50 protein-coding genes (1 of these 50 cut by a window edge) are annotated in these 57,468 nt (G+C 39.9%); 21 read left to right on the forward strand and 29 right to left on the reverse strand.

The window, feature by feature from the left end; genetic code table 11:
• From I6F48_RS13595 to I6F48_RS13620, 6 genes are all read right to left on the reverse strand, one after another.
• Positions 1 to 176, reverse strand: partial view of an ATP-binding cassette domain-containing protein gene (locus I6F48_RS13595; protein ID WP_197119641.1) — the beginning only. It extends 463 nt beyond the left edge of the window; 176 of the gene's 639 nt are visible here — the first part of the coding sequence; its start codon is at positions 174 to 176; its stop codon lies beyond the left edge, outside the window.
• A gap of 71 nt (positions 177 to 247) precedes the next feature.
• Positions 248 to 2,002, reverse strand: coding sequence for an ABC transporter permease (locus I6F48_RS13600; protein ID WP_197119642.1), 1,755 nt, complete (start codon positions 2,000 to 2,002; stop codon positions 248 to 250).
• Positions 1,999 to 3,333 carry an ABC transporter substrate-binding protein gene (locus I6F48_RS13605; RefSeq protein ID WP_197119643.1) on the reverse strand — a complete coding sequence of 445 codons (1,335 nt, stop codon included), beginning with the start codon at positions 3,331 to 3,333 and terminating at the stop codon, positions 1,999 to 2,001. The genes I6F48_RS13600 and I6F48_RS13605 overlap by 4 nt, the downstream gene beginning before the upstream one ends.
• Positions 3,320 to 4,138 (reverse strand): DUF547 domain-containing protein, encoded by an 819-nt coding sequence (locus I6F48_RS13610; protein ID WP_197119644.1) that lies wholly within the window; start codon positions 4,136 to 4,138, stop codon positions 3,320 to 3,322. The genes I6F48_RS13605 and I6F48_RS13610 overlap by 14 nt, the downstream gene beginning before the upstream one ends.
• Positions 4,139 to 4,140: 2 nt before the next feature.
• The gene (locus I6F48_RS13615) at positions 4,141 to 6,294 is read right to left on the reverse strand and encodes an FAD-dependent oxidoreductase (RefSeq protein WP_165740879.1); all 2,154 of its coding nucleotides are present in this window, start codon (positions 6,292 to 6,294) and stop codon (positions 4,141 to 4,143) included.
• Positions 6,295 to 6,304: 10 nt separating this feature from the next.
• Positions 6,305 to 8,665: a TonB-dependent receptor gene (locus I6F48_RS13620; RefSeq protein ID WP_197119645.1), complete on the reverse strand. Its 2,361-nt coding sequence runs from the start codon at positions 8,663 to 8,665 to the stop codon at positions 6,305 to 6,307.
• 425 nt (positions 8,666 to 9,090) lie between these two features.
• On the opposite strand from I6F48_RS13620, the gene I6F48_RS13625 reads away from it, so the two are divergent.
• Positions 9,091 to 9,504 carry a hypothetical protein gene (locus I6F48_RS13625; RefSeq protein ID WP_007581772.1) on the forward strand — a complete coding sequence of 138 codons (414 nt, stop codon included), beginning with the start codon at positions 9,091 to 9,093 and terminating at the stop codon, positions 9,502 to 9,504.
• Positions 9,505 to 9,791: 287 nt separating this feature from the next.
• Positions 9,792 to 12,308 (forward strand): plasma-membrane proton-efflux P-type ATPase, encoded by a 2,517-nt coding sequence (locus I6F48_RS13630; protein WP_197119646.1) that lies wholly within the window; start codon positions 9,792 to 9,794, stop codon positions 12,306 to 12,308.
• A gap of 117 nt (positions 12,309 to 12,425) precedes the next feature.
• Here I6F48_RS13630 and I6F48_RS13635 read toward each other — a convergent pair whose 3' ends face one another.
• A complete protein-coding gene (locus I6F48_RS13635) occupies positions 12,426 to 12,851 on the reverse strand; it encodes a hemerythrin domain-containing protein (RefSeq protein ID WP_007581776.1) in 426 nt (141 codons plus the stop codon).
• 348 nt (positions 12,852 to 13,199) lie between these two features.
• Between I6F48_RS13635 and I6F48_RS13640 the strand changes: the two genes are divergently transcribed.
• From I6F48_RS13640 to I6F48_RS13650, 3 genes are read left to right on the forward strand one after another with little or no spacing between them, the layout of a single operon-like run.
• Positions 13,200 to 13,454 carry a hypothetical protein gene (locus I6F48_RS13640; protein WP_197119647.1) on the forward strand — a complete coding sequence of 85 codons (255 nt, stop codon included), beginning with the start codon at positions 13,200 to 13,202 and terminating at the stop codon, positions 13,452 to 13,454.
• 60 nt (positions 13,455 to 13,514) lie between these two features.
• Positions 13,515 to 13,769, forward strand: a complete 255-nt coding sequence (locus tag I6F48_RS13645; RefSeq protein WP_024592905.1) for a hypothetical protein — start codon at positions 13,515 to 13,517, stop codon at positions 13,767 to 13,769.
• A gap of 29 nt (positions 13,770 to 13,798) precedes the next feature.
• Positions 13,799 to 14,017 carry a DUF6500 family protein gene (locus I6F48_RS13650; RefSeq protein ID WP_165728967.1) on the forward strand — a complete coding sequence of 73 codons (219 nt, stop codon included), beginning with the start codon at positions 13,799 to 13,801 and terminating at the stop codon, positions 14,015 to 14,017.
• Positions 14,018 to 14,053: 36 nt separating this feature from the next.
• On the opposite strand, the gene I6F48_RS13655 is transcribed toward I6F48_RS13650, so the two are convergent.
• Both I6F48_RS13655 and I6F48_RS13660 read right to left on the reverse strand, forming a co-directional pair.
• Positions 14,054 to 15,973, reverse strand: a complete 1,920-nt coding sequence (locus tag I6F48_RS13655; protein ID WP_197119648.1) for a tetratricopeptide repeat-containing diguanylate cyclase — start codon at positions 15,971 to 15,973, stop codon at positions 14,054 to 14,056.
• A gap of 178 nt (positions 15,974 to 16,151) precedes the next feature.
• The gene (locus I6F48_RS13660) at positions 16,152 to 17,807 is read right to left on the reverse strand and encodes an RluA family pseudouridine synthase (protein WP_197119649.1); all 1,656 of its coding nucleotides are present in this window, start codon (positions 17,805 to 17,807) and stop codon (positions 16,152 to 16,154) included.
• Between the two features lie 320 nt (positions 17,808 to 18,127).
• Here I6F48_RS13660 and poxB point away from each other — a divergent pair, with 320 nt between their 5' ends.
• The 3 genes from poxB to I6F48_RS13675 all read left to right on the forward strand — a co-directional run bounded on the left by poxB (position 18,128) and on the right by I6F48_RS13675 (position 20,951).
• A complete protein-coding gene (gene poxB / locus I6F48_RS13665) occupies positions 18,128 to 19,852 on the forward strand; it encodes a ubiquinone-dependent pyruvate dehydrogenase (protein ID WP_197119650.1) in 1,725 nt (574 codons plus the stop codon).
• Positions 19,853 to 20,050: 198 nt separating this feature from the next.
• On the forward strand, positions 20,051 to 20,524 hold the full coding sequence (locus I6F48_RS13670; protein ID WP_197119651.1) for a hypothetical protein: 474 nt from the start codon (positions 20,051 to 20,053) through the stop codon (positions 20,522 to 20,524).
• Positions 20,525 to 20,540: 16 nt separating this feature from the next.
• The gene (locus tag I6F48_RS13675) at positions 20,541 to 20,951 is read left to right on the forward strand and encodes a hypothetical protein (RefSeq protein WP_197119652.1); all 411 of its coding nucleotides are present in this window, start codon (positions 20,541 to 20,543) and stop codon (positions 20,949 to 20,951) included.
• 107 nt (positions 20,952 to 21,058) lie between these two features.
• Here the strand turns inward: I6F48_RS13675 and I6F48_RS13680 are convergent, their stop codons facing one another.
• From I6F48_RS13680 to I6F48_RS13690, 3 genes are all read right to left on the reverse strand, one after another.
• Entirely contained in the window at positions 21,059 to 22,285 is a 1,227-nt protein-coding gene (locus I6F48_RS13680; protein ID WP_010553647.1) for a threonine/serine ThrE exporter family protein, read from the reverse strand.
• A 116-nt stretch (positions 22,286 to 22,401) separates the two neighbouring features.
• Complete coding sequence (locus I6F48_RS13685; protein WP_197119653.1) at positions 22,402 to 23,631, reverse strand: glycosyltransferase; 1,230 nt, start codon at positions 23,629 to 23,631, stop codon at positions 22,402 to 22,404.
• Complete coding sequence (locus tag I6F48_RS13690; RefSeq protein ID WP_197119654.1) at positions 23,628 to 24,623, reverse strand: LacI family DNA-binding transcriptional regulator; 996 nt, start codon at positions 24,621 to 24,623, stop codon at positions 23,628 to 23,630. The genes I6F48_RS13685 and I6F48_RS13690 overlap by 4 nt, the downstream gene beginning before the upstream one ends.
• A 166-nt stretch (positions 24,624 to 24,789) precedes the next feature.
• On the opposite strand from I6F48_RS13690, the gene I6F48_RS13695 reads away from it, so the two are divergent.
• The 4 genes from I6F48_RS13695 (at position 24,790) to I6F48_RS13710 (ending at position 28,776) form a co-directional block, all read left to right on the forward strand.
• On the forward strand, positions 24,790 to 27,252 hold the full coding sequence (locus I6F48_RS13695; protein WP_197119655.1) for a S9 family peptidase: 2,463 nt from the start codon (positions 24,790 to 24,792) through the stop codon (positions 27,250 to 27,252).
• Between the two features lie 71 nt (positions 27,253 to 27,323).
• Positions 27,324 to 27,941 (forward strand): LysE family translocator, encoded by a 618-nt coding sequence (locus tag I6F48_RS13700; protein ID WP_197119656.1) that lies wholly within the window; start codon positions 27,324 to 27,326, stop codon positions 27,939 to 27,941.
• Positions 27,942 to 28,021: 80 nt separating this feature from the next.
• On the forward strand, positions 28,022 to 28,294 hold the full coding sequence (locus I6F48_RS13705) for a DUF2798 domain-containing protein (protein ID WP_231615233.1): 273 nt from the start codon (positions 28,022 to 28,024) through the stop codon (positions 28,292 to 28,294).
• A gap of 293 nt (positions 28,295 to 28,587) precedes the next feature.
• Positions 28,588 to 28,776 (forward strand): DUF2798 domain-containing protein, encoded by a 189-nt coding sequence (locus tag I6F48_RS13710; protein ID WP_231615234.1) that lies wholly within the window; start codon positions 28,588 to 28,590, stop codon positions 28,774 to 28,776.
• A 52-nt stretch (positions 28,777 to 28,828) separates the two neighbouring features.
• Here the strand turns inward: I6F48_RS13710 and uvrA are convergent, their stop codons facing one another.
• Positions 28,829 to 31,393, reverse strand: coding sequence for an excinuclease ABC subunit UvrA (uvrA, locus tag I6F48_RS13715; protein ID WP_197119657.1), 2,565 nt, complete (start codon positions 31,391 to 31,393; stop codon positions 28,829 to 28,831).
• Between the two features lie 202 nt (positions 31,394 to 31,595).
• Here uvrA and I6F48_RS13720 point away from each other — a divergent pair, with 202 nt between their 5' ends.
• Positions 31,596 to 32,012 carry a hypothetical protein gene (locus I6F48_RS13720; RefSeq protein WP_165728956.1) on the forward strand — a complete coding sequence of 139 codons (417 nt, stop codon included), beginning with the start codon at positions 31,596 to 31,598 and terminating at the stop codon, positions 32,010 to 32,012.
• A gap of 57 nt (positions 32,013 to 32,069) precedes the next feature.
• Positions 32,070 to 32,615, forward strand: a complete 546-nt coding sequence (locus I6F48_RS13725) for a DUF7010 family protein (RefSeq protein ID WP_165728955.1) — start codon at positions 32,070 to 32,072, stop codon at positions 32,613 to 32,615.
• Between the two features lie 380 nt (positions 32,616 to 32,995).
• On the opposite strand, the gene I6F48_RS13730 is transcribed toward I6F48_RS13725, so the two are convergent.
• From I6F48_RS13730 to I6F48_RS13760, 7 genes are all read right to left on the reverse strand, one after another.
• Positions 32,996 to 33,403, reverse strand: a complete 408-nt coding sequence (locus I6F48_RS13730; protein WP_165742160.1) for a hypothetical protein — start codon at positions 33,401 to 33,403, stop codon at positions 32,996 to 32,998.
• Between the two features lie 393 nt (positions 33,404 to 33,796).
• Complete coding sequence (locus I6F48_RS13735) at positions 33,797 to 34,696, reverse strand: haloalkane dehalogenase (RefSeq protein ID WP_165728953.1); 900 nt, start codon at positions 34,694 to 34,696, stop codon at positions 33,797 to 33,799.
• Between the two features lie 20 nt (positions 34,697 to 34,716).
• Entirely contained in the window at positions 34,717 to 35,415 is a 699-nt protein-coding gene (locus I6F48_RS13740) for a DNA alkylation repair protein (RefSeq protein ID WP_165728952.1), read from the reverse strand.
• A 79-nt stretch (positions 35,416 to 35,494) separates the two neighbouring features.
• Positions 35,495 to 36,139, reverse strand: coding sequence for an SDR family oxidoreductase (locus tag I6F48_RS13745; protein WP_165741145.1), 645 nt, complete (start codon positions 36,137 to 36,139; stop codon positions 35,495 to 35,497).
• An 80-nt stretch (positions 36,140 to 36,219) separates the two neighbouring features.
• Positions 36,220 to 36,960, reverse strand: a complete 741-nt coding sequence (locus I6F48_RS13750; RefSeq protein WP_197119658.1) for an SDR family oxidoreductase — start codon at positions 36,958 to 36,960, stop codon at positions 36,220 to 36,222.
• Positions 36,961 to 36,970: 10 nt separating this feature from the next.
• A complete protein-coding gene (locus I6F48_RS13755) occupies positions 36,971 to 37,882 on the reverse strand; it encodes a haloalkane dehalogenase (protein ID WP_197119659.1) in 912 nt (303 codons plus the stop codon).
• A gap of 67 nt (positions 37,883 to 37,949) precedes the next feature.
• Positions 37,950 to 38,330 (reverse strand): hypothetical protein, encoded by a 381-nt coding sequence (locus I6F48_RS13760; protein WP_165728949.1) that lies wholly within the window; start codon positions 38,328 to 38,330, stop codon positions 37,950 to 37,952.
• 153 nt (positions 38,331 to 38,483) lie between these two features.
• Between I6F48_RS13760 and I6F48_RS13765 the strand changes: the two genes are divergently transcribed.
• From I6F48_RS13765 to I6F48_RS13780, 4 genes are all read left to right on the forward strand, one after another.
• Positions 38,484 to 39,092, forward strand: coding sequence for a TetR/AcrR family transcriptional regulator (locus I6F48_RS13765; RefSeq protein ID WP_197119660.1), 609 nt, complete (start codon positions 38,484 to 38,486; stop codon positions 39,090 to 39,092).
• A gap of 80 nt (positions 39,093 to 39,172) precedes the next feature.
• Positions 39,173 to 39,604 carry a hypothetical protein gene (locus I6F48_RS13770; protein WP_197119661.1) on the forward strand — a complete coding sequence of 144 codons (432 nt, stop codon included), beginning with the start codon at positions 39,173 to 39,175 and terminating at the stop codon, positions 39,602 to 39,604.
• Between the two features lie 81 nt (positions 39,605 to 39,685).
• On the forward strand, positions 39,686 to 40,066 hold the full coding sequence (locus I6F48_RS13775; RefSeq protein ID WP_165728946.1) for an MmcQ/YjbR family DNA-binding protein: 381 nt from the start codon (positions 39,686 to 39,688) through the stop codon (positions 40,064 to 40,066).
• A gap of 62 nt (positions 40,067 to 40,128) precedes the next feature.
• The gene (locus I6F48_RS13780) at positions 40,129 to 41,382 is read left to right on the forward strand and encodes a winged helix-turn-helix domain-containing protein (RefSeq protein WP_197119662.1); all 1,254 of its coding nucleotides are present in this window, start codon (positions 40,129 to 40,131) and stop codon (positions 41,380 to 41,382) included.
• Between the two features lie 469 nt (positions 41,383 to 41,851).
• Here the strand turns inward: I6F48_RS13780 and I6F48_RS13785 are convergent, their stop codons facing one another.
• A complete protein-coding gene (locus I6F48_RS13785) occupies positions 41,852 to 43,435 on the reverse strand; it encodes a tetratricopeptide repeat-containing sulfotransferase family protein (RefSeq protein WP_165741147.1) in 1,584 nt (527 codons plus the stop codon).
• A gap of 87 nt (positions 43,436 to 43,522) precedes the next feature.
• Positions 43,523 to 45,940 (reverse strand): TonB-dependent receptor, encoded by a 2,418-nt coding sequence (locus tag I6F48_RS13790; protein ID WP_165740024.1) that lies wholly within the window; start codon positions 45,938 to 45,940, stop codon positions 43,523 to 43,525.
• A gap of 477 nt (positions 45,941 to 46,417) precedes the next feature.
• Here I6F48_RS13790 and I6F48_RS13795 point away from each other — a divergent pair, with 477 nt between their 5' ends.
• Positions 46,418 to 47,512, forward strand: a complete 1,095-nt coding sequence (locus I6F48_RS13795; RefSeq protein ID WP_166421440.1) for an NADH:flavin oxidoreductase/NADH oxidase — start codon at positions 46,418 to 46,420, stop codon at positions 47,510 to 47,512.
• Positions 47,513 to 47,586: 74 nt separating this feature from the next.
• A complete protein-coding gene (locus tag I6F48_RS13800) occupies positions 47,587 to 48,783 on the forward strand; it encodes an MFS transporter (protein WP_165740021.1) in 1,197 nt (398 codons plus the stop codon).
• 73 nt (positions 48,784 to 48,856) lie between these two features.
• Here I6F48_RS13800 and I6F48_RS13805 read toward each other — a convergent pair whose 3' ends face one another.
• The 4 genes from I6F48_RS13805 to I6F48_RS13820 form a co-directional block, all read right to left on the reverse strand.
• Complete coding sequence (locus I6F48_RS13805) at positions 48,857 to 49,720, reverse strand: EamA family transporter (RefSeq protein WP_165740019.1); 864 nt, start codon at positions 49,718 to 49,720, stop codon at positions 48,857 to 48,859.
• Between the two features lie 232 nt (positions 49,721 to 49,952).
• Positions 49,953 to 50,696 (reverse strand): FadR/GntR family transcriptional regulator, encoded by a 744-nt coding sequence (locus tag I6F48_RS13810; protein ID WP_024591884.1) that lies wholly within the window; start codon positions 50,694 to 50,696, stop codon positions 49,953 to 49,955.
• Between the two features lie 443 nt (positions 50,697 to 51,139).
• On the reverse strand, positions 51,140 to 52,126 hold the full coding sequence (locus I6F48_RS13815; protein WP_165725025.1) for a Gfo/Idh/MocA family protein: 987 nt from the start codon (positions 52,124 to 52,126) through the stop codon (positions 51,140 to 51,142).
• A gap of 38 nt (positions 52,127 to 52,164) precedes the next feature.
• Positions 52,165 to 53,175, reverse strand: coding sequence for an AraC family transcriptional regulator (locus I6F48_RS13820; RefSeq protein WP_165740015.1), 1,011 nt, complete (start codon positions 53,173 to 53,175; stop codon positions 52,165 to 52,167).
• Positions 53,176 to 53,277: 102 nt separating this feature from the next.
• Between I6F48_RS13820 and I6F48_RS13825 the strand changes: the two genes are divergently transcribed.
• Positions 53,278 to 54,882 carry a GMC family oxidoreductase gene (locus tag I6F48_RS13825; protein ID WP_197119663.1) on the forward strand — a complete coding sequence of 535 codons (1,605 nt, stop codon included), beginning with the start codon at positions 53,278 to 53,280 and terminating at the stop codon, positions 54,880 to 54,882.
• 27 nt (positions 54,883 to 54,909) lie between these two features.
• Here the strand turns inward: I6F48_RS13825 and I6F48_RS13830 are convergent, their stop codons facing one another.
• The 3 genes from I6F48_RS13830 to I6F48_RS13840 form a co-directional block, all read right to left on the reverse strand.
• Positions 54,910 to 55,725: a class I SAM-dependent methyltransferase gene (locus tag I6F48_RS13830; RefSeq protein WP_197119664.1), complete on the reverse strand. Its 816-nt coding sequence runs from the start codon at positions 55,723 to 55,725 to the stop codon at positions 54,910 to 54,912.
• A 3-nt stretch (positions 55,726 to 55,728) separates the two neighbouring features.
• The gene (locus tag I6F48_RS13835; protein ID WP_197119665.1) at positions 55,729 to 56,130 is read right to left on the reverse strand and encodes a hypothetical protein; all 402 of its coding nucleotides are present in this window, start codon (positions 56,128 to 56,130) and stop codon (positions 55,729 to 55,731) included.
• 532 nt (positions 56,131 to 56,662) lie between these two features.
• A complete protein-coding gene (locus tag I6F48_RS13840) occupies positions 56,663 to 57,082 on the reverse strand; it encodes a DUF3429 domain-containing protein (protein ID WP_165729525.1) in 420 nt (139 codons plus the stop codon).
• Positions 57,083 to 57,468: the final 386 nt, after the last annotated feature.

Here is a 57,468-nt window from a genome sequence, read left to right on the forward strand (position 1 = left end):
GCCTTAAAGCTACTTGGTAAAGTACCCGTAAGCCAATTTAATAAGCTTGATTTACCACTGCCTGATGGGCCCATAATAGTCAGAATTTCACCGCCATTAACTTGCTCGTTTAAGCTAAGTAACAGCTCATTTTGGCGATAAAGCTGACAATTTTTAATTTGTAACGATGACTGCATTAAAAAACCTTAACCCTGATAGTGTTAAACATGGGTGCTTTAAATATGTGCACTTTTAAACTTGCGTACTTTTAAACACGTGCACTTTTGAAAAAATATTTAGGTAAACCCCATGCCAGTATAAATCCAATAAGTGGCAACGCCATTTGCATAATAGCGTACACGGCACTGGTGCGTCTGCTTGCGCCATTGGCAAGCGTAACAGCTTCGGTTGTTATTGTGGCTATGCGCCCGCCGCCAGCTAAAAGCGTGGGGAGGTATTGTCCAAAACTAATTGCTAAGCCCAGTGCGGCTGCAATTAAAATAGGGGCAAACAACTGAGGTAGTTTTACTTTAAAAAACACCTTGCATGGCGCTGCGCCTAGGCTTGCTGCAACATGAGCAAAACGAGGATCTAAGCGCCTATAGCTGCTCGCAAGTGACAAAAACACATAAGGCAACACAAACAGTAAATGCGTAAGTACCACATTAAAAAATGCGGCTTGGTTATTTACCAATTGTTGTATCCATACTAGCCCAAACAAAAAGGCAATACTGGGTACTAATAACGGTAAGTAAATAATTAAACTGGTAAAACGAGAAATAGGTTTGTCATTCAACTGCTCTGATTCTAAACACAGTAAAGTAAGAATAATGGCAAATAGTGTGGTTACTAAACCGATTGCTAGCGTATTAAAAAGCGGGCTGCCCATTTGCATTAGCGCACTTTTAAAATGCAGTAGTGTAAATTGCTCAGGCATTGCATCTGGAAAACGCCAAAAACCTGCAACCGACCACATAACTAAACCAATAAGCGACAATAGTATAAAGCTAATTACTAATGCGGTGAGTACGACCGTTATTTTTTGCCAATAAAATCCGCCGTATTCGCGCACTCCATTAGTGAGAGAGTCGCTAAATAGCACTTTTACGGCCTTTTCCCCGCCAAGCCAAAGGGCTAACAAACCGCCTGTAACAGCCAGTTGTAATAAAGCGCCCGCTGAGGCTTTAATACGCAGGTTTAAATCAACATCGTTAAACCAATGCATTATTGCAACGGCCAACGTAGGTGGTGTATTTGGGCCTAAAATAAGTGGCATTTCTACACTGGCACTGGCATAGGCAAGCACTGCTAAAAGCGGTAAACGCAGCAGCGGATAAAGGCTGGGCAGTATTACTTTAAAAAAGGCGGTCATTGGGCAATAACCCAAGTTAAGCGCAACCTTATGTTGTTGGCGTAACTTTTTGCCAAGCTCAGGTTGAGCAAGTACACCCAGTGCCATTAATAGTAAAAAAGGCAGCTCTTTGAGTGTTAAGCCCAAAATTATACTAATACCGAACGAATCATGCGGAAACATGCCGTTTGGCGCAAGTTCCCAGCCGCTCAACCAAGGCGACGCTAAGCGTGAAATCATACCTGAAGGGGCAATTAAAAAACCTACTGCAATAGCTGCGGCGGCATGAGGTATAACTAATATAGGGCTCAATAAACGCTGAATTCGGTTAAGCCAAGGGCTATTAAAAAACGCAGCTAAAATCATTAAGGTAATGATAAATGCAAGCAAAGTACTTATTAAACCTGTTGCAACGCTTAAGGTAACCATTTGGGTAAGGCCAGGTGTTTGCCAAAGGGCATTAAAACCTTGCAAGCTAAACGTTGTTTGCTCAAGTACGGGCGCATAACCAAAGGCAGGCAGCAATACGCTAATTAAGCCACCAAGTACGGGTAGTATAAGTAAAGCGAGTAAAAATCGCGGGCTAAATTTTACAATGCGCGTAAACATATCGGTGCTGCACTGCGTTGTTGCTTTGGTATTTACGGGGACACTTTTTGAAATAACGCTCATTGGCTTACTCCATAACGGGTTTGCCAACCTTGCATAATGGCGTTTACCCAGCTTGGATGAGGTTCGCTCAATGTGCGTTTAATACTGTTTAAAGGCAGTGCACTTGGATGCGGTTTAGCTGTTTTAAATAAGGCTTGCTGATCAGGCGTTAGCGTTGATTGAATAAGTACGCTTTTATCGCCCCATATATGCGCTTTTTGTTTTTCAGCTTGCGCCTCTGGGCTCATTAAAAAATTAGCCACTAATTGCGCACTTTGCTGGTGGGTTGCATTGTAAGGGATTGCCACAAAATGGGTATTACTTAAACTGCCATCACTCATTGCATAGCTGCGAATGCTGTTTGGCAAATCATAGCGTTTTACAGCTGCCGGTACTTCTGGTGCAGAAAAAGTAAAGGCTAAGCTCAGCTCTGTATCGTCTACTAGGCGGCGCATTTGAGCACCACTTTGCATAAAATGAGTGCCACCACGCCAAAGTGTTGGGTGCAGTTTATTTAAAAACTCCCACAAAGGGGTTAACACTTGCGCCGTGTTTTTAGTAGTAGCTGGTTGGTTTAGCTGCGCTTTAATGTTTTCGCTGCTTTGCTGATGCAGTACAACTAAGGCGTACTTTAAAAAGCTCATGCCTAAAAAGTCAGGCGGCTTTGGGTAACTAAAGCGACCAGGATTTTGCGCGCTCCAGTTTAATAATTCGTTTAATGTAGTCGGCAATTTGTTGTTTGCATTACCATTTATTGCAATGCTGTCGTAATAAAACGTAAGTGACGCTTGCCCCCATGGCGCTTCCATTCCATTGGTGGGTAGTCCAAAATCAAAGGTTACAGCAGGGTTGTTAGCCGGATCAGTTAATGCAAAGTTAGGTAATTTATTCGCCCATTCTTTTAAAAGAAGAGAGTGCTCGCTCATGGTGGCAAAGTTAGCCCCGTTGATCCACATTAAATCTACGCTGCCTTGGTTGTTATTGTTTGCTGATTTTTCGGCAAGTACACGGCTTACTGCTTCGCTGGTGTCACTTAATTTTACATGTACTAAGTTTATGTTGTACTTAGTTTTAACTTGTTTTGCAGCCCATTGAATATAGGCATTTATTTGCGCGTCGCCGCCCCATGCATAAAAGTATACATATTGATTGCTACCAAGTGTTTGAACTTGTTGCCAGCGAGATCCCTGTTGTGTGTTTATTACTAAATTACTTTTACTATTTGAGTTAATAACGGTATTAGCAAACGCAGTGCTCGAAAAAACAGCTAAATTTGCGATTGTACAAACGCAAAACGCGACACAGCAAAAGCTGTATCGCGTCAGTGTTTGCCAAAACTTAATGGCGAACATTTAAATCCCAGTTGTAGTCTAAAAATTCAACTTTCATGTCATCATTTTTAAGTGCTTTTTGCTGAGCGGGTATCAGTTTAAGAGCGTCAGGATACTGCAAGAAAAACTGCTGTAACGTATTTGCACCTCTAAAGCCATTTTCAAAGTCATCACCGTACCATTTAAATATTGAAGACACGCTTAGCGTATTTTCTTGAGCCATATTACGTGTCATATCTGATAAAAAGCGCACTGTTTGCTCTTGCAATTGGCTTTCTAAATCAGTGGCTGTATACGCTTCTTCTCGAAGCGCTGGGCAACCAATACTCGCGCAATTTACTGCAAAGTGAATGCGTGGGTCGTTGTATTTACCGCTGCCACGTATTAAACCATGTTCTATATCATCAAGGCTGCGAGTTTTGCCAAGTAATGGCACAAACTCTTTACTCCATGGTGAGCTAAAAAAGCTTCCTAAGTCTTTAATTGACTTGAGATCAGGGTACTTAGTTAAAATAAGCTCAACAGTCCACGCATTATAAGCATTGATTAAAAAAGCGAGTTGCTTAGGCTTTTCCCATGCGTCAAATTCGCTTTGTGTTACAGCCGTTAACGAATCTAAATACGTTTTTAGCTGTGCATGCTCACGTTTTATGGCAGCGTAATCAACCTCAGTACTGTGACCTTGGTTAATTTCGATAACGTGCTTATTTAACAATGTATTCCAGCTATCGTGCATGCTCTGGGCTTGGGCTGAAAATGAAGTTGCAAACGATGTAGCAACTAAAGCCGAGCCAAGTAGTAATGCTTTTAGAGGTGTTTTAAGCATAATTAACCTCGACGCCAAGTGTGGTATTTTTCAAGCAAGTTAAGCACTTTTTCAGGTGCATGAGCGCGTTTCCACTCACCTGCTGCGTATTTGTTACCTTCAGCCCATGTAGGGTAACTATGAATAGTACCGAGTATTTTGTTAAGACCTAAACCGTGTTTCATTGCCAGTACAAACTCAGCTATTAAGTCGCCAGCGTGCTCAGAGACCACAGTAACACCGAGTATTTTGTCTTTGCCTTTGGGTGTAATTACTTTAATAAAGCCTTTTGTAGCGCTGTCGGTAATTGCACGGTCTAGCTCTTCAAATTCAAAGCGAGTAATCTCAAAGTCTATGCCTTTGTCTTTTGCATCTTGCTCGTTTAAGCCAACACGTGCAACTTCTGGGTCAATAAACGTAGTCCACGGAATAACACGGTAATCTACTTTAAACTTTTTAAGGTGACCAAATAAGCCATTTACCGCTGCGTACCAACCTTGATGGGCTGCCACATGTGTAAACTGGTATGGACCTACAATATCGCCTGCTGCAAAAATATTTGGGTATAGCGTTTCAAGGTATTCGTTAGTTACAACAGTACGGTTTGTTTCTATGCCAAGCTCTTCAAGGCCGTAACCTTTAAGGCGTGCACTTCGGCCAACAGCACATAATAGCTCGTCGTATTCAATATCGATTTCTTTGTCGTTATGTTTAACAATAATGAATTTTTTACCATCGCGGGCTTCACAGCGCAGTGCCTGATGCGATGTTAAAATATTAACGCCACTTTCGGTTAACGCTTCGTGAGCAAAAGTAGACACTTCTAGGTCTTCTTTGATCATTATGCGTTCTGCCATTTCAATTTGCGTAACGCTTGAACCTAAACGTGCAAAGCTTTGTGCTAATTCGCTACCAATTGGACCACCACCAAGTACTACAAGCTTTTTAGGTGCCTCATCTAGCTCTGCAAATTTATTCCACAATGTATCGCTTGTTACATAGCCTGTTTCTTCAATACCAGGTAGTGGCGGTACAAATGGGCGTGCGCCAGTGGCAATCACAATAGTACGAGCGGTGAGTGTTTGCGTGCCACCGTCGTTAAGTTTAATTTCTACAGTCCACGGGTCTATTAATTTACCGTAACCTTTTACTACATCTACGCCTAAGTCGGTGTAGCGCTCAACACTGTCGTGTGGTGCTACATCTGCAATAACTTTGTGTACACGTGCCATTACTTTTTTGAACGAAAACTGCGGTGTTGCGTTTTCTAGACCGTAGTTTTCGCCGTGGCGAATTTGCTCTGCAATTTTAGCGCTTTTAATAACTGCTTTACTTGGAACACAACCGTAGTTTAAACAGTCGCCGCCCATTTCGCCCGCTTCAATAAGAGTTACTTTTGCTTTAACAGCAGCAGCAATATAACTTGTTACCAAACCACCAGCCCCAGCACCAATAACAATCATGTTGCGGTCGAATTTTTTAGGTTTAGTATAATTTTTGTATACTCGACGTTTTTTAAACACGTTTAAGATTCCTTTTGCAATGAAAGGGAAAATACCCAATAGAGCGAATGATAAAATTAAGTTGAACGATAAAATGCCAGATAAGCTATCTATTTGCGCCAGCTGTGTACCTGCATTAACAAATACAAATGTGCCGGCTAACATACCTGCTTGGCTTACCCAGTAATAAGTCCACGACTTTATTGAAGTAACACCCATCAATAAGTTAATTAAAAAGAACGGAAACACAGGCACTAAACGAAGAGTGAATAAGTAAAAACCACCTTCTTTTTCAACGCCTGCGTCAATTGCAGCTAAGCGCTCAGGAAAGCGTTGCTTAATAGTGTCACGTAGTAAGTAGCGTGATACTAAAAAGGCAAGTGTTGCGCCAATAGTTGATGCAAAAGAGGCAACCAATAAGCCTTCAACTAAACCAAACAATGCACCTGCGGCAAGTGTTAAAATAGCCGCGCCCGGTAAAGAGAGAGCCGTTACCACTACATACAATAAAAAGAACCCACCAATAACAAGTAGCGGTGATTGCTCTTTGTAATCGCTAAATTGATCCATCGACCCTTTTAAGCCATCAAGTGTAAGTAGTTGGTGTAAGTCAAAATGAAAGAACAGGCCGATAGCGGCAGCTGCAATCAATAATAAAAATATTTTTTTAATCATGTTCTCTCTCTTAAAAACTATGCGTAAGGGTTAACTTTGCGTTTATTGGCAACTCAGGAAAAGCCAATGTTGCACCAAAGTAACCGCCTTCAAATACAGGGCGCCAGTTTTTTTGATTCGTTACGTTGTTTACATCTAAACGTAACTTAGTACTAGGCGTAAAAGCATAGCTAGTATTAACGTTTAATGTGTACTGATCACGAATCTTAACTGTCGCCAAAAAGTCTAATGGGTAACTCTTTGTATATAGACCTGAAAAACCCGTTTGCCATTTCGAATTAATTGAATAATTTCCGTTAAAACTGAACGACTGCTCAGGAATGCCTTGAACTTGGCGATTAGAGCGTGCAAATGGAGTAAAACTAGGTGCGCCAACACTGGTACCTTCAATAATATCTGGACGTGAGTTGTCAAATGCATCGGCTACTTGAGCTGAATCTTGGCTACTTGCAGAATTATCGTAGCGAGCATCAATATAGCTGTAGCCAGCACTTAGCCAATAAGGGTAAGCATCATAAAATACTTGGCTTTCAAAGCCGGTAGTACGAATGCCGGTATTGCTACCATCGCGATTACGTAAACTACGACGTTGGCTGAATACTGCTCCATCGGCGTACCAATCACTGTCGGTTGGTGCGTATTTTAAACCAAATTCAACTAAAGTATTTTCGGTTGAAAAGTTTTGCGCGCTAATCGTGTTGTCGCCACCAAGAGACGTGCCGCCAGCCATGCTATTTGATGTGGCTTCGTTGTAACTTGCTGCACCATAAGTGGTGTAATCACCGTTTAATCGGTAGTTAAAGCTTACTTGCCCTGAATGTAGCTTATCGTTAATGCTATCACGAGCTGCAATTTCACCCTCTGGTGCTATTGGGTCGTGCGCGTCTACGTCATAAAAATCAATGCGGTAGCCAACACTTGTATGAAACTTATCTGTCCAATCAGAATCCTGCTGAATAGCAAAGCCTGTTTGCCATGAGCGCGAATCGGTAGTGTCTGATAAGTTAAAGTCGCCATTGCCGTCATTATTAATATCATATTGACCACCAGGGGATACAAATATACCTGGGCTAATTTCAATTAAACGCGCTTGTTGTACATCAGTTAAAGGAATGCGGCGGTTTGAAAGTGGGCCTGTTAAATCAATAGGTAAATCGGCTTCTGTTGTAAATTGGCTGTAGCCTAATACGCGGTTATAACGCACATCAAATGCAAAAATTGTTTGCTGGTCGCTATTCCAAAGATAGGTAAGCTCGGTACGGTTTTGCGCGGTATCGGCACCATCTATAATTTCAACAAAGCTATTTTGTGCAATTTCTTCGCGTTGTAAGTGCTGAAAATACGTAATGTTTTTTATTGATGCATTGTTGGAAAGTTCACGCTTATAAATGCTGTGTAGTAAATAAGTAGTGGCTTCGTTTTGATTATCAGGATCGGTAAGCACTGTACTGCGATCTATTTTTACTTGCCCAGTTGGTGAGATTATTGAACCTGCTGCCGGTACTGTGCTGCCATTTGCTTGCACGCCTTGGCCGGTAATATAAAGGCCATTATCTATTAGCGCTTGAGTAGGGCGGTTAATACCTGCGTTATCGGTAAATTCAACTTGATATAACTCAAAGTTAATATCCCAGCTGCTCTTGTCATCAGGTAATACGCGTAATGATGCAAATAAGCTGTCGCTCTTTGTGCCTGAAAAATCGTAGTAGCTGCCGTTATCTATGTGTTCAGCGCTTACTCTAAAACCTACTTTATCTTTTACAATGGGTGCACTGTAATCCACTAAAACACTGTACTGATCCCATCGACCTGCAGATACCGTTGCTTTGCCTTTACTTTCGTCAGTTGATGCTTTTTTAGAATGTAAGTTTACAAAACCACCGTTGCGTTGGCTTGAGCCAAATAATACCGGCGGCGCGCCTTTTACCACGTCTATCTGTTCTATAGAGTTGAACGATAAGGGCACACCAAAGCCGTTATTACCGGCTTGGCGGCGTGTGCCATCTTGAAAAAGCTCACCTAGTTGCCCACGAATAGTAGGTAAACTGGGTGCCCCAAAACCACTGGCTGAATAGGTATTAGGGCTTACTGCGAGCACGTCTTGTAAAGTCGTAATATTGAGTTGCTCTATTAACTCGCTTGAAATTGGTGTTACTGATCGGGCTATATCTTGTAGGGCTAAGTTGTCGCCAAACGGGCCGTCTACAGTGGCGTTTTTAACCGAAAGACCTTGAGATTTAATAACTTGGCCTGCCACCTCAATGCGCTCTATTGCGCCATCTTTTGTTGTTTTTGATTCTTCGGCTGCAAAAGCATTAAGTGGTGTATTTAATATGGTGGCTAGGGAAAGTGCTAAATATGCGTGTTTCAAACGTTTTCTCTCTACGGTTAAAATGTTGTTGGCGATAAAGACCGAAAGGATTAAAAATAAATTTCAGTAAATTTCGATTCTTTTTGTTTTTTAGAACATAACAAAACGGATGCATTATAAAGGTGGTAATTAAGTACTATTGTTTTATTAGTTGATAAAATATTAATAGAGCGATTGTATTAGAGTGAATGTAAATATTTGCTTTTAATGGGCTTTTTTAATTATAGACTACTTTTTACCTGCTAACATTTTAAAATTGTTAACTTTTACGCAGCATTTTAAAATTCCTAAAATAAGCTTCACTTTTATTGCTACAAGGCTTAATTACTTTTTTATTTAAAATAATTAAATTTTTTTGAAATAAAAAATAACTTATACGGTCTAGGTTACTTCAACGTTTATTAATATTCATTTAAGGAAATTTTATGACAGGTTCAATGAGTTCTGATGTGCAAAACCGTTTGCAATGGTCACTTTTATCTTTGCGTTTAGGCGTATTTATTGTAATGGTTATGTGGACGTTCGATAAATTCGTAAACCCTGGTCATAGCGCACGTATTTTTGAACATTTTTACGGTATTAGTGGCTCATCTGACATAGTTGCTTATGTTATCGGTGCTCTACAACTTGTATTAGTATTGGCATTTTTAGCGGGTATTAAAAAGCGCATAACTTACGGTATCATTTTTGTAATGCATGGCTTATCTACGCTTTCTTCGTACAACCAGTATATAGATGGCTTTAACAACTTATTATTCTTCACTGCATGGCCAATGTGGGCTGCGTGTTTTGCACTTTACTTATTACGCGACCAAGACGTGAAATTTACTGTAAAGTAATAGAACAATAGCTATACCCTTAAGGTTGTAGCTAAAAATACATTGGGCTGAGTTATTTACTATTTCAGCCCAATGTATAGCCTTTGAGCACTTCTTCTAATAATCCAATCTCTTTGTCATCTTCTAAAAATAATCCTTTTTATATTATTTCATCTTAAATATTGCGTTAGATCAAAGTTAATATATTTGTAAGAACAATATCGACAGCTTTAGTTTATGTTAGCTATACGGTTAGTAGGTTTTAATTACCTCAAGTTATTCAACTCAATGTTGTATAGAAGGCTCGTATGGAAAAGGTTAAAATTTCGTCAGCGCATCAGTCATCAAATCGTTCAGTAAACAAGTCTTCACATAATCAAAATTGCGATGAATGGAGCAAGCTCGATTTAGCACAATTACAAGCAAAGCTAAAAACATCATCCGACGGGTTAAGCCAAACTGATGCCACACAAAGATTGGCACAATATGGACCTAACGAACTAGTTGAAGAAAAAACAAACCTACTACTCAAATTTTTATCTTACTTTTGGGGACCAATACCGTGGATGATCGAGGCTGCTATTATTTTATCTGCGCTTGCTAAGCACTGGGCTGATTTTTTTATTATTCTTGTATTATTGTTGTCCAACGTATTGGTTGGCTTTTGGGAAGAGCACCAAGCGGGCAATGCAATTGCTGCATTAAAAGCAAAATTAGCAAATAAGGCGAGAGTACGCCGCGATACTCAATGGCAAAATTTAAATGCCAGCGAGCTTGTACCAGGTGATGTTATTAGAATGCGGATGGGCGATATAGTGCCTGCAGATGCGCGTTTGCTCGATGGTGATTCAGTAGAAGTAGATCAATCATCACTTACGGGTGAGTCGTTACCGGTTGTAAAGTCGGCGGGTGAAACTGTTTATTCGGGCTCTATTATTCGCCAAGGTGAAATAGAGGCAATAGTATACGCAACCGGCGCTAATACCTTTTTTGGTAAAACAGCACAGTTAGTGCAAGGGGAGCGAACCGCAAGTCATTTTCAGCGTGCAGTGCTTAAAATTGGTAATTATTTAATAATGCTTGCTGCGGCTTTAGTACTGCTTATAGTTATTGTTGCTTTGTTTCGCGATGATCCAATGATCACCACATTACAGTTTGCACTCGTATTAACTGTTGCTGCAATACCAGTTGCAATGCCAACAGTGCTATCAGTTACTATGGCTGTAGGCGCTCGTTTATTGGCTAAAAAGCAAGTGGTTGTAACACGTTTAGCTGCAATTGAAGAGCTAGCGGGTGTTGATATTCTTTGTTCTGATAAAACCGGCACATTGACACAAAACCTATTAACGTTGGGTGACCCGTTTTATATCGAAAACTCAATAAATAAAGGCTCTGCTGAGCAAGTTATATTGTACGCGGCATTAGCATCTCGCTCAGAAAATAACGATCCGATTGACTTAGCAGTATTACAAAGTGTAAAAGCTGAGCAGCATCTAGATTCTTATCATATAGAGCATTTTCAGCCATTTGATCCTGTGAGCAAACGTACTGAAGCAATCGTTAAAAATGATGATGGCAAAACATTTAAAGTGACCAAAGGTGCACCGCAGGTTATTTTAGCTTTGTCGGCTAATATTGAGGCAGTTAAAACTCAAGTTGAGGCATCAATAGATGAATTTGCAGCACGTGGGTTTCGCTCTTTAGCGGTTGCTAAAACAGACGAGCAAGGTAAATGGCAATTTATAGGCGTATTGCCACTTTTTGATCCACCGCGTGAAGAAGCAATACAAACCATTGCCGATGCAAAAGAAATGGGTATGAGTGTTAAAATGGTCACGGGCGACCAAGTGGCCATTGCGCGCGAAACTGCAAGTAAACTGGGTTTAGGGACAAACATTCTTGATGCTAGTGGATTTGGTGCAACTGAGTATCATCAAGCCACACAGTTAGATGATTCTATCGAGAGTGCTGACGGATTCGCACAAGTATTCCCTGAGCATAAATACCATATTATTGATGTGCTTCAGCATAGAGGGCACATTGTTGGCATGACAGGAGATGGCGTAAATGATGCGCCAGCACTTAAAAAAGCTGACTGTGGCATTGCTGTATCGGGTGCTACAGATGCAGCGCGTTCAGCAGCATCAATTGTGTTAATGACCGATGGCTTGTCGGTTATTATTGATGCAGTTAAAGAAAGCCGAAAAATATTTCAACGCATGAACAGTTACGCTATTTACAGGGTTGCTGAAACACTGCGCGTACTACTCTTTATGACAATGGCGATATTAATTTTTAACTTTTATCCGTTAACAGCAGTCATGATTGTAATGCTTGCTTTACTTAACGATGCCGCCATTTTGTCTATTGCATACGACAATGTGCATTATCAAAATAAGCCCGAGACATGGAATATGCGGCTCGTTTTAGGTATTGCATCTGTGCTGGGAATTGTAGGGCCAATTGCAGCCTTTGGTTTATTTTACTTAGGAGATAAAGTATTTGAACTCGACCGTCCTCATCTTCAAACATTAATGTACTTATTACTTTCTGTAGCAGGGCATTTGACTATATTTTTAGCGCGTACCCGAGGTCCATTTTGGTCTATTAAACCGTCTGCTATATTAATGGTCGCCGTATTTGGCACGCAAGTTATAGCAACACTTATTGCTGTTTATGGTGTGTTTATGACCCCACTAGGATGGGGATGGGCACTTGCTGTGTGGGCATATGCTTTGGTGTGGTTTTTTATTAACGATGGTTTAAAGCTAGTGGCGTATCGAATTTTTGATCCGACAGAAGCACCCTTACTAGAGAAGAGTTAGCATATAGGCTTAAAAAAATGGTTATAAGCCAAGTGGCTTATAACCAATAGTACACAAGGGAGTGTATATAAGGTGGTTCAATTATTTGTGAGTAAAGTTACTCACAAATAAAAAGTATTAGTGCATTGCATCATTATACTGCTTTGCCAAGCTTTGTTTTTGCCCTTCGGTTAGTGCTTTACCCGCTAATTGAAATACTTCGTGTTCTTCTTCACTTAAATGATGATGTACTAAATGATGCAGTTTTTTAGCTGCAACTAACCATGCAGACGAGCTCATTTCGGTATCTTCAAGTTGTTCAATTAATTCATCAATTTCGTGATGTTCAGCTACGCTGTGGCGCGCTTTTTCATGAGTTAAGTCATCAAACATAAGTGGGTTGTAAAAGTAACGTTCTTCAAACTTTGCGTGTTGTTCTAGTTCTGTTTTTAGCTCGTCCATTAGCGTGTGGCGCTGCTCTGTGTCGCCGTGCGTTTGAATAAGCGCATCTACCAATTCTCGTTGTTTGTCATGGTCATGACGTAGTGCTTCAAAAATATTCATAACTAATCCTTTTACAATTTATTTGCTTATGTCACTAACTAGCAAACTAAATGCCAAATATTAAGTTGATGTATTTTATTGCTTTTATTTTGATTTTTTATTTTTGGGCTGCTATCACTGTAAATTTTACAGTGATATGAATGCAATAATTTCAGGCTTTTACGTAGTTCAATTATAGAAGTGAGTATAAATCCCTACAGAACCTTACAAATATTTACTGGTTGTTTATTTTATTGCAGTGATAAAGTCGCAACATTATTTAGGTACAATCTATATGTATTACTCCCACATATAATACCAATCGGTATAAATGCAGGTAGCACGTTAACTTAATAGGATAGTTTAAGGATGAACACAAAAAGCCCCATCGCCGCATTATTGCTGTGCGCTTTATTAAGTGCATGTAGTACAGCCCCACGTTCTGACCCTAACTTATGCATTGAAGAGGCCGAAACGGTTGATCGAAATGGCGCTCAAACAAGCTCAGAAGTTTATAATCAATGCATTAGCGCACAAATTAAAAAGGATGAAAAAAACGACACTTTTTTTGATGCTATAGGTACGTTCTTTTTTGAATTTTTTGTAATGGAGGTAGAAAAGTAAATACGGCTAACTTGCAGCTATAGTCTAAAGTAAATAAGTTACGTAAAAATAGGATTAGTTATGAAGCAATTATTGATAGCAATTCCACTTTTTTTATTACTAAGCGCTTGTGCGGCACAGCCTTACGCAGGCTCGGCAAAATGTATGGAACAAGCAGATATTGCATACGAAACCGATACACGTAAAAATGAGATATTAGATAATGAATGCAAAGCTGCAAAAGTAAATACGCCTAATAAAGAGCTTGAGAATCATGGCTTGGTTGATAGAAGCCTTTTACAGCTAATCGTTAGCGTTTTAAATGGCGTATTTTAATAGTAAAAATATAATTAAATAAGGTATGTATGAGGGAAGAACTAAGAGCAAAAATAATTACCGTATGCGATAAAAAAATAGCAGTTAAAGGCGAAAATGTAGGGCTTTCTTTTTATGCATTTTTTGCTAATAAAAACGACGACCCAGCGCTACTTATGGAAGCTGCTACTTGGTGGATACACACCCATAAATTAGATCATTTTGTAAAAGCAAAGACCATCAAAAAAATGATCTTAGATGGGCTTTAGTCAAGTAAATGAGCCAATACTTTTAGCTGTGTTTATTTAATCAACAACGACTTGGTTTCTTCCGTTTTCTTTTGCTTTATAAAGTAATTTATCTGCATGTTTAATAAGAACATCTAGTGTGCTTTTTAAAGGGCCACTTACAGAGGCCCCTGCACTAAAGGTGATTTTTGTATCACTAGGAAAGTCTTCTATATTACTGCAATGCTTGGCGAAGCTAATGGCGAGCTGGTCAAATATATCGCGAATTATTCGTTCATCAACCGTATTTAGTGCAAATAACCATTCTTCGCCGCCGTAACGACCAAACTGATGATCATTACATAGTGTTTCTTTTGCAGCTTTTGCAAAGGCAATAAGAACTAAATCTCCAACATCGTGACCAAAATGGTCGTTAACTTTTTTAAAGTAGTCTAAGTCAACAATTGCTATCGTCATTTTACCTTCACCAAGCTTTGCTTCTGCTGCGCGCATTATTCCTCTGCGATTAGGGCAATTTGTTAGATAATCTGTTAATGAAATATCGTGATATTTTTGACGTTGTCGGGCTTGCCGATAAAATAAAAATAATGAAGCAATCACTAAAATAAATGCAATAGCAGCGCTGAGTCGCCAAATTATTTTTTGTTGGTACTCTTCTTTAGCTTGTAGTTCACTAATGTCTTTTGCGTACTCTAGTTGCTGTATTTTTTCTTCTTTTTCTTTTACTTCAAACTGCACCTGTAGTGTTTTTATATTATTTTCACTAGTTGCTTCGTAGTGTTTTTTTGTATAAAGGAGCTTTTGTTCAATTGCTTCAAAAGCCTCGTCAGTGTAGTTAAGGCGTCGCTTTAGCTCATAGCGTTTACTTAAAAAATCGGCTTTATAAATACTGCGGCTGAATTTATCTAATTTTAAAAACACCTCATCGTTTGCTTCATTTGCTCTCTCGATTAAATCTTGTTTTATATATATGTCAGCTAACAAAATGAGCGATGCGAGTTGCATGTCGTATACACCTGCAGAACGAGCAAGCTCAATGTTTTCTTTAGTTAAAGTTAAAGCTTTATCGTAGTTTGCTTGTAAGTACTCAATATTGGCAATTGAGTACTGAGCAAAGGTTAAGCCTTTTTGCATATTAACTTTTTTAAAATAGAGCAATGCTTTATCTAGGTATATTAAGGCATCTTTAGGTTTTTCTACTTCAAGCAATACATTGCCTAAGCTCCAGTATGCTTTTGCAGTAAAAAGCCCATCTTGTGTTTGCTCATAGGCCGCAACCGCTTTTTTTGCATAATATATGGCTTTGTCTTTTTCGTTTAGATAATTATATGCATCGGCTATTTTTCTAAAAAAGTACCCTTGAGATGCTGAATCGTCATCTTTTAATGCTAATTCTAGCCCCTCTAGTGCAACATTTAGGGTCTTTTTCAATGCATCTGTATCGGTGTAATAGTAAGCAAGTGCTCGTAAAATAATGATTTTTTCTTTAGTTGAATGCTGTTGCAAGCTCTCTTCTAATTTGGTGGCTAGCGTGTGTGCTGGAGTTGGGTTCGCCTCCCTTGCTAGAGACTTGAGTTGTGATTCGAGAAATAATAAATATACACTTTTTTGATTTGGTAACTCTTTGTTCTTTAAGTAATAGGATAAGTGTGTGTTTAACGCTTCGTATTTTTCTTGTCTAAAAAGTAACTCCGCATACAAAGCGGCCGCTTCTAGATGAAGTTTTTTCCAATTTTGCTCTTTGCTTATTTTAAACGCTTGAGTGAGCTTGTCTTCATTTTGAAGATAGTCTAATTCATTTAGTTTTATGTTATTGATCAGGACTTGAGTCGTGTCAAAGTCTAGTGCGTGTAAAGTTGCACTTAATGAGTCGCCGTTAGCTGAGGAAAGCTTACTTAAAAGTAAAAATAAAATGAGAACAATATACTTAGCCCACAAAGTATTACCTAAAACCTTTATTTGTGTATTGTTAGTCATGTTAATCCTTTGCTGACTTATTTTTATTATTGAAGTACTTATTAACATTACTTAATAAACTTGGGTTTGTACCGTTTTTTTATACTCATCATTGAATAGAAAGACCATAAACGATATCAATTTAATTAATAAAAACCAACACATTGTATAATATAGTGGTTGTAGCTATGTGTTTTTATTAAAAATCTGCGGCTACTTCAAACTCTAATCGTTTATCCGTAATTGGGTGAGTAAATGCTAAGTATTCTGCATGTAAATGTAATCTATCGGCTTTTTGCCCGTAATGTGTGTCGCCTATAATTGGCATGTTTAAACCTAAGCTGTGCGCACAATGGACTCTTAATTGATGAGTTCGCCCTGTTTTAGGGTATAACTGTAATCGGGTAATATTGTTGTTACGCTCTAAAACCTGCCAGGTAGTAAGTGATGGCTTACCGTGTGTGTAACACACCATTTGGCGCGGTTTATCATCAAAGTCGAGCACTAAAGGTAAATCAATTACTCCGCTATCCTCAGCTACGTTACCATTAACTAATGCGACATAACGTTTATCTATGGTGCGTTCAATAAACTGCTTTTGCAGTGCTTTGTGCACGCGTTTATTAAGTGCAATCATCAATAACCCAGAAGTCGACATATCTAATCTGTGTACAATTAGCGGGCCTGATGCCTCTGGAAACTGCGTTTTGATTCGCATATAAACTGAGTCATCAATATTAACGCCAGGCACAGATAAAAACTCAGCGGGCTTATTTACCACAAGTAAATCGTCATCTTTATAAACAATACTTAGATCTTTACCCTGAGCTGGGTTGATAAGTAGCGGGTTATCTTCAACATCTAAACCCTTTAGCATGTGCCCAAGTATTGGTTGGCATTTACTATAACAAGAAGGGTAGTAGTTTTTATGCTGCCTAATTGCTGATTTTGGCGCAGCTCCCCACCAAAATTCAGCCATAGCAAGTGGCTTTAAGTCATGTTTATAGGCGTATTGTAATAATTTAGGCGCTGCACAATCGCCAGCCCCCGAAGGAGGAGTGTGCTCAGGTAATGCTGCAAATATGGCATTTAAGTCTGTAGTTTCACCATTTGCATTTAAAAATTTGTACTGCGCAAACAACTTTTTTTGTAAGCTTTTAGAAAGCGTTTTACGGCGCTTTTTTAAATGAGCAATTTCATCAGAAATATTGATGTGTGTTTGCTGCAGTGACTCGATTATATTTTGCCAATAGGCTTTAAGTGCCAGCAGTTGCTTTTTTTCTACGATACTTTGCCCTGCAAGCTTATTTTTTAACTGCTCAAAATCACTTTCGCTAAGCTCTAATTCGCCTTCGGTACGTTGTATTTTTCGTTGCTGGCGACCGGCTTGCATTACTGCCTGTTGGGCTAATAGTGCTTGCTGGTAACTCTGTGTTGCATCATCAAGTTTGCTATTAACTTCATGCAGTTGTTCACTATTTTCTAACTGCTCAATTTGAGCATTAATATCGTTAATTATTTTACTTTGAGCCAAATAGCTATCGTCTTGCAGCTGCATGCTAGAAACAGGCGGCACAAAGCTAATATTACCTTTATCACCTTCAATTTGCCCCGAATAAGCACTTAAAAAGCCTAATTGTTGCTTAGCATTTTGCACCACTAAAACCCCAAACATTTTACCTGCATTTTCTGCTTTTAAATGCGTTAACGTTTCAAGTTGTTGCTGTAATTGTTTTGTGGCTGCTACAGCTAAAGGTTGCGGCTCGTAATAAAAAGGGAAAGTAAACTTTTCAGGAAGCGCGAGAGAATCAATATTTTGAGAAAATAATGTAAAGCACAAAGCAGAATTTGACATAGAAGTAAGAGAAAAGCATTCAGTAAAATAATTGAGCGCATAATAACATATTCATAGTTAAGCCACTAAAAATCTCGCACCCGCATATTCATAAACACTTTAAAGCGGACATTCATGTTTTATGTATCAGTATGGGGGGCAGTAAACCTAGGAGTATCGTTTGTTAGTAAAGTCTCAGTAGTAATATATCTATCATTATCAAAATACCTAAGCTTATCGATTCTCAATAATTGAGCGCATTTCGAAACGATGACTTACTTGATAGATCAGAGGCAAAAAATCAATTTACAGAATAACTTAATATTTAGGAGTTCTATATTATGAGTCAAAGTATCGCAAGTTTTATTACTAAAACCCTCGAACAAGCGGGCGTAAAGCGCATTTGGGGAGTAACTGGCGATTCACTTAACGGCATTAGTGAAAGCCTGCGAAAAATGGGAACAATTGAATGGCTAGGCATACGTCATGAAGAAGTAGCAGCATTTGCAGCTGGCGGCGAAGCGCATTTATCAGGCGAGCTTGCGGTGTGTGCGGGTTCTTGCGGGCCAGGTAATCTTCATTTAATTAACGGCTTATTTGATTGTCAGCGTAATAATGTACCGGTATTAGCTATTGCCGCACACATTCCTTCATCTGAAATTGGCAGTAGTTATTTTCAAGAAACCCATCCGCAAGAATTATTTAAAGAATGCAGTGTGTATTGTGAAATGGTTTCGAGCCCCGAGCAAATGCCGTACCTGCTAGAAACCGCAATGCGACAAGCAATATTAAACAAAGGCGTGAGTGTACTTGTGCTACCTGGCGACATTGCATTAAAAGATATGCCTAAAGCTATCAAGCCAAAATGGAACGTGCCAAAACCAGCAACGTATACCCCCGCTTTATCTGATATTGAAGCAATGGCGACTCATCTTAATAAAAGTAAAAAAGTAACCTTATTGTGTGGTGCTGGTTGTAAGGATGCCCACGACGAAATTGTTGCGCTAGCCGAAAAATTACAAGCGCCAATTGTGCATGCTATGCGTGGTAAAGAGTTTATTGAATACGATAACCCTTATGATGTTGGTATGACTGGATTTATTGGCTTTGCGTCGGGCTATCATGCAATGCAAGAAGCCGATACGTTATTAATGATTGGTACTAGTTTTCCTTATCGTGCTTTTTATCCTGAAAATACCACCATATTGCAAATTGATAATCAGGCTGCGTCACTCGGGCGACACGTGCAAATTGACTGTGGCGTGTTAGGGGATACTAAAAATTCAGTGACCACATTGCTTGATTATATTAAAGGTGAGCGGACAAGTTCGCACTTACAAAAATGTGTTAAAAACTACAAAGAGTCTCGACAAGATCTCGATGAACTAGCCAGTGGAAAAACCTCGCAAAATTTAATTCACCCGCAATACCTAACGCGTTTACTCAACGAGCAAGCGGCTGACGATGCTGTTTTTACTTGTGATGTAGGTACGCCAACAGTGTGGGCTGCGCGTTATTTATCAATGAATGGTAAGCGTCGCTTAATTGGCTCGTTTAATCATGGCTCTATGGCAAATGCGATGTCGCAGGCAATGGGGGTTCAATCTGTTGATAGAGACCGCCAAGTAATTGCAATGTGTGGTGATGGTGGCTTTTCGATGTTAATGGGCGATTTGATCTCGCTTAAGCAGCTTAATTTACCAATAAAGATTATTGTTTATAATAATCGCTCACTTAGTTTTGTGGCTATGGAAATGAAAGCCAGTGGGTTTTTATCAAGCGATACTGATTTAGAAAACCCAAGTTTTGCTAAAATTGCAGAGGCCTGTGGATTAAAAGGGATTCATGTGGACGACCCTGAAAAATTACCATCGGCAATGAACGAAATGATGAATCACTCAGGACCTGTTGTTTTAGAAGTCGATACCGCGAAACAAGAGCTTTCAATGCCACCGCAAATCAAATTAGAGCAAGCAAAAGGCTTTAGCGTTTACATGATGAAGGCGTTGATAAACGGCAAAGGAAACGAAATTGTAGAGCTTGCTAAAACTAACTGGTCACGCTAGTTAAGTTACTTCCCTGTTGAGTATTTTTGCTCAATAGGGAAGTGCCAAAGTAATAATCCCCACTGTCATTCTCGACCATTAATAAGTGATGGTTGTTTGTAAGTAATTGAACAAAAATAAAAAATCATATATGGTTTATCATTAAATTAATAAAAATACGCATAAAATGCCTCTGCTTCATAGAGGAGCGGAGCAATAATGAAATGGAAATCAGTTTTACTGTCGCTAGTTGTTTTATGGCTTATTCAAGCTCAGCAAAACAGTTTACGCACCAATGAATACGCAAATATAATTTCTGATTTAGATAAGGTTAGTGTGCTTGGCGAATGTGAAATTTCTACGGAGGTTACAAGAGAGTGGCCATTATCTTGGGCTATAAGCGGCGCTGAAATTACTGTTAAGAACAAAAATACTTTGCTGACAGCAACAACCAGTAAGTTTAATAAACCAGATCGTAAATTTCTTAGTACACACAATACTCATTATCACTTTACGTGGTCCAAAACCAAAAACAACTCTGTATTTGCATCATACATGGACGTAGAAATAGAACCCGCAGGTAAAGTTGCAGGCCTTATAATAGGCAATTGCTCTGACTACCCCGAAGGCCCAGAGTTGATAGGGCATTTAGAGCGTTGTAATAGTATTGTAGAGTCAATTACGTGTTTGTAAAAGTAGGTATAAAGCGTTGATTAAAATTGAAGACTTTTCTTTAGCATGGCGATGGATTAGCGCGTCCCACGGTGATTTTTCTAAAGATACACTAAATAAACTCAACCCATTGAGTGAAGATCAAGCAAGAGCATTAATTGCCGCCACACCCATTAACTTTCCGGTTGGCGCAAAAAGATTCGACTCCACAGAAGGAAGTGAATTAACACGGCAATGGTTAAAGGGTTTAGTACATGACTCAAAAAAAGTAACAATTTGTTGGGATCAAGAAACAGCATTAACCCTTCCTTGGTTAGTTTTTTGTGATCACTGGGATGATTTTTGCTATCCATCAAGTGATGACATAAATCTGTATTTAGAAAGCGGTGAACTGTTTTTACGTTGGAATCACTATGAGGTTTTTGAGTTTGACTCAAGTGCAATGTAATGAGCTAAAACACTTAGCATTGGTATCAATTGCTACTTGGCGGTTGTTTTTAGTTTAAGGTTTCACTCGCTTTACTCAATCAAAGTAAAGCGAGTGCTCAGTATCACTTACAAACTCTTTTTAGGTGGTAGGGCTACGTTTGCAAATATTAGCCCTGCTACAAGCGACATAAATATTAAAAACGTTTGTTGGCCTATGTGCTCTGCATATACAAAGTCTTGGCCTTCAATAAGTGAGTTTAAGCCAATATAGGTTTTACTACCCGGTACTAATACTATTAAGCCTTGCATAGCCACAATAGAGGCGGGCGCATTAGCAACACGGTTAAACAAGTTACTAAATATACCCACCGATAAAGCACCTACAAACGTACCTAATGTGTAATCAAGGTACATAGCCGAGCCAATACTGGTGCCATACGCTATAAAGCCTGATGCAATAGACCAAACTGCGTGTTTAAGTTTGGTTCTAAAAATAACGATTAAGCTGCTACAAAGTAAAAATATAGCCAGCCATGCGGTCCACTTTGGTAATGGCTCAGGTTGTACAAAATCGGCTTGCCCAAAAAGTGCAAAGCCAATACCTATGCCAATAAAACCGCCAAAATACAGTTTAAATAGCAGCATAAACGAGTCCATGACTCGCGCAGTACCCGACACTAAATGCCGTGCTGCCAGCTCAGCTAAACCAAGCGCAAGTGCTAAACCGGGTATAAACACAATAATGGCTGAAAGTACCACCAAGCGTATATTTATCTCAGGTGTTATATACACGCTTACTGCACAGGCAAGTATTGCTGATATTATGGCCACTAATGGCTCAAGCATATGGGCTACGCGTTTTGAGCGCCCAGACCAAAGCACAAACACATAAACAACTAAAGTAAGTAGCGATGACCAAATAACATCAGTCCAGCTAGTACCCATTAACATTGCAAACGCACCACCAGAAGTTGCAAACGCAACGCCCGTAACAAGTTTATTGTATGGGTTTGGCATTACAAAAATAGCGTCTAGTTGCGCATCAACTTCTTGTAAACTTAGCTTGTCGTCAAGCATTTGGTTTACAAGGTCGTCGGTGTCGGCAAGTGAGCCTAAATCGTGATCGCCAGGGTCTACACGTGCAACATGGGTGTACTCGTCTTCGTGGCCATCGGTCCAAATAACAAACGTTACAGAGGTTGGCGACATAACAAACGACGATTTAAGTCCTAAGTATGTAGCCACTTCCATTAGGTGGGCTTCTAGGCGGTAAGCAGGCGTACCATACTTGTGAAGCATCTTACCCAATTTAACGATAAATTTGCGTTTTTCTGTAAAGGTTGCAGTTTTCAAATCTTTTTGGACCAAATATTGCGATAACTAAGCTAAAAATATAGACAATACAGCTAAAAATGCCCACGTTTGATGGGCGCGATTTTAAACACTAATTGGTGTGTGTCTAGTCATTTTTAATCTAATTTTTTATTTTTTTCAGCTATCCATTGCGACATGTATTGAGTGCTGCGCATTGTATGATGTTTGAGCATTTGGCCTGTGAAGTTTTTTTCGCGATGAGCGTTTAAATCACTACTTATTGAATCGACTTTTTGAATTAACGCAGCGCTCAATTGTGCTTTGTTGTACAGCGTATTAAGGAGCGTGTTGCCATCTTGCTGCGCTTGCTCAAAGTCACTTTGATTGGTGTACATTTCAATGGCAGCATTGGCAAAGTCATCGGCGGTGTTGGCTATTTTACCCGGCCATGATAAATCGTTATGCATGCCTTCTGCGCCAATATTGGTGGTAACGCTGGGTGTTTGCATAATCATGGCTTCAAGCAATTTACCTTTAATGCCTGCACCAAAACGCAGTGGTGCTAAACATACGCGTGCGCTTTGCATTACATCAAACGCATTATCGGCCCAACCTTTTATTAAAAACCCTGTTTTAGGGTTATTTAGTGCCGTGGCTTTTGGTGGTGGGTAAGAGCCATAAATATGTAGTTCTGCTTTTGGTAGCTGCTTGCGAATAAGTGGCCATATTTTTTGTAGGTAAAGTACAGCATCCCAGTTTGGCGCGTGTCTAAAGTTACCTATGGTCATAAAGTGCTGGCGCTGCTCAAACGTTTTTGTACTTGTAGGCAGTGAGCTTAAATCAACCATAAACGGTAAATGGTGTAATAGGCTTGGCTCTATTTTAAATACGCTGTTTAGCAGGCTCATTTCATAACTTGAAATAATTAAGCTTAGGTCGCAGCGTAAAATAGCGGCAATTTCGCGTTTTGCTATGTCTGAGTGTAAATCGCTGGTTGTAAACTCACGCTCACCTTTAAACGCTTCGTGGCGAGCGTTACGCAGACATTGTAAATCTTCGGTATCTAAAATTTTAATTGCGTGTGGGCAATGTTTATCGACGCGCCAGCCAAATTGTTCTTCCATCATAAAACGGTCAAACATGACTATATCTGGATTATAGGTTTTAACGTATTCGTCAAAGCTATCGCAGTTTAGTGCAATGCTTTGGCTCGTTATGCCAAAGTCGTCAAGATTTACCATGTGATCGGTGCGCTGCGCGGGCGTTGCAAATTCAACGTCCCAGTTTTGCGCTCTAAATGCATTTAATAACGACATCATGTGCGTTCCCGCAGCAGACGAATTTGGCTCTGGCCATACGTAGCCAATTACCAGCACTTTTTTCATTGGCTAGAATCTCTAATTTGTAAGTTTACATTTACCAGTGTTTTTACTGGCGGGGCTGTATTTTGTAGTAGCTCTTGTAGTATTAAGAGGCACCGCTTGGCTATATCAGTTGTACTTATAGCCACAGTGGTTAAGTGATCATTTATAACCGCGCTATTAGGAATATGGTGGCAGCTCACCACTTTAATACAGTGATGTGTTAATGAGTTAATAGCAGCAATAACACCTTGAGCAATAATATCGTTTGCACACACCACAGCGTTTAATGTGGGGTTGTGTTTATATGCTTCTATAAATGCATCTTTAGCGCTAAGGGCTGTGTTTACTGCGCAGTGAATGGGTGCTAATGGTGTAATGCTGTGCTGCGCGCAAGCGGTATTAAAGCCACTTTGTAGTGCTTGTGAATCACTTAAAGTAAGTTCACTGCCTATAAATGCAATGTTTGTCACGCCTTGTGAGAGCAAATGCATACTGGCTACGTGGCTGGCTTTTTTATAGTCGGGTAATACACAAGGAGCTGCGCTAAAAGGCACTTCGCTCATTACGGTAATTACTTTGTGTTGCGCGCTGAGCGTATCAAGCCATTTGGGGCAAGTACTAGCAACGGGGCAAATAATAAATGCAGCAGCGTTGTATTCTTTTAAGTTTTTAACTGCGTTTGCTTGTAGTTCAAGACTATTATTACTGCTTACAATCATGGCTTGTAAGCCATTGTCGTTTAACAAAAGTTGTAGGCTGGTAGCAAGGTGTGCCATAGCTGGGTTAGTTAAATCGTTTATTACTATGGCCACTAAATTTGAGCGTTTTGAGCGCATAGCAGCGGCATCACGATTATAAACGTATCCTAGCTCATCAATCGCTTTGAGTATTTTTTGTTTACTTTTATTGCCCACTTTATCGCTTTGGGTAAGCACCAAGGATACGGTTGATTTTGATACACCAGCACGCTCTGCAACATCAAAAATAGTGACTGATTTGGCTTTGTTATGCATTGTATTTTAAGTACCGCAGTGGTGAATAAATAGCGCTGTAGTTTAGCTTAATCAGCACTATTAAGTCATCTTTTAGAGGTGTTTAACTTACCTTAATACTTTATGAACAAAGCAAAACGTGTTTATATACGCCTATAAGAGTAAAAAATAACAAAAGGATAAAAACATGAGCGCTTTTAGGCTGTTAGTTGCCTTTATTTGTTGTGCGGCATTAGTACCAACAAGTTACGCCGAGCAGGGCTATCAAACCCCATCACCTGAACTTGCAGCATTGGTTGACGCTAAGTTAGCACCCACTAGTTACTTATCGAGCGATGGCCAGTGGCTAGCGCTTTTTGAACGCAAACGTGTAGTAACCCTTGATGAACTTGCAAAAGAAGAGCTTAAGCTTGCTGGTATTAAGCTAAACCCCGCTAATTTTTCGCGCTCTCGTGTGAGTGCCAAATTTAGCGCTGTGGAGCTAAAGCATGTTCAAAGCGGGTCGGTTATTAGTATTAATAACTTACCTAATGGCATTATTCGCTCACCTAAATGGTCATCTAATAGTAAATATTTAGCCTTTATTGTTGAGCAACTAACCCAAGCCAACTTATGGCTTTACAGCGTTGAAACCAAACAAGCAAAAGAGCTTTCAAGCGCTGCGTTAAATTCGGTACTAACTGCCTCACCATATAAATGGCTGCCAGATAGCAGCGCCATTGTTGCAAATCTTGCTGTTAATTTTGGTAAACCAAGGCTTGAAAATAACAGCCAAAGTGTAGTGCCTGTTATTCAACAAAGTACTGGCGAAAAAGCACCAGCACGTACTTACCAAAATTTATTAACAAGCCCGTTTGATGAAGCACAATTTAAGTTTTACGGCCAAGGGCAGCTGGCTTACGTAACGCTTGATGGCAATACACAAGCAATAGGTAGTCCTTCTTTATTTAAATCGTTTTCGGTGTCACCTGATTCTACCAATATTTTAGTTGCCGGTATTAATGAGCCGTTTTCGTATCAAGTGCCTTACAGCCGATTTGCAAGCACATGGCAAATATGGGGCATGCGCGGCTATGCATTAGCAGAGCTGGCAAAACAGCCACTTGCCGATAACATTCCGCAAGGTTATGACAGTGTTCGCACTGGCCGCCGAGACTTTGAATGGCGAGCCGATCAAGGTGCTGAAGTTATTTGGGCCGAGGCGCAAGATGGCGGCAACATGAAAACCGACGTTGAGCATCATGATTATGTTTACAGCTTACGTGCACCCTTTAAACGCGAGCCTAAATTATTTGCCAAAGTAGAGCGTCGTTATTCTGGTATTGAGTGGGGCAACGAAAACGTAGCAATGCTGACAGACTGGCGCTTTAGCGATCGCCAAATACGTACTTACATAGTGCAACCACGAAATGCCGACAGAAACCGCGTTTTATTTTCAGAGCGTAGTTACAACGATGCGTATAAAGACCCTGGTAATGCAATTTACGAGCGCAACGATTTAGGCGCAAACGTAATTAAAATTGTAGGCGGGCGTTATATATATCTGCGTGGTAATGGAGCTTCAGAGCAAGGTAATATCCCGTTTTTAGACCAATACGATGTTAAAACAAATAGCAGCAAGCGTTTATGGCAATCAGAAGCACCATATTACGAACGTGTACGTGCACTGCTTGACGACGAAGGTGAGCGCTTTATTACTATTCGCGAATCTAAAACTGAGCAACCTAACTTTTTTATACGCAATTTAGATAACGACACGCTAACGCAATTAACGACATTTGAGCATCCGTACCCTGCATTTAAAGGCGTAACTAAAGAGCAATTACGTTATAAACGCGACGACGGTGTTGAGCTTTCGGGCACGCTTTATTTACCACCAGGGTATGATAAAACACAAGGCCCGTTACCTGTGCTTATGTGGGCTTATCCACTTGAATACAAAGATAAAGCCGTAGCATCACAAGTACGCGAATCGCCTTATGCATTTACCTACATTGGTTATTGGGGGCCAATGCCTTATCTTGCTAAAGGGATTGCCGTGTTTGACGACCCTAAAATGCCAATAGTGGGTATTGATGGCAGCGAGCCAAACGATAACTTTAGAAAGCAGCTAGTATCAAGTGCGCAAGCAGCTGTTGATGTATTGGTTAAAAAAGGCATTGCCGATAAAGATAAAATTGCCATAGCAGGGCACTCATACGGTGCATTTATGGTTGCTAACTTATTGGCTCATAGCGATTTATTTAAAACAGGTATTGCCCGCAGTGGCGCGTATAACCGCACATTAACGCCGTTTGGTTTTCAAGGAGAAGAGCGTGATTTTTGGCAAGCACAAAGTGTGTACGCTAATATGTCGCCGTTTTTCCATGCTGAAAAAATTAACGAGCCAATGCTAATGATCCACGGTCAAGAGGATCCTAATTCAGGAACCTTCCCAATGCAAAGTGAGCGCATGTACGCAGCGCTAAAAGGTTTAGGTAAAGATGCTCGCTTAGTAATGCTCCCTTACGAAGCACATGGTTACCGTGCGCGTAAAAGCTTATTACATGTATTGTGGGAACAAGAACAGTGGTTAGATAAGTATTTGCTAAATGATACAGCAGAGCCAGTAGAGGTTATTACTGAACCCGTGATAAGTGTTGGGCAATAGTAATAAACATGAGTAAGTAACAGCGCGGCTACTTATAGCCGCGTTTTTGCTTTTAATATGAGAGTAAATTAATGATTGATGTAGCAGCACTTGCGGTTTTTATTCCTACGTTCTTTTTTGTGTCGATAACGCCTGGTATGTGTATGACCCTTGCCATGACACTCGGTATGAGCATTGGCGTGCGCCGCACATTATGGATGATGATAGGCGAGCTGTTAGGCGTAGCAACCGTTGCTATAGCTGCGGTATTAGGCGTTGCAAGCATCATGTTAAATTACCCAGATGCGTTCGCTATTTTAAAGTGGGTAGGCGGTGCGTACTTAATTTATATTGGCGTTAACATGTGGCGAGCCAAAGGCAAAATGTCGGTCGATACCTCAAAACCAAGTGACGTAAGTCGGAAGTCGTTATTTACGCAAGGTTTTGTAACCGCAATTGCTAACCCTAAAGGGTGGGCGTTTATGATCTCGTTATTACCGCCGTTTATTAGTGTTGAGCATGCTGTAGCCCCTCAGCTTTTAGTATTACTTGGCGTTATAATGACCACCGAGTTTTTAAGTATGTTAGCTTACGCAACAGGCGGTAAAAGCTTACGTTTATTTTTAGCTCGTGGCGATAATATAAAATGGATGAACCGTATTGCCGGTAGCTTAATGGGATTAGTTGGAATTTGGCTTATTTTTGGTTAGTTCAAAAAGTAGTTGATATTATCAATTAATTTGTTATAGTTGATTTTGTCATCTATTTAACGCTTAAGGCATGCCCAAAAATGAGTACACCCGTATCAGCAAATCCAGTAATGGTTGAGCCTAAAAAAACACCTGTAATTTATAAAATACTGGTTATGGTAAGTATTATCACTCTAATCGGCGGTACTCTAACTGGCATTATGACTTATGTGAATGTGGGTGTTACAGAGCATTTTTATGCAGACTGGTTTACCTCGTTTATAAGTGCGGTATTAGTTATGGCACCTATTGGTTTTGTAATGATGACCTTAATGCATAAGCTAGTTAATAAGTTATTACTTAGGGCGTATTGACCTTTGGTGGTTGAATTTGCAGCAGTGTGTTTGGTTTTTAGGCAAGGCAGAGCCTATGTAGTGTGGTTATTCCCCATAAATAGGCGATAACGCAGCATAAATACCAAACATGCGCTGCCCGAAGGGTTCTTTCTAGGGACTATTAACTCTTTGTTGCTCGGTTTTTACTTAGCCCACTAGGTTACAAACCTCGCGCCGTGATTTAATCGCCCCTAGATTGAACAAATTTCAATCCACAAAGATAAACACGCCCTAGTAGCGAGCTAAAACGTAATTTAGTGATTAGTGTTTTTATGGCGTTGATAATGGAGTCGGTGATGGCGTTTGTTACCGCTACTAATAATATTGGCTATGCAGATATGCGTGTATTTGTAACTGGATGGGCTGAAGGGTTATTAGCCGCATTACCAATAGGTTTAACTATAATGCTGATAATGTCGGTTACGGTAAAACCTAAAATAGAACGTTTTTTAAAAAGCTAATAACAAAAAAGAGCCATTGGCTCTTTTTTATTATTTAGTGTTTAGTTGCTAGCTAAATTGCGCCATTCAAAAAGGGTGCTGTTCGGCTTATTTTAGATTGAGCCACATCGGTAGGTTTACCTTGCGCCACTATTAACCCGCCTTCATCGCCCGCACCAGGGCCTATATCAATAACCCAATCACTATTACTGGCTACTTGCATATCGTGCTCAACCATAATGACGGTGTTGCCGGCATCAACGAGCCCATTTAATTGCGCCATTAACATGGCCACATCTTTAGGATGCAAGCCTGTGGTTGGTTCATCTAAAATATAGAGGGTATCGCCGCGTTGTGTGCGCTGTAACTCTGTGGCAAGTTTAATGCGCTGCGCTTCACCGCCCGAGAGTTCTGTAGCTGGTTGGCCTAAACGTAAGTAACCAAGTCCCACTTGTAGCAACGCATTTAGCGCGCGTAAAATAGCGGGTTCATCGGCAAAAAATGTATGCGCCGACTCAACTGTTAAATTAAGCACATCGGCAATGGTTTTATCCTTGTAAGTAACCTCAAGTGTTTTTTCGTTATAGCGTTTGCCGTTACACACAGGGCAAGGCGAATACACACTAGGTAAAAATAAAAGCTCTACGCTTACAAAACCAACACCTTCGCAGTTTTCGCAGCGACCTTTTTTTACGTTAAACGAAAAACGACCTGCATCGTACTTACGCGCTTTTGCCTCTTTGGTATTGGCAAACAGTTTACGAACATGATCGAATAACCCCGTGTAAGTTGCCAGGTTAGAGCGAGGTGTACGCCCAATCGCTTTTTGATCAACCGTAATAAGGCGTTTTATATGCTCAATGCCTTGAGTGATTTTACCCTCGGTTGTTATATCGAGCTCTTGGTCGAGCAATTCGGCTTCATCTGTAGGTATTTGTGGCAGCGATTTTTGCCCAAGTGCATCGTATACCAGCTCAACTAAAGCTTGGCTTACTAAACTCGATTTACCAGAGCCAGACACGCCCGTAACGCTTGTAATAACGCCCAGCGGAAATTCTACATCGAGTTTTTGTAAATTATTACGCTCAATACCGCTAAGCTTTAACCATGCTTTTGCGCTGCGTTGTGGTTTGTTACTTTGGCTTAAAAGCTTTTCATCATTTTTAAAAAGGTATTGGCTAGTGTGCGAGCTGGTCACTTTTTGCAAGCCTTCAACAGGGCCGCTATAAACAATATTACCGCCGTGAGTACCTGCATTTGGGCCTACATCAACCACCCAATCGGCGTGGCGAATAACACTTACGTCGTGCTCAACCACAAATACTGAGTTACCCGCTGCTATTAGCTCATCTAACGCGGCTAATAATGCTTGTGTATCTGCCGGGTGTAAACCTGCTGAAGGTTCATCTAATACATAAACCACCCCAAACAGTTTTGAGCGAATTTGCGTAGCAAGCCTTAGGCGCTGTAATTCACCAGGCGATAATGATGGGGTGGTGCGTTCAAGCGATAAATACCCTAAGCCAAGTTTGGTAAGTGCTTCAACTCGTTTAAGAATGTCGCTGGCTATACGCGTTGCTACTATGGCTTTTTCTGGGTTAGCAGCGTTGTTTTTAGGCTTTTTGTTAGCCGCAATACTAAGGGTTTGAGCCAGTTCACTTAATGTTAGCTGCGAGATTTCGCCAATATCAAGCCCAGCAAATTTAACCGATAGCGACTCTTTTTTCAGTTTTTTGCCATTACACCGTGGGCATGGTGATATTTGCATATACTGCGACACGCGCTTTTTAGTACGTGGGCTTTGAGTGCTCGCAAACGATTGTAAAACAAAACGTTTAGCGCTCGAGAATGTACCCATGTAACTTGGGCTTTCTTCATTTTTAATAGCCGCTTGTGTTTGCTCAAGTGTGTACTCAGGAAATACCGGCACCGTAGGCGTATCGTCGGTAAATAAAATCCAATCGCGTGCTTTTTTAGGCAGAGTATTCCAAGGTTTATCAATATCGTAACCTAACGAGGTTAGTATGCGGCTTAGGTTTTTACCTTGCCATGCTGGTGGCCACGCGGCTATTGCGCGTTCTCTAATTGATTTAGTGGGGTCGGGCACTAGCAGCTCTTCGGTAACGTTAAATACACGGCCAATACCGTGGCATTCTGGGCACGCGCCTTGCGGGGTATTAGGCGAAAACGCATCGGCATAAAGTATACCTTGGCCTTTTGGGTATTCACCTGCGCGCGAGTACAACATACGTAGCGCGTTAGAAATAGTGGTTACACTGCCCACAGATGAGCGTACCGACGGCACACCCCGTTGTTGTTGCAGTGCAACAGCAGGTGGCAGCCCTTCAATTGAATCGACATCGGGCTCATCTACTTGATCTATTAATCTGCGTGCATAAGGCGAAACCGAATCAAGATATCGATGTTGCGATTCGGCAAATAATGTTCCAAAGGCTAGTGATGACTTACCCGAGCCCGATATACCGGTAAAAACAACAAGTGAATTACGGGGGAGATCTACATCCACATCTTTTAAGTTATGAACACGTGCGCCTCTTACTTGAATGCTGTGCTCAGGGTTTAATAAAGCCGATTGTGCATTATTAACCGCTTGGGGACTTTTAGGTGTGGTTGGCATGTAGTTTACTCCTGTTTAATAACCTTATGATTACGCGAGCTTTTCAAGGTATAAACCTTACAGTAGTCTCACTGAATGTGCGCTTATTCAAAATATACGTTAAATTATGATTATTGTGCGTTTACATAATAGGTAAAAACTGAGAGTATAAATTTTCAACGATTGTTTTTAAAAACACAATTTAATAAAGGGAAGTTGCACTGTGTTTAAAGCCTTAGTTTTGATTTTTATCGTGTTTTCATCGGCAGTCGCTGCCAACACCTCAAACACTCTTAATAATGTATTAAATGTTGATCGTGCTATACCCCGCAGTATTCATTTATCGTTTCCAAACGATAACAAAATAACGCCTAAAAAATCTGACTTCACAATTTTAAATTACGTTCTTATGAGCAATAACGAAGGCGAGCGCTGGGCAGTTATTACGCTAACTAATTTATCGTCAGGCAACCGCGAGCTCAATCAAGAACATTTATTAGCATTGTTTGCAGATGGCAGCAGATTAACGCCAATAGAATTTAAGCTCGGTTTTAAAGGTAGTGAAACACAATCAGTCACCGTCTCGTTTGCCGAGCATAAGTTTCCTATTTTAAGTGTGTATTCGAGTAACGAGCTGTAATTATTATTAGTGCGATCATGCTGCCTTAGGTTCTTGTTTTAAAGTTAAGGAATTACTATGAAATTTGAAGATGCGCAACAAAATATGAACCTCGCATATTTTGGTGGTGGAACGGGCGTATTAGTGTCTGGCTTGGTTTGGTGTATAGCTGGCTTTGTCGCACTACTGCATTCAAATCAAGTAAGTATGCTTACTTTGTTTTTTGGTGGCATGTTTATACATCCTTTAGCCATATTACTTTCAAAAGCGCTTAAACGCTCTGGCAATCACGACCCTAAAAACCCATTAGGTAAATTGGCCTTAGAAAGCACTATTATTTTATTTGTTGGTTTGTTTTTAGCGTTTTACGTAGCAAAACTTCAAGCTGAATGGTTTTATCCAATAATGCTGATGATAATTGGTGTTCGTTATTTAATTTTTAACACCTTATATGGCATGAAAATCTATTGGATTTTGGGTGCTTTGCTTATGTTTTTTGGCATGTTATGTATTATATTAAATGCCAATTTTGTAATTGGCGCATTTATTGGCGGGATAACCGAAATACTATTTGCGCTAGTGATATTTGCCCAATCGAAAGGGCTGGTTTTAAAAACTGAATAACAAGCGGTCATAATGGTAAAAGTAGTGTGCTGTTGGCGGTGTTTGTCAAACTAGTTGTCGCGATCACTTCGTTATGCACTCTCCACTTTAACGGTTTCACGTTCAGGGTTTAGGTGCACTTCTTCTGGTAAATCACATTGCAAAAACGCCAGTAGATAAACCTTTTCAAAAATTTGCTTGGGAAAAGTAGTCTTTATTATAGCTAATTAATATTAGCTATAATTTTTTGGTTTTTTAGGCGCTTTGGAGCGACTGTGGATTAGCTTCCTAAGGCGGAAATGGGCATAAAGCGACTTGAAAATTCATCTCTAAATGAGTAGCCAGACCTATGATTTAATTCAAATGATACTATTTTAAAATTACACAAGTATCGTTTTTCTCTAGCCAAGTTCTAGTATTAAATTACGGAGCTTATCAGCTAGATCAGGTGACTTAATTAAAGCACCATGACAAGGAAGTAAAATTTTAGGCGGTGAAATTTCAATAAGTTGCATTACCGCGCTGGCAAAGACTTTTCGATCTTTAATACCAAAATTAGGAAATACTTTAACCATTTTTACAATGTCACATATTGGGCCTTCAGTATGTTTTTGGCCCGAAAAGGCATCCACAACATGCCAAATATAGCCAATCTGCGCTGACTCTATAAGCCAAACCTCACCATTTTTCAAACCACTGGGTTCTTCTAGGGTAAGTCCTTCTGGTAGTGCATTGGCTAGCGATGATAATTCTTTGAACGTTAGCCCTGTCCTGTCAGTCAAGCGTGCATGAGCACTCTCAGATGCCACTAAATGAGCTTTTGGGGTAGGCTTTTGAGTATTCTATCAAACCAGCATTATGGTAGGTATAGGGGCGAGTAGATATTGGACTTCGCCTAATTCGATTAGGCTATCTTTAGCCTCTTCACTGAGGCCTGACACTGGACTATATAAACAAACGCCACCTGTTCTCAGTTTAATAGCCGTGCATCTAAGGCTATTTTTGGTGGCGGTATATAATGTAGCAGAGCCATCAACTGCTTCAAACGTGGATAATTTAGCTGCCATCGGTACTTTCTTTGTCGTGGTCAAATTATAGTGTCAAATTATAGCGGTCAAATAAATCTGCTCATGGTTCCGTAGTCTACCCAATATAACGCTTAAGCATTTTTTCTATTTGACCACTAGCCCTATAATTAGTGTTTATTTAATAACTTTTTTATACCAATCGACAATACCTTCACCAATTTCGTGTGGATGCGACTCTTGTAGATAATGCTTTCCTTCACCTAAATCTACTGCAGTAATATTTTTCCACGTTTCAGCGATATGCTCACCTAATTCTCGATTAATAATTAGTCCTGGCTCTGCATAAAATAACAACTTAGGCACATCTGAATTTTTGTGGTATTCATTATATGAATTAACAATGTCAGTGGTAAATTTTGGGACGCCATCAAACGAAATTTGACCAGGCCACATAAGCAGTGGTTTACGGCTCTTTTCTTCCAAATAAGGCGCTCGGTAATGGTCCATTTCTTCTTGAGTTAATTCTCTGCCCGCCATCATGGGTAGCATAGCCTCAATAAAGAAGTTGTTTTTAACAATCATTTCATGCCCTTCTGCAGGGTCACGAAATTTTTTAAATAATGTTTCTGTCTCTTTAGTCGTATTTTTCCAATAAGAAACTTGAGACATAGCTTCAAAAAAAACAATCCCTTTTATATTTTCTCTATGCTGATTGGCATAGTTAAAACCTAAAGCAGAACCCCAATCTTGAATGACTATAATGATATTTTTTAAGGCTAACTTTTCAATAAACGCATCTAAATAGGTAATATGGTCTTCAAATGTATAGTCTATATCGGGCTTGTCAGACTTACCCATTCCAATAAGATCGGGAACAACTACACGACCTAACGGACTTACATGCGGAATGATGTTTCGCCATAAATAACTTGATGTAGGGTTTCCGTGTATGAGTAAAAAAGTATCTTTAGAACTTTTGTCTCCTTCATCGACATAATGCATTTTAGAATCTAATACAGCTTGAAATTTAGATTCAAAAGGAAACGCTGCTGATATTGGTTTGTTGTTTGACATATTTATTCCTTTTTAAATGTTTAAATTGAATTTTTGCGATTTAAAACTCTTGCTGCTTTTCTAATTTGCTTCAGTTTTTCCCGTTTTGTTTTATCCCATTTTTCTGTACCTGCACTATATCCATAAGCACATATTTTAGTTGCGTTTTCAAATAGAAATTCTTCCTGCTCTTTAGGGTATATATTTCCTATTTCTCTAAGTGTCCAACCCACTCCTTTTTCAACATAATAAGCGTGGTCAGAAATTAAAGGTGCTACCAAATCTATAAGTACTTGAAAAGGTAAATAGTGTTTTCTATGAGCGCTGTAATAAAGTAAACCCACTATGCTTTGTCTTCTATGCCATGGGTTTGTAGACGTATTCCATTTTTTATACGTTGGCAAAATTAATGCTGCATCATATTCTACTAATTGAGCATATATTTTTGAAATGCCATCGCTTGTTTCCCATCGATTAATTTTGTCTTGCCATAATTTAATCGTTGGCCAAGCGGCCAGCATTTCATCTTTGTTTTTAATATGCTCCTCCAAGAAATACAAACAAAACATTTCAGCTCTATACACTTTGGTGTTCGTCCAGATATAACTCCATATCGCTAGTTGTTCATAAAAAGACATGTGTTTAAAAGAAAAACCTCTTTCAAAAGCTTTTCTTTGTAAAGGAACGGTTTCACCTGCTTTAGAAGTGATTGTTTCTATTTCTTGAAGGTAGTTTTGCATATTATTTAAAACTCTAATATTAATAGCTTCTTTCGCTAATATATTATTTTATAGTGGTTAGCGAATCGTTGGTTATAAATTAATTGCTAGCGGTTAATGCCGAGCTAATTACTTCATTACCATGATAAAGTTCAAATATCTGGTTACTGACTTCGTCACGATTAATGTAATACTCTATTGATTTAGCGACATCTTCTCTGCTAATGAATAAATCATTCGTAGAAGTCGAACGCGTGGTTGTTATGAGCCCGTTGCCTTTATCATTAGTAAGGAGTCCCGGTCTAAGAATGGTGTAATTTAGGCCACTGGATAATAGGTACTGATCGGCAAAATACTTTGCCACCAAATAGGGTTTTATTTCTGATTCAAATTCGTCAGGGTCTTGTGCGCCTAAACCACTTACCATTACAAAATGTTGTATACCTTCCTTTAAAGAATAATCAACTGCTTTTTTTGCTGCCCATAAATCTATTAGAAGTGTTTTATCGTCGCCTGTATTACCGCCAGAACCTGCACTAAATACTACTTTATCGCAGTCCTTAAAAGCGTGTTCAAAATCAGTTTCAAGATCGCCAACAACAGCCTCTACACCCATATTTTCTAACTTCTCAGCTTGTTGTTTGCTACGAACCATTGCGAGCACTGGGCGATCCTGATTGTGAAGCAACTCAACCACTATTTTACCAATCTGGCCATTAGCGCCAATAATGAGTGTTTTTTTCATTTTTTATACCTTTTAAAGCAACTGTTTCACGTTGACCTGCCAAACAAAATACAAAAAAGGCAGGATCAACTCACATTAGATTAGAAGTCTTGAATTGTTGGTCTGATAATAATTTCGTTAATATCGACATCATCTGGTTGTTCAATCGCATAGGCGACAGCTTTAGCAATAGATAACGCTGGAATAGCGACTTTATAAATATCTTGAACAAATTGAGAGGTGGCTTCATCCGAACTACCGAATTTTAATTCAGAATCAATTAAGCCAGGTGATAATAGCGTTGTACGTATATTGCCACCCACTTCCGCTCTCAATCCTTCTGTTATCGCTTTAACCGCAAATTTTGTACCGCTATAGACAGCCGAACCCGGTGAAACTTTATGTGCAGCAACGGAAGCGAGATTAATAAAGTGACCACTATTTTGTTTGGTAAACACGGGAAGTGCAGCGGCGATACCGTAAAGTACCCCTTTGATATTAATGTCGACCATGCGATCCCATTCATCAACCTTAACCTCAGCCATCGGAGCAATTGACATCAAGCCGGCATTATTGACCATGACATCTAAGCGTCCAAAAGTCTCAATCGCCTTGTCGACAAGCATTTTAACCTGATCGGATTTGGTGACATCCATCGTGACATATTCAGCTTCGCCACCCTCAGCACGAATATCATTTACGATAGCTGCTAGTTTTTCACTACGACGCGCACCCAATACGACTTTAGCACCTTTTTGAGCCAGAAAACGCGCAGTTGCTTCACCTAAACCACTGCTTGGACCCGTTATAACAATCACTTTATTTTCTATATTTGTATTCATTGGATATAGCCTATTTATTATTCATTTCTAAGTGAACAAGCGCTTTTTCTGCAATTTCAACACCGTATTCTTGAACAAAGTGTCCTGCTTCTGCAATTTTTAAGGGCTCAGGGCAGCCTTTAATAAAGCTTCTTAAGTACTCCATTGGGCCTTCGCCTAAAGCTGTATCTTTCATGCCTATCGCCATGAAACTTTGACCGTTCCAGTCTTTTGACCAAAACTCTCTTGCGCGTTTTCCGTGCTCAACACCATCCATCGTTGGCTCGACAGGCACCATGGCGGGAAAGCGTCTTACGCCTGCTTTATAGCTGTTATCTGGAAATGGCGCATCGTAAGCTATAACATCCATCACAGATACGGCTGGCCCTGCGTCACAGGCAAATAAACCACCGACTGGTATTTCAGGGGCATTTGCGCAGAAATCTCGCCACTTATAAAACCCTTCAGGGGCGGTTTCACCCACCGATATTGCCGTGTTCATAACAATCAAATTTTTGAATCGATCTTGCATATCCATTGGGATTGTTAACCCTAGAATTCCGCCCCAGTCTTGACAGACCAACGTAATATTTTTCAGATCAAGGCGTTCAATTAATCGCATTAAACTATCACGGTGAAAATCAAAGGTATAAACCGATTCATCAACGGGTTTATCTGAACGACCAAAGCCAAACAAATCAGGCGCAACAACACGATGACCAGCGCCCGTAAATATAGGAAGCATTTTTCTATATAAGTAGCTCCATGAAGGCTCACCGTGTAAACATAAAAAAGTGTTTTCAGATGAGGAATCACCCTCGTCGATGTAGGCCATGCGTAAAGACTCAAAACCAGCTAAATCATCAATGTAGTTAGGTTGGTAAGGAAAGGCCGGTAATACAGAGAATCTTTCTTCTGGTGTTCTTAATGCTTTAATCGTCATAATATTTCTCCTGAAAAGTAGTTTATTTAAGTTAATGTTATCAATGCTAAAATTATTAATTTATAAGTTACTGAGTTTTGCCTAAAAATAGGGATTTAAAGGGCTGCTCGGATGCTCGCATACTGCCAATGATGTAAACAAAGGCGGTAATAAGATCCATGACAGAAATATAGACAAAGATCTTTGGTGCCAAGCCTAATGAAGCGGCATATGTAACAATGATAAAGCCGACCATTCTTACCAATCCGTTCCAAACAATAAGAGGGGCACGGGTTTTAATGTCTGAAGTAGCCCAAAGTAACGCAGCGCCCATAAGCATAAAAGATACGCCCAATACCACCGTGATAATTAACGTGTCTGCTTGAGGTGCCATCAGCGCTGAAATAATCATGCCTAGTGCGATTGGAAAGTTGAATAGAGCAGTAATTTGTACGAATTTTTTAAACATTTTTAGTTCACTTATTTTACACTTATGAAGCGATCGCTTCAGAATTAAGTTAATTGTGAAGCGATCACTTTGTAATGTCAATAGGGTGAATTGACATTTTGAAGTGACTGCTTCAAAATAGAGTTAATTAATATTATTTTTAAGGGCCACAGAGTGAAAGCAGGACGAAAAAGAGCGTTTGATAAAGAGGTCGTTTTAGATAAAGCGATGCGGTTATTTTGGGCCAATGGATATTCAGGTACTTCTGTTGCCAATCTTTCTTCTGAGCTTGGCATTAATACGTCGAGCTTGTACGGCACGTTTGTCAATAAAGAGCAATTGTTCAAAGATGCATTGGCACATTATCAAAAACAATATGTAGAAGTTAACTACAGCCATCTAGTAGAGCCATCAAATGCAACATTAAAGGAGCGGTTACAAGCTTGTTTCTATGGACTTATTGAGCTATTTACCAGCGATGAAACGCCCCGTGGATGTTTGCTTGTAAAAAGTGTTAATGAATCAGATAGTGTTGCGTTTCCAGAAGATGCGGTTGTTTATATGAAGAAATTAGGAGCAGAAACTCAGCAAACATTGACAGGTTTATTCGCGTCTGACATTGCGAAGACGGATATGCCCCAAGGCCAAACAGCTCAAAAACTGACTAACTATCTTTTATCAGTAAGTTATGGGCTGGCTGTTCAAGCAAAAGTAGGTCTGGTAGAAGATGAATTAAAGTCAGTCCTTGATCATGCTTTGAATTCTATTTTTGGTTACTCTTAATTCAATAATTTAGATTGTTGCATGCATTACAGAATCTATTTTTTAATTAGCCATAAAAAATCAGAATAGACACGATATTTATGAATAACACATTCAAATTTAAGCAATTTATCGTCGTTATGTTACTAACGAGTATTTGGATCCACGTTGCCGAGGTAGCAAGAGCTATTTTAGTCGCGTTTCCTATGATGGAGGCCTTCTATGCCGGAAAGTTAGTCGTTGGGCCCATGGCTGTCAGTAATGCTTTGATATGGGGAATATGGGACACAATACTGGCGAGTACCTTGGTATTTATTTACTGGTTGTGCGCTCAAAGCTTTGGTCACAATGTAAAAACGATTGTTATATCAGCCACTGTTACTTGCATGGCAACGCTGGGTGTTTTTTGGATAGGGTCTGTAAACTCAGGATTAGGAACGTGGGAAATGGCAGTTACTTTGGTCCCAATCGCATGGTTTGAAATGCTTATTGGCGTATTTTTAGCCAGTAGGTTATATGCGCGTTATCGCTAAAATATAAAGCGAGCTCATATATTTATAAGTCCATATAATGGGCTCTATAGCCAATAGACTATACAAACGAAGATCGACAATATGAACTATAAAGAATTTAATGATTTCTGTCGCGCATTAGAAGCAACCTCATATGTGGTCCAATGGCATAACTCTCATGTATGGAAAGTCGGCGGAAAGGTTTTTGCTATCGGCGGATTGGGAGGAGGGTTGGGAGAAGGTGATAAACCAGCCTTTATTTTTAAAACATCTGAACTGAATTTTCATTTTCTCAGTGAAATACCTGGCTATAAGCCTGCACCGTATTTTGCTTCTCGTGGAATGAAATGGATACAACACTACGAAAGCAACGATGATACTGATAACGACTTATCATATTACCTTAAAGAGTCTTATCGGCTTGTTTCATTAGGCCTGACAAAGAAAAAACAAAAAGAGCTCGGTTTAAACCAAACCCCTTAAAATAGGTTTAGGTTTAGGTTTACACGTTGCACGGATACTCGTTAATTATCTCTTAGGAAAATATGATTAAAATTAAACACCCTCAAGAGCTAGCGCGTTTACGCCGCCTTGCCCTGTCAGCACAAGGTTTGCTACAAACACAAGCTTTTGGCAGTGGTTTGGCTGGTGCGTGTAATGCAATTAACCATATTGGTTACGTACAGATTGATGCTATTTCGGTGGTAGAGCGTGCTCATCATCATATTCTTAACTCTAGAGTACCTAATTTCAAACCCGCTATGACCAATCAGTTATTACTCAATAAAGACATTTTTGAGTACTGGTCTCACGCTGCCGCTTTTTTACCGATTAAAGATTTTCGCTTCTCATTACCTTACAAACACGCGATTAAAAATGGTCAAATTCATTGGCATAAAGAGCGTGATAGCAAGCTGATGCAAGAATTATTAACTCGCATACGTATCGACGGTCCGTTGCGATCTCGAGATTTAGAGTCAAATGCTACAAAGCGTGCAGGTTGGTGGGATTGGAAACCTGCGAAAAAGGCACTTGAACAGTTGTATATGGAAGGTGACCTGATGGTTAGTAACCGAGAAGGTTTCCAAAAAACGTATGATCTAACTGAACGGGTATTACCTTCTGAGGTAAACTTAAAAATGCCCAGTATGGATGAGTTGGCCACGCACATTGTCGATCAACAGTTCCGCTGCTTGGGGGTTACCTCACTTAAAGGCTTGACTTATTTACGTCGAGATAACGAATTGCGCAACGCAGTGAAAAACTTGGTAGATGAACGATTAGTGCAAAACATTTTACAACAAGTGCAAATGAGTAGCGGTGAAATATTGTTAGTGGAAACCGAGGCGATTGAACGGCCCCTTCCCCGTCTGAATAACCGAATGTTGATCCTTTCGCCATTCGATAATAGTGCCATTCAACGTGATCGGCTCAAGTTGCTTTTTCAATATAACTATCAACTAGAATGTTATGTTCCTGCAGTGAAACGACAGTATGGTTACTTTTGCTTACCGCTACTTTATCGCGGTGAATTTGTTGGTCGTATGGATTGTAAAGTGCATAGAAAAACATCTCATTTAGAGATTAAATCACTACATTTTGAGCAACATAACTTTGAGCAGCATAACTTTGATCAAGCGTCAGTCATTACTGCCTTTGTAGACGCCATTATACCATTTTGTAGTTTTCAGAAATGTGACTCCGTTTCTTTAATTGAAGTCTACCCGAAACCGTTAAATGAAAAGTTACAAAGTGCATTAAAATCTATTATTAACGTTAATATAGGTCCCATAATATGAGTGCGCTGTTTGTCCTTGTTGTAAATCAACGTCTATCAAGGTTATAAGTGCAGTAACACTTTGTTCGTTTGACTCATTTACACTTTTAATCAAGCAGTGATAATGGGGTCGCGTCTTGCCTTTTGCCACTTTCAGTTTATGGCACTTTCTGGCCACTCGACAACATAAACGCGGTAAGTCGTGTTGTTGCTAGTCAATTCATCATTTTTGTCGGATGACGTGGCTTCGCCACTTATCCGACCTACGTCAAAAGGTAGGTTGGTTAAGCCGAAGGCGCCACCCAACAGAGTTTCAGATTTACGCCTTGAAGGTTCGCTATTGGCACTCTCTATTCACTCGACAACATAAAATATTGATAATAATTGGCCAGGTGTTTTACTGTGTCGGATGGCGCTTCGCTTATCCGACCTACACTTGCACAAGCGGGTTATTCTTGGTTCACACACCTAACTCCTAAGCTATAAAACCTTTACTCAAAACTGATATTTTGCTTTAAAAAGTAATCTTCAATTTCATCAGTATTCGGCTTAAACGCTTTCCAGCGGCCAATTGCTTTATTGTTAAGTGGTTGGCGTACTTGCACCTTGCTTGCGGTAGAAACCGGTGCGGTGTTTAAGTGAAAGTCTATACACTGTTCTTGCCATTCGAGGTTACAAAAGCTCACTAAGTCTTTTATTTGCTGCTCGGGCTGTGCGACTAACTCTTCGTATTTTACTAATTTTATATTGCTGTGCAGGGCGCTAAAGTGCTGCATTAGTTTGTAAAAACGGCTGTAAAATTTAGCGGTGTCGAGTAAATCGAGCGAGTACGCGTAGTAGGGGTTATTAATGGTGAATAACTGGCGATAGTTGCCAATACAGGTGTCCATTGGGTCGCGCAGCATACAAATTATTTTGGCGTTTGGCAGTGCTTTGGTTATTAAGTCGATATAAAAAAAGTTAAACGGGAGTTTATCTATAAAGTGCTTATGGCTGCCTGTTATTACGCGTGTTGCGTTTAAATAGGTTGACCCAAGTTGATTAAAATCAAGCTCGTAGGCTTTACTGAGCGTTTGAGTGTCGAGCACGTGAGGTGTTTGTGTTTGGCTTAGCTTTTTAACGCTTAGGCCAAAGTCTTGTAATTCACCGGCTGATTGCACGTCGCTGTGGCTCGATAAAATACGCTCAACTAATGTGGTGCCAGAGCGGGGCATACCTAATACAAAAATAGGTTCGGCCGTTGGGTTACCCTGTGTTAGCGCTTGTGTGTGCTGTTCACTTAAGCGTTTAATATGTTCAAATAACTCAGTTGAGCTTTTATGATCAAACGGCTGCACAGCACGTTTTGCTACTTTACCTTGCTCTAACGCGTTAAAAGCCTCTGAATATTCACCAGTATCTTGATACTCTTTTGCGAGTGCATGGCCTATATGCAATTTTGCATCGGGGTGTGTTACTTGCTCAAACACGTTTTTTAAGCGTTCAATATGGTTGTTTTGCTTACTTACTTTAGTTAAATCACTTAATGCAAAATGACTTTGATGATGCAGCGGGTTAAGCGCTATGGCATTTTCAAAAGCGTGTTGGGCTTTATCAAATAGCCCTAAAAACTTAGCGCTTACACCGTAGTTATAATAAAACGGGGATTGAGCTTTGTTAGCCGCTGTAGCCAGTTTAATAGCGCGCTCAAAGTAGTTAAGTGCGTGTTCGTGAATGCCTGCTTGAGTAAGTGCAACGCCAAGTGTGTCGGCATCAAGGGCTTTAGTTATTTGTTTTAATGGCACCGATAGTGCGGTGTTTTTTGCTTTTTGTAATTCGCCAGTAAGTGCGTAACATTTAGCAAGTTGCGCGGTGTATTCAATACTTTGGCCAAGGGTAAGAGCTTTTTCGATGAGCTTTATTGCTTTGTGTATTTGCCCAACAGTTAAATTAACCATAGCTAACAAAAAATACCCATCAGCAAAGTCTGGTTTGAGTGTAACTAACTCCACTAGGGCTTTGTGTGCTTGCTCTATTTTACCTTGGTTTAGGGAGTGTATTGCGCTTTGATGAAGTTGCTTTAAATTTGGCTGCATGGTTTTGGTAATTATTATTTTGTAAAAGAAAATAAAAAGGCTCAAATAAATTTGAGCCTTAAAACATTGTTTAAAAATTACTATAAATTATATTTCAAATTTGTAGTTAAATTTAACACCTACCGTAAGCGGGCGATTAATGTAATGGCCGTAGTTACGTTGTATGTCGGCGCCATTAGCTGATGTTATATCTGCATCTGAGCGACGAACGGATGTAACCGCGTATTTGTTGAATAGGTTATCAACATATAGCGTAGTTGACCATGCATCAGCCGTTAATTTAGCTGATATATTACTCAAACTGTAACCTGGTAGTGTTTCGCCGTTATCACGAAGTCCTACTCTTGAAAGCACGTCGCTTTGCGCGGTTAAACCGTAGTTAATATCAAGCGTTTTGTCGTTAAACACGTCTGTTTGATAGTTTACACCCATCGAAAATTGGTTTTCAGGCGAACCTGGCAAACGGTCGCCGTCTTCTGCGCCACCGGTACCATCGGCATTAAACAAAAATGGTGCGTCTGATGTTAGTTCTGCTTTTGTGTAAGCGTACGTAGCGTAAACCGAAAACGAGTCAGATAAAATAGCGCGGGTTGAAATTTCTACCCCTTTTGCATTAGCGCTACCTGCGTTTGAAAGGTACGTTAATTGACCTATATCTGTAGCGCCCGTAATTTGTGCATCATCCCAATCTACGTTAAATAACGCGGCGTTAAAGTGTAGTTGGCTTCTAAACCATGTACTTTTAAAGCCTAGCTCGTAGTTTGTTGTGGTGTCGGCTTCATACAATAATTCGTCAGGTTTACCACAACCTGTTTGTTGATCCTCAATAATTGGATCAGGGCAAGACACTAACCCATTTGAGCCGCCAATTCTAAAGCCTTCACTTACTGTTACATAACCCATTACTGAGTCAGTGAACTGGTATTTAGCATTAAATTTAAATAAGTTACCGTTATCGCCTGCTTCGTCTTTTTCGTATGCAACGGTGGTTACATCAGGATCTACTCCACCATACAATGTATTTGCTAGCGGGAAGTCAAAAGCCGCTTGCGACTCTATATCGTATTTGTAAAAACGGGCACCAATGGTCACATCTAATTTGTCGGTAACTTGGTAGCCAACTTCACCAAATAGTGCAGACTCAGTGACGGTACTTTTTGTAAGCTCTAAGTATTCTAATGAGTCAGGTCTTAGCTGCTCGCCACCAAAGTTATCGATAGCGAATTGGTCAAACCCAGGCGTAAACTCTCGGCTTGACGCTTCGGTTTCTGTTTTGTTGTAAAAGCCACCCACAATCCAGTTAAAGTCGCTGTCGCCTTGCGACACTAAGCGAATTTCTTGAGTGAAGGTATCTTCTTCGTCAATTTCACGGGTAAACGTTGAAAACGAAGGAAACTCTTCATAACCGTAATCAAGACGAATAAGTAAGTCTGTTTGGTCGCGTTGGCCGTCGGCATCAAAGCTCGAAATACCGGTTGCTGATACGAGCTCTGCAAAACCTAGGTCGGCTTTTAGTTCAAGGCTTAGTAATTGATCTTTTTTCTCGCGAGGCTCTTCAAAGCGATAAGCCGATTCGTATTTACCTATTACGTCGCTTAAGCCGTTGTTTGCATTAAGGCTGTTGTAATGAACAATCGAGCGACCTTCGCTGTCTTGGTTTTGGTAAAAGTAGTTAAGCGTACCTTCAAACGATTCATTTGGTTTAAAGCGAACAGAAATACGACCAGTAGTGGTGGTTTCGCCGTTGGCGTCTTTTACATTTTTAAGGTTGTTATTAACTGCTGAGCTATCGCTCCAATCTGGATCTGGCAACGATACGCCTGGCTCGCGTACTACGTAACCGTAATCGATAAAACCTGGATCTTCATATACGTTTAAGCTGGCGCGTACTGCTAATTTATCTTCGATAATAGGAAGGTTAAATATAAAACCGCCTTCGCCACCTAAAGAGTCACTTTCTTTTGTTTGAAATAGGTCGCCGTATACTTCAAGCGATGTAAAATCAAGCTCAGGCTGTTTAAGCATGTAGCGAATTGCACCGCCTAATGTGCCTGCACCATAAAGGGTGCCTTGTGGCCCAATTAATACTTCAACACGCTCAATATCTACTAGGCGCATATCTACCGAAACAGGAATTTCGTTAATGTAAGTAGATACTGTGCCGCCATCTGATGATGGACCAGATGAATTAGTATTTAAACCACGAACAATAATAGGCGAGCCTGAGCGGCCACCTTGATCAGTAATTGTTAAACCAGGTACCCAGCGTGCTACATCCGCAAGCTCATTGATATTTTGATCTTTCATAATATCTGCATCAAGGGCTGTAATATTTAGCGGTGCATTTTGCACAGAGCCGCTGCGCCTTGTTGCTGTAACTTCGATTACTTCGAGTGATTTGTTTTTAGCTGCAACTTCTTCTTGAGCAAGTGCGGCATTAGGCAATAAAAATACGCTAGAAACAGCGCTCGAAATAGCCAAGGTTAACAAGCTTGGTTTAAACATAAAAAGTGATCCCCAGTTCAAATGTTTTACATTAGTAAATTAAGTTAAGCAGTTTATCAGGGAGTGAAGTAGCTTGGAATATCTAAATTGAATTTTAATTCACTTTTGTAGAATAAATATGGTTTGTATGTGGGGTTTTTATTTAGTTAATAGGCAATATAAGCAATAGCTTAGTGCTATTAGGTACAGTTAGGTTAAAAATCACACCCTTGTTTAAAGGTAAATAGTCATTCATTTTTTAAAGATGGCTTTATGACGCGCTCGTTAAACAAATTATTACATTAAAATTGATAGTTTATAATGTCATTAGTTATGCTTTTATCAGCACTATTAAAGTGTGTTTTTATCCCCATTAAGAGTGGTAGTCGTATTTATAAGTAACTGTGTAAGTTATTGAGTGAGCGTGTTTGATTGCCGCTTCGTATACTCTTTTTTGTTTTGTCCGCACTTTTTTGTGCGTGTTTTTAAGGATTAACAATGAGCCAACTATTTTCGCCTTTATCACTTGGGCAAGTAACGTTAGATAACCGTATTATTATTGCACCCATGTGCCAGTACTCAGCAAACAATGGCGCTGCTAGCGATTGGCACACTATTCATTTGGGCCAATTGAGTTTGAGTGGTGCAGGATTGCTAATTTTAGAAGCAACAGCAGTCAATCCAGAAGGGCGTATTAGCTACGGTGATTTAGGGCTTTGGAATAACGAAACCCAGCAAGCCCTGGGCAAAAGCCTAAAAGCAGTAAGACAATATAGCCCTATGCCTATTGGTATTCAGTTGGCGCATGCTGGGCGCAAAGCATCAACTGAAAAACCATGGGACGGTGGCGATGCTATTGCACCTGATGACGTTAATGGCTGGCAAACGCTTGCACCTTCGGCAGTTGCGTACGACGATAGCAGCCCAGTGCCAAAAGCAATGAGCCAATCTGACATAGATTCACTAATTAAAGATTTTGTAAGTGCAGCTAAACGCGCTGATGAACTCGGCCTTGATTTAATCGAGCTACATGGTGCGCACGGTTACCTGTTACACCAGTTTTTGTCGCCACTTTCAAACAAGCGCGATGACAACTACGGTGGTAGCCTAGAAAACAGAATGCGTTTATTGCTTGATGTGTTTAAAGCGGTAAGAGCGGTATTTCCTAGTGAAAAAGCGGTAGGTGTGCGTATTTCGGCAACTGATTGGGTTGAAGGCGGCTGGGATTTAGATCAATCGATAGTGCTTAGTAAAGCGCTTGATGAACTCGGCTGTGACTTTATTCATGTAAGTACTGCGGGTTTAAGTCCTGAGCAACAAATACCAGTAAAACCTAATTTTCAGGTACCGTTTGCAACAGCTATTAAAGAAGCTGTGAATATGCCTGTTATAGCGGTGGGTTTAATTACTGAGGCGCAACAAGCCGAGGATATTATTAGTGAGCAGCAAGCCGATGGTGTAGCGCTGGCGCGTGGCATTTTATATAACCCGCATTGGCCGTGGCATGCAGCTGCAGAGCTTGGCGCTACAGTAACTGCACCTAAACAGTATTTACGCTCAAGCCCACATGGGCAGCCATCACCAATTAAGTAAAACGAAGTTTTTTGTAAAAACCCAACCCGCGTTTGCTGGTTGGGTTTTATTATTTTTATAAAGTAGAGACACACATGACCCAACCAGGCGTTTCACCACAACCACTTAGCAATACTCTCGTTACTATTATTGCTTTGTGTTGCGGTCTTATTGTTGCCAATATTTACTACGCTCAACCTATTATTGAGTTGCTTGCCCCTGAAGTTGGATTAAGTGCGCACAGTGCTAGCCTTATCGTATCGCTTACACAAATAGGCTACGCTTTGGGGTTGTTTTTTTTAGTGCCATTAGCTGACTTAATTGAAAATAAGCGTTTAATGCTTATTACTTTAGCTGTGTCGTTTTTGAGTTTGGTGGGTACGGCACTTGCTGATTCACCTAATGTAATGCTTATTTTATGTTTAATGATAGGTATGAGCTCGGTTTCTGTTCAGGTGCTTATTCCGCTTGCTGCGCATTTATCGTCTGACGAGAAGCGCGGACAGGTTCTTGGCAATATTATGGCGGGTCTCCTGCTAGGTATTTTGCTGGCAAGACCTATATCGAGTTTAATAGCCGATCACTTTGGTTGGCGTGCTGTATTTTACTTTGCAGCAGGGTGTATGGTGTTTATTGCAGGCGTAATTTATTTTGCTATTCCAAGCAGGCAACCTACCCATAAAACAACGTATTTTAAGTTATTAAAATCGCTTAAACAGTTAATGATTAGCCAACCAGTGCTGCGCCAACGTTCACTTTTTCAAGCATTAATGTTTGCATCGTTCAGTTTATTTTGGACGAGCGTACCGGTTGTGCTTGCCCGTGAGTATGGTTTATCGCAATCAGAAATAGCACTGTTTGCACTTGTCGGTGCGGCAGGTGCTATAGCAGCCCCTATTGTTGGGCGTTTGGCCGACAAAGGCTATACACATCAGGTCTCTTTACTTGCAAAAGTTATAGCAGCTGGTTGCTTTTTACCCAGTTTGTTTGATTTACCTTACGGGATAGTAATTTTAGCGTTAACGGGTGTGTTTATTGATTTTGCTGTGCAAGCCAATATGGTACTTGGGCAACGCGCAGTTTACGCACTAGAGCCACAAAGCCGAGCACGTTTAAACGCTATTTACATGACCAGTATATTTGTAGGTGGTGCAGTGGGGTCGCTTATTGCCAGCCCGTTATATGAAGCAGGTGGTTGGACAGGTATTGCCCTGGTTGCTACGGGTATGCCGCTTATTTCGTTGATTGGGTATTTGGTTACAACTAACAAGCAAAGTAAGGCGGTAAGCTAATTACGTTGCTACAAAAAAGCCACTGCTTACGCGGTGGCTTTATTTTTTAGAATTAGTCGATTACAGTTTTTATTTAAGCAACCTGTTTTTTTGCGTTTGAAAACGAGCTACCAACAGATGCAACTATCACAAGTAAAATAGCTAGCCACTGCCATAAAGTAAGTAACTCACTTAAAATAATAAACCCTGCGAGCGAAGCTATTGCAGGCTCTAAACTCATCATTACGCTAAACCCTTGTGAAGGCATGTTACGCAGTGCAACCATTTCAAGTGTGTAAGGCAGTGCGCTTGATAAAATAGCAATACCAATACCCAGTGGGATAATTTCCCACGTAAACGCGGCGCTTTGCATAATGCCGCCGTATGGTACTAGCACTATAGCGGCAACGGTCATACCCAATGCGACAGTTGCTCCACCAGAGCTTTGTGTGCCCGTTTTTTTACCAAATAATATATAACCTGCCCAACATGCACCGGCACCAAGCGCAAGCGCTACACCCAATGGATCAAGGCTGTCTTGGCCGCTCATATCAGGAAGCAGAAGCAAAATACCGGCAATAGCACAGGCAACCCAAAATAAGTCACGTTTGCGGCGTGATGAAAATAAGGCAACAGCAAGCGGGCCTGTAAATTCAAGCGCTACACCAATGCCTAGTGGAATGCGTTCAATGGCGTAATAAAACAAAATGTTCATGCCGCCTAAACTTAAACCATACACAATTATAGGAATACGATTACCAGAAGTAGGTAAGTGTTTCCAAGGTTTAAACACTAAGCAAAGTATAAAGGCAGAAAAACCAAGCCTAAGGGCAGTTGTACCTTCAGGACCAACAATAGGAAAAAGCTGTTTTGCAAATGACGCGCCCGTTTGAATGGTCATCATAGCAAGCAGTACACACACTATAGCCAGTAAATAACTTTTTGAAGATGCTTGCATTTTAATCCTTGAGTTGAGTAACTCTATCAATTAGTTATGTAATGCAGGGAGTATAAAAGCTAAACCCGCCCGATATTAATGGCGGCATAGTATCTTTTTTTAAATTTATAGGTAAGTGTTTGCGACCAAAAATAGCGCAATTAAAAGTATATTAAATAGGGCGGGTAAATAAAGTAAGAGGTAAAGTTAGCAAACAGGCGTTTGCTAACTTTAATCAGTTGGTTAAAATGCCTTAGTGGGCACTTTTATTAACTAAGCCATCAAGCGAGTAGAGGCCTCGTTTTTCATCATTTTTGCGTTTAATTTCTTCAAGTGCGCGCGATTCTACGGCATCAAATAAAGCATTAATTAAGCGGTTAAAATGTTTGTGCATTGCGGTGCGCGCTGCATTTGCATCATGCGACTTTAGGGCTGTATAAATAGCGGTGTGTTCGTCCATAACGCACTCGTTATTGTTTTTACACACACTGCCATAGTCAGCAACAATTTGTGGGTTTGTTAAACGTAAATCCCACAAGTTAGACACTGCAAATTCAAGTGCTTTATTGCGCGTTGCTCTAGCTATAATTTCGTGGAACTCACGGTCGGCTTGCTCAACATAAAGGCCTTTTTCCATGGCAATTAATGTTTTATTTAGTTGCTCTAGTTCTTCTTCTGTAATGCTTTGAGCAGCTAAAGCGGCAATTTCGCCTTCAATTAATGCGCGAGCTTGAGTAAGTTCAAATGCACTGATCTCTTTTGATTTTATAGATGCATTTTTTTGTTCTACTACGTAAACACCAGAGCCGGTTTTAACTTCAACTCGGCCACGTACTTCTAATGCGATAATAGCTTCTCTAATGGTAGGGCGACTTACATCAAACATTTCTGCAAGTTCACGTTCAGGTGGTAAACGACTCCCAGCAGAAAATTCGCCTTGATTTATTAAAGACTCAATTTTATCAACTATGCGCCAAAATAAGCGACGATTACCCATACTTTACCTTCATTACCTTAAGGAATAATGGCCTCTGGGGCCTAAAAGTCAAAACCAACTGTTAATACCAGAGGTTACCTCAAAATTCACTATTATGTCAAAATTCTAACGCGATGTTATGGTTAAAAACCACTATACACCAATGGTTGTATTGTTGTATTACCAATTTAGTTTAAAATAATGCAATTGGCTAGCTTGATTGGTAATGTTTTTATGTGTTAGGTTAGTTTTAAGGTTATTGAATAATAAATATTGGTAATAAACCGATTTTGGGTTGTTAGTGTTAAGTTTGTTGTAGAAGTATTTGATTGCCCATGGATGGGGATCGCTATTTTTAAATGTGTTTGTAAAGTGTGTTTTGTAAAATGTGTCGTTGTACGAGAGCTATTTAAGCTTTCTTCTGGGCGTTAACTGTCGTTGGTTAACGCCCATATTTTATTTAGTTAGTCGTTAGGGTACACAACCCCAAGCTGTTTGCGAGCTTCATCAAGTACGCTCATTACGTTACTGGCTAAAATATGTGTATTAACGGGTGACTCAAGAATATTTTGCTTCACTAACGCCATAAAATGTTCAACTTCGTATTTCATAAAGTGCTCATCAAACGGCTGGGATATAACCTCTACCTCACCATTATTAGCAATAAACTCCACCTTTTTGAGTTGCGATACGGCTTCTATTCGTATGCGTCCAAGCTCGCCTTGTATTTCGGTTATGTTGTCGCCTTGCGATATTTTAGAGTAGCTAATAACGGCTTGTTTATCAGCGTAGTTTAGTAATACATCGCCCGCACCATCTACACCTGTATCAAGTAATACGCCACTGGCACTTACGCTTTGCGGCGCTCCCCAAAGTGCAATTAATAAATACAGTGGGTAAATCCCTAAATCAACTAAAGCACCATTAGCAAACTCGGGTAAAAACGTATTTGGACGCTCGCCATTTTTATATTTATCGTAACGCGATGAATATTGACTGTACTGGCCAATATATTTACGTGGTGTGCCAATTTTTACCATTGCCTGTTGCAGCCGTGCAAAGTTAGGTAAGTGAGTGGTCATCATGGCTTCCATGTAAAGGCGCTGATGTTTTTTTGCTGTAGCTATAATGCTTGCAAGCTCTTTAGAATTGGCTGCTGATGGTTTTTCGCCAAGGACATGTTTACCCGCTTCTAGGCACATAACGGCATATTGTTTGTGTAAGCTGTTAGGGGCGGCTATGTAGACAGCATCAACATTTTGATCTTGGCATACTTGCTCGATTGAGGTGAAAATTTTTGCTTGTGCATTTTGTGGGTGTTTGGCTAAAAATGCTTCGCCGCTTGATACTGCGCGCGAGCACACACCATATAAATTAAAATCGTTTAACGTATTTGCAGCGGCTAACAGTGTGTCGCTAATAAAATTGGTGCCAACAATAACAAAGTTCATGCTCACTCCTTAGCTTAAATAAAAAATAATAAGAGCGTTTAGTTTAACATTTTTTTAGTCCTATATGCTCGAGGAGAGCACCCAAACCAGCGTTTAACATTAACACTTAGCGTTGCTTGCTCCTGATACCCTAAAAGCTCAGATATGGTTGAGATTGTAAATTGGTTTTGCGCTAAATAGTGTGCAGCTAAAGCGCGACGAGTGGCATCTTTAAGTTTTACAAAACTCGTATTATGTTTGATAAGTTCTCGATGCAGAGTACGCGGGTGCATACCCAGCGCAGCTGAAATAGTTTGGTTACTACATTGATAAATAGGAAGCATAGGCCTAATTAGTGCACTAACTTGGTTGGGCAATGGTTGTGTGTGTTCTTTGTTTTTTGCCAAGAAGCTTAGCGCCGCTTGTACTTTATTTAGTTCAGGGTGATCAAGCTCAAGAGTTAAATCACTTTTTGAGATTACAATACCAGCGCTGTTGCGATGCTCTATAACGTTACAACCAAAGTAAGTGTTATAGGCACGAGTATTAGTACTTAATTTTTTTGGCAAAAATATATTAATTGGTTTGCAGCGGTTATTACTCAGCTTTTTAATAACAGCCAATGCTAAACCAATGGTTAGCTCAATCACTTGGTTGATGTTCGGTAATGGTTTTAAATTAATTTCGAATGATAAAAACAAGCTTTTATCATTCTCTAAAGGGTGCGAGTTTAAGCTAAGTGCAGGGCTGTGCAAGTGAAGGTATTTAATAACCCAATTAAGTGCATCACCTAAATTAGTACTACTTTTGGCAGCTATTGCAATATGTCCTAAAATATCAAAATTTTGTCTACTAGCAAGCTTAAGGCCAAAACTAGAGCAATTGAACTTACAAGCACAGTATTCTAAAAGCTCAGCGTAATCTCGATAAGGTAAATAGTGGTTGTCGAGATTTTTAAAGTCAACGTTACTAATATTACAGTTTTGCATTATTTCATGCGGATCGCCGCCAAATTCGCTAATTAGGGTATCTATACCTTGTAATGACGTGGCTCTGATTAGGCTGCTCATGGTTAACCTCAAATAAACGATGTCTAAAAATATCAAGTTTTGTTGAATTTTTCTATGCACTATTACTGCAAAAGCCGTTTAAAACTTTTATTAAGGTACACCATGAACAATACAACATTTGATTACATTGTGATTGGCGCAGGTAGTGGCGGCTGCGTTATGGCATCGCGATTGTCTGAGGATAAAAATGTAAGTGTGTGCTTAATTGAAGCTGGCGGCAGTGATAACAGTGTATTTGTGCAAATGCCAGCAGGCATAGCAGCGAGTGTGCCTTATGGCATAAATAGCTGGCATTACAATACGGTGCCACAAAAAGAGCTTAATAACCGATGCGGTTTTGTGCCGCGTGGCAAAGTATTGGGTGGCTCAAGCTCGACTAATGCAATGGTTTACATAAGAGGTAATAAGTACGATTACGACCAATGGGCGGCTAATGGCAACACGGGATGGGATTTTGATAGTTTACTTCCGTACTTTATTAAAGCTGAGAACAATAAAGCGTTTATAAATAATGAGCTGCACGGGACAAAGGGTCTGCTACATGTACAAGAGCTAAGTAACCCAAGCGATGTAAACCAGTATTTTTTAAATGCCTGTGCTGAGCAGGGCGTTAACTTAAGCGACAATATAAATGGTAAAGAGCAAAGCGGCGCACGTCTATCGCAGGTAACTCAACACAATGGCGAGCGTTGTAGTGCAGCAAAAGCATATTTAACACCGCATTTAAACCGCCCAAATTTAACGGTATTAACCCATAGCCACGTTAATAAAATAAATATAACCAAAAAGATAGCGCAAGGCGTGCAAATAGAGCGTAATAAAGAGGTTATTAATTTACGTGCTAAAAAAGAGGTAATACTTAGTGCTGGCGCTATTAATTCGCCGCAAATATTAATGCTTTCAGGTATTGGCCCTAAAGAGCAGTTAAGTGCACATAACATTAAGGTTAAGCACGTACTTGAAGGTGTTGGCGCTAATTTACAAGATCATTTAACGGTAGTGCCACTTTATAAATCAAAAACAAGTAAGGGAACATTTGGTATAAGCCCGTTAGGCATTGCCAGCATTATAAAAGGCTGTGTTAATTGGTTTAGTAAACGAGAAGGGCGATTAACCAGTAACTTTGCAGAGTCGCACGCGTTTATTAAATTATTTGAAGGCTCGCCAGCGCCCGATGTGCAGCTAGAGTTTGTAATTGGGCTGGTGGACGATCATAGTCGTAAATTACACACTGGGCATGGTTACAGTATACACAGCAGTATTATGCGCCCCAAAAGCCGAGGTACTATTACATTAGCCGATAACAACCCGCGTAGTGCTCCACTTATTGACCCTAATTACTTAAGCCATCCAGATGATTTAACTGTAATGCTTGCAGGCCTTAGAAAAACACTCACTATTATGCAAAGCAAAGCTTTTGATAACATACGCGGTAAAATGGTCTACCCGCTTGATATAAATAATGATGATCAGCTAATTGAGTTTATACGCCAAACTGCAGATACCGAATATCACCCAGTCGGGACATGTAAAATGGGTCAGGACTCAATGGCAGTGGTGGATACTAATTTGCGAGTACACGGGGTAAGTAACTTACGCGTAGTCGATGCGTCGATTATGCCTACCATTATTACCGGCAACACAAATGCACCGGTAATTGCGATTGCTGAAAAAGCAGCTGATTTAATTAAACACGAAAAGGTGTAATTAAATAAACTGTAGTAGGGCTATTAATTAGCTATAAAACTCATTTAGCCATTGTTGCCAATCGCTTTCAAGATGTAGCATTTGCTGATGCTTTTTAGCGTTTAGATGCTTGGTTTCGTCCTCGCTTGCCATATAAGGTCCAACGCGGCAAAGGGAGCAATGGTTAGATGTTAAGTATGCAGGTTTGGTAAGACGTGAGCTTAATTCGCTAGTATGTGTATCAATACTTTTTGGGCTGAAAACGTAAGTTATGCCGCTGGTGTCTTTTACGTGTTTGTCGCGGTCAACATTACGAATTTTATAACCTTCAAAATGGCTAATATCAAACGGGATTTGGCCTAAATAATCAGCGTTTAAACCGTTATTTAAACTCCCTTCTATATTCCATTCTCGATAAGGTTTTACATCCTTTGAAGTGATGTAACACAGCATTGGACCATTTTTATCAAGCGCGTATTCGTTAGCGTATTTAATAAATTGATGCAGTAAAGCGCGGTTTAATACGTTCATACTGGTTTGGCGCGTGTTGTTTTCAAATGCTTCACGACCAACAAACGCAGGTATAAGCGGAAACTGAAAAATAACCACGTCAAAGCTGTGCTGGTTTTCACTTAGAGTTTGCCAACACGCGGGATTTGTTACATCAAAACTATTAAGTATCTCAACGTTATGGGCTTTTAAGTTGCTAAGTGCATTGTGCTGGTACTTTTGCTCAATAGTCATTTGGTCATCGTAAGTGGATGCAACCAAAGCTTTTGGCGATAGATGAGTGTAAATAGCGTTCGAAAAAGATAAATCGCCATCGCCTACGGTGAGTATTCGCCATTGAGGATTTAAATACATATTTTATTTAGCGTTTATGTTTGTAGCAGTATTATTTATATCGCTATTTGTTTGTGAGTCTTTTGCTAGTAAACGATGAAACGCAAGTCTGGTTTTTAACCCTTCAATTGCGATTTGTTTAATAATAAGATTAAAGGTAATTAAAATGGCAAAGGCAATATGAATAGGGCCGTGAGTAAATCCTGCATCTGTATCGTAGAGTGTTAAACCAAATAGCAAAAATAAGACGACTAAGAAAATTTCGAGTAATTGACTTGAATAAAAGCTTAAACGACCTTCACTTTTATGATCTTTTTTTATGCGGATAGCACAAAAAAATGGGATCACTTTGATTTTAAATGTCGCGTTTTTTTCTACGTAGTTTTCGCCAAGTTCATCAAGTTGTTTTCGTAATTGGTCAATCATGGTGTGTCCTCAAATAGCAGTGCGCGGATATTACCTTATTACCACGCAATATTTAAGTTTACAGCTGTTATTTAACCTGAACTCTAGGGCCTGTTTATCTTTCGAGGTTAAATTTGCAGCAGACTGTTTGGTATTTAGGCAAGGCAAAGCCTATGTAGTGTGGTTATTCCCCATAAATAGGCGATAACGCAGCATAAATGCCAAACATGCGCTGCCCGAAGGGTTCTGCCTAGGGGCAATTTACTCTTTGTTGCTCGGTTTTTACTTAGCCCACTAGGTTACAAACCTCACGCCGCGATTAAATCGCCCCTAGATTGAACAAATTTTAATCCTGAAAGGTCAATAGGCCTTAGTTAAGAGATTTGCTAACTCGTTGAATTGTAGTGATATTTGAATTTATTTTCTCTAGCCAGAGATTTTCTGTGAGAACAAGGCGAATTTACGCGTCAATAGCGGGCCTATTGCAAGTAAATTCAACGCACTTAACACTGAAAATAGCTGCTTGAGATAGATTTATTATCCAGAGCTCAGGTTACTTAGGGTAAATACTCATACCAATAGTTAGGATGTGACAAACAAATACAACGGAGGTCAGCACAAAGCGCATTTTTTGATAATCTTTATGATAGGTTTTCCATTGTGGAGTGGCTTTTTCAAATATAAGTACTAACCAAAAACTAGCACCTAACCAAGCGAGTGCCCACTCTACAGGTAAAAATGATAAAAATGGAACTGGGATAACAGGTAATACCGCTTTAATTGCATTGCTATAGCTTTGCTCTCCGGCCCGCCACAAGTTACCTGCCATAAATGCTAAAATGGCGATACTGTAAAAAGTAAAAAACTCTAAGTTAACGCTGTTACTACCAAACACAAGCGGCCATGCCACGCAGCCTAAAAAAGGAAGTAGCCCTAGGTAGCCTAGTTGAATGTGATTAACAAATTTTTCCATAACAGTGTGCCTTGTGTTTGAACGTTTTTAAGCGCGGCTATTGTAGCAGTATTTTATAAGTAAAGTGGATTTACAATAAATGCGAGCTACTAAATAGTGTAGAGGTATTAATTGATTAAACGTTGTAGATAAAGCACTCGATCTTCATTGTTATTATTTCTTTAAATATAAAGTAATACAATATGTAGGGTAGGCTGATGATTAGCCTATTTTATTTTTACTGGGAGATGATACTTATCGTTTTATCAGATTAAAAAGCCTCTTAAAGCTGTCTCTTATACACAAATCCCTGCTAAGAAATTAGCGGGGATTTTTTTGAACTAAATCTCAATGTCATGATCAGATCTTCAAATCTTATTTGAGGGCACATTATGATTAACGAACAT

Origin of the sequence: Pseudoalteromonas sp. SWYJ118, from assembly GCF_015864505.1 — a bacterium.
Lineage (GTDB): Bacteria > Pseudomonadota > Gammaproteobacteria > Enterobacterales > Alteromonadaceae > Pseudoalteromonas > Pseudoalteromonas arctica.

Coding starts and splice junctions, on each gene's coding strand:
- I6F48_RS13660 (WP_197119649.1), bottom strand. CDS start 17,807: ATGTCAAATTCTGCTTTGTGCTTTACATTATTTTCTCAAAATATTGAT.
- I6F48_RS13700 (WP_197119656.1), top strand. CDS start 27,324: ATGATTGATGTAGCAGCACTTGCGGTTTTTATTCCTACGTTCTTTTTT.
- poxB (WP_197119650.1), top strand. CDS start 18,128: ATGAGTCAAAGTATCGCAAGTTTTATTACTAAAACCCTCGAACAAGCG.
- I6F48_RS13805 (WP_165740019.1), bottom strand. CDS start 49,720: ATGCAAGCATCTTCAAAAAGTTATTTACTGGCTATAGTGTGTGTACTG.
- I6F48_RS13615 (WP_165740879.1), bottom strand. CDS start 6,294: ATGATTAAAAAAATATTTTTATTATTGATTGCAGCTGCCGCTATCGGC.
- I6F48_RS13820 (WP_165740015.1), bottom strand. CDS start 53,175: ATGAGCAGCCTAATCAGAGCCACGTCATTACAAGGTATAGATACCCTA.
- I6F48_RS13600 (WP_197119642.1), bottom strand. CDS start 2,002: ATGAGCGTTATTTCAAAAAGTGTCCCCGTAAATACCAAAGCAACAACG.
- I6F48_RS13625 (WP_007581772.1), top strand. CDS start 9,091: ATGACAGGTTCAATGAGTTCTGATGTGCAAAACCGTTTGCAATGGTCA.
- I6F48_RS13685 (WP_197119653.1), bottom strand. CDS start 23,631: ATGAAAAAAGTGCTGGTAATTGGCTACGTATGGCCAGAGCCAAATTCG.
- I6F48_RS13835 (WP_197119665.1), bottom strand. CDS start 56,130: ATGATTGACCAATTACGAAAACAACTTGATGAACTTGGCGAAAACTAC.
- I6F48_RS13705 (WP_231615233.1), top strand. CDS start 28,022: ATGAGTACACCCGTATCAGCAAATCCAGTAATGGTTGAGCCTAAAAAA.
- I6F48_RS13795 (WP_166421440.1), top strand. CDS start 46,418: ATGAGCCAACTATTTTCGCCTTTATCACTTGGGCAAGTAACGTTAGAT.
- I6F48_RS13810 (WP_024591884.1), bottom strand. CDS start 50,696: ATGGGTAATCGTCGCTTATTTTGGCGCATAGTTGATAAAATTGAGTCT.
- I6F48_RS13710 (WP_231615234.1), top strand. CDS start 28,588: ATGGCGTTGATAATGGAGTCGGTGATGGCGTTTGTTACCGCTACTAAT.
- I6F48_RS13740 (WP_165728952.1), bottom strand. CDS start 35,415: ATGCAAAACTACCTTCAAGAAATAGAAACAATCACTTCTAAAGCAGGT.
- I6F48_RS13770 (WP_197119661.1), top strand. CDS start 39,173: ATGAATAACACATTCAAATTTAAGCAATTTATCGTCGTTATGTTACTA.
- I6F48_RS13650 (WP_165728967.1), top strand. CDS start 13,799: ATGAGGGAAGAACTAAGAGCAAAAATAATTACCGTATGCGATAAAAAA.
- I6F48_RS13610 (WP_197119644.1), bottom strand. CDS start 4,138: ATGCTTAAAACACCTCTAAAAGCATTACTACTTGGCTCGGCTTTAGTT.
- I6F48_RS13785 (WP_165741147.1), bottom strand. CDS start 43,435: ATGCAGCCAAATTTAAAGCAACTTCATCAAAGCGCAATACACTCCCTA.
- I6F48_RS13670 (WP_197119651.1), top strand. CDS start 20,051: ATGAAATGGAAATCAGTTTTACTGTCGCTAGTTGTTTTATGGCTTATT.
- I6F48_RS13840 (WP_165729525.1), bottom strand. CDS start 57,082: ATGGAAAAATTTGTTAATCACATTCAACTAGGCTACCTAGGGCTACTT.
- I6F48_RS13635 (WP_007581776.1), bottom strand. CDS start 12,851: ATGAATATTTTTGAAGCACTACGTCATGACCATGACAAACAACGAGAA.
- I6F48_RS13690 (WP_197119654.1), bottom strand. CDS start 24,623: ATGCATAACAAAGCCAAATCAGTCACTATTTTTGATGTTGCAGAGCGT.
- I6F48_RS13640 (WP_197119647.1), top strand. CDS start 13,200: ATGAACACAAAAAGCCCCATCGCCGCATTATTGCTGTGCGCTTTATTA.
- I6F48_RS13605 (WP_197119643.1), bottom strand. CDS start 3,333: ATGTTCGCCATTAAGTTTTGGCAAACACTGACGCGATACAGCTTTTGC.
- I6F48_RS13780 (WP_197119662.1), top strand. CDS start 40,129: ATGATTAAAATTAAACACCCTCAAGAGCTAGCGCGTTTACGCCGCCTT.
- I6F48_RS13735 (WP_165728953.1), bottom strand. CDS start 34,696: ATGTCAAACAACAAACCAATATCAGCAGCGTTTCCTTTTGAATCTAAA.
- I6F48_RS13800 (WP_165740021.1), top strand. CDS start 47,587: ATGACCCAACCAGGCGTTTCACCACAACCACTTAGCAATACTCTCGTT.
- uvrA (WP_197119657.1), bottom strand. CDS start 31,393: ATGCCAACCACACCTAAAAGTCCCCAAGCGGTTAATAATGCACAATCG.
- I6F48_RS13695 (WP_197119655.1), top strand. CDS start 24,790: ATGAGCGCTTTTAGGCTGTTAGTTGCCTTTATTTGTTGTGCGGCATTA.
- I6F48_RS13750 (WP_197119658.1), bottom strand. CDS start 36,960: ATGAATACAAATATAGAAAATAAAGTGATTGTTATAACGGGTCCAAGC.
- I6F48_RS13655 (WP_197119648.1), bottom strand. CDS start 15,973: ATGACTAACAATACACAAATAAAGGTTTTAGGTAATACTTTGTGGGCT.
- I6F48_RS13830 (WP_197119664.1), bottom strand. CDS start 55,725: ATGTATTTAAATCCTCAATGGCGAATACTCACCGTAGGCGATGGCGAT.
- I6F48_RS13825 (WP_197119663.1), top strand. CDS start 53,278: ATGAACAATACAACATTTGATTACATTGTGATTGGCGCAGGTAGTGGC.
- I6F48_RS13775 (WP_165728946.1), top strand. CDS start 39,686: ATGAACTATAAAGAATTTAATGATTTCTGTCGCGCATTAGAAGCAACC.
- I6F48_RS13745 (WP_165741145.1), bottom strand. CDS start 36,139: ATGAAAAAAACACTCATTATTGGCGCTAATGGCCAGATTGGTAAAATA.
- I6F48_RS13760 (WP_165728949.1), bottom strand. CDS start 38,330: ATGTTTAAAAAATTCGTACAAATTACTGCTCTATTCAACTTTCCAATC.
- I6F48_RS13630 (WP_197119646.1), top strand. CDS start 9,792: ATGGAAAAGGTTAAAATTTCGTCAGCGCATCAGTCATCAAATCGTTCA.
- I6F48_RS13790 (WP_165740024.1), bottom strand. CDS start 45,940: ATGTTTAAACCAAGCTTGTTAACCTTGGCTATTTCGAGCGCTGTTTCT.
- I6F48_RS13725 (WP_165728955.1), top strand. CDS start 32,070: ATGAAATTTGAAGATGCGCAACAAAATATGAACCTCGCATATTTTGGT.
- I6F48_RS13645 (WP_024592905.1), top strand. CDS start 13,515: ATGAAGCAATTATTGATAGCAATTCCACTTTTTTTATTACTAAGCGCT.
- I6F48_RS13815 (WP_165725025.1), bottom strand. CDS start 52,126: ATGAACTTTGTTATTGTTGGCACCAATTTTATTAGCGACACACTGTTA.
- I6F48_RS13755 (WP_197119659.1), bottom strand. CDS start 37,882: ATGACGATTAAAGCATTAAGAACACCAGAAGAAAGATTCTCTGTATTA.